The organism is Rathayibacter sp. PhB152, assembly GCF_003751395.1.
Classification (GTDB): domain Bacteria; phylum Actinomycetota; class Actinomycetes; order Actinomycetales; family Microbacteriaceae; genus Rathayibacter; species Rathayibacter festucae.
The window spans coordinates 507,141-564,811 of sequence record NZ_RJUT01000001.1; the positions used below are offsets into that span (position 1 = coordinate 507,141).

Here is a 57,671-nt window from a genome sequence, read left to right on the forward strand (position 1 = left end):
CGAGGAGGTGCGCAGCATCCGCGTCTGCAGCATCGCCGGGATGCCGCCGAACGCGATGTTCCAGACGATCGCCGCGACGACGATCGCGACCGTGGCCTGCGACCCGGCGGCCAGCCCGAGCGCGACCAGCGCGAGCACCACGGCCACCGCCGCGACCACGAAGCCGGAGCGCGGGAAGCGGTCGGTCGCGAAGCCGGCGAGCACGAGGCCCACCGCGCCCGCGCCGCCGAACGCGAAGAGGAGGAGCGGCACGCTGTCAGGCGAGAACGACGCGTTCTCGAGCCACGGCGTGACGTAGGTCGAGAGCGTGTTCTGGCCGATCAGCACCAGCAGGATGACGACGCAGACGCCGACGATGCGCGGCAGGCTGCGGTCCTTGCGGGCGGGCAACCGGATCTCGCCCGTGCGCAGCGGGATGCTGTGGTCCACCGCGGGCAGGAACTTCACCACGAGCAGCGCCAGCAGCAGCACGATCGCGCCGAGGATCGCGAACGTCGGACGCCAGCCGAACGCGTGGCCGAGCGCGGTGCCCACCGGCACGCCGAGGACGAAGGCCGCCGAGCCGCCGCCGGCCGTGATCGCGGTCGCCCGGCCGAGGTGCTCCGGAGCGACGAGGTGCGCCGAGTAGGCGGCGACGATCGCCCAGAACAGTCCGTGCGCGAGCCCGCCGAGGATGCGCGCGCCGACCAGCAGCGCGAAGGTCGGCGCGAGCGCGGCCAGCACGTTCGCCACCGCGATCGTGCACAGCGCGACGAGGAGCAGGCTCTTCCGCGAGAACCGCTGCGTCACCAGCGTCAGCGGCGTCGTCGCGATGACGACGGTCGCCGCGAAGATCGTCACCAGCTGACCGGTCAGCGGGATGCTCACGCCGAGGTCCCGCGACATGTCCGGGATGAGGCCGGTCGGCAGGAACTCGCTGGTCACCGAGACGAAGACGGCGCCGGCGAGCGTGAGCAGGCCGATCCAGGGGAAGGCGGCGGGGCTCGCGGTCGTGCGGGGGCTGGTGGTCTTGCTGGTGCGCGGAGGGGTGTTCACGGTGTCCTGAGGGAGGTGGGGCGGGCGGCGACCATCAAGCCTCGCACGCCCCGGCCCCCCTCAGGTGTCCGGGGGATTACTTCGCGACGGTGCTGTTCTTCACGGCCCGCTACTTCACGACCGTCTTGGCCGCGCTGGTCTTGCTCAGCGTCGTGTAGCCCGCCTTCGTGCCGGTGACCGTCACCGTGACCGCCTTGCCCGCGTCCGCCGACACCGTCTTGTAGGTCGCGGACGTCGCGCCCGAGATCGCCGTGCCGCCGCGCTTCCACTGGTAGCTCAGCGTGACGGGGGCCGGCGTCCAGGTGCCCGGCACCGCGGTGAGGGTCTGGCCGACCTTCGCGGTCCCGGTGATCGTCGGGGTCGCGCCGGTGAGGACGCCCCCGGTGACGAGTGCGGTGGTGGCGCTGGTCTTGGTGGCGGGGGAGTAGCCGGTCTTCGTGGAGGTGACGGAGACGGTGATCGTGGCGCCGGCGTCCGAGGCCTTGAGCACGTACGTCTTCGCGGTGGCCCCGGAGATGTAGGAGCCGCCGTTCTTCTTCCACTGGTACGTCAGCGTCGTCCCGGCGTCCCACGTGCCGGGGTTGGCGGTGAGGGTCGAGCCGACCTTCGTCGTCCCGGTGATCGTCGGGGTGGGCATCAGCGTCTGCAGCGCCGCCTTCGCGGTGACCGCGGCGCTGGTCTTCGTGACCGCGGTGTAGCCGGACTTGGTGCCGGTGACGGCGACGGAGATCGCCGCGCCGGCGTCGGCCGCGACGAGCGTGTAGGTGGTCGCGGTCGCGCCGCTGATCGCGGTGCCGTTGCGCTGCCACTGGTAGGCCAGCGTGACGGGCGAGGGCGTCCAGGTCCCGGGAACGGCGGTGAGCTTCTGCCCGACGGTCGCGGTGCCGGTGATGGTCGGCGTGGCTCCCGTGATGACCGCGCCGTTGGTGACGGCCGCGGTCGTCGCGCTGGTCTTGGTCGCGGGGGAGTAGCCGGTCTTGGTGCCGGTGACGCTCACGGTCAGCGTCGCTCCGGCGTCGGAGGCCTTGAGGACGTAGGTCTTCGCGGTGGCCCCGGAGATGTAGGTGCCGCCGTTCTTCTTCCACTGGTAGCTCAGCGTCACGCCGGAGTCCCAGGTGCCCGGGTTCGCGGTGAGCGTCGACCCGACGGTCGTGCTGCCGGTGATCGTCGGCGTCGGCATGAGCGTCTGCAGCGGCAGGCCGATCTGGGTGGCCGAGCTGGTGCGGGTCGCGGTCGTGTACCCGTACTTCGTGCCGGTGACGCTGACGGTGAGCGCGGTCCCGGAGTCCGCGGAGACGACGACGTAGCTGCTGCCCGTGGCGCCGGCGATCGCGGTCCCGTTGCGCTTCCACTGGTACGCCAGCTCGACGGGCGCGGGACCCCAGTTGCCCGGGTTCGCGGTGAGCGTCCCGCCGATCGCGGCGGACCCGGTCACGGTCGGCACCGAGTTCGTGAGCGAGCCCGCGGTGACGGTGACAGCGGCGCTGGTGCGCGAGGCCGTCGCGTACCCGGCCTTGGTGCCGGTGACCTGCACGGTGATCGCATTGCCGAGATCCCACTGCGAGACGACGTACTGAGGGCCGGTCGCGTCACTGATCGGTGAGCCGTTGCTCAGCCACTGGTAGCTCAGCGCCACCGGTGACGGGCCCCAGGTGCCGGGAACCGCGGTCAGCGTGTCGCCGGCGGTCGCCGAGCCGCTGATGGTCGGCGTCGGCGCGGTGAGGGTGCCGACGTTCGCGAGCGTCAGAACGAAGTCGCCCTTGTTGAAGTCGAAGTTGGACACCTGGAGGAAGTAGGTCTCCCCCGCCTGCACGGCGAAGCTCGTGTTGGCCCGGTCGAAGGAGTAGTCGTATTCGCCCGTGCTGCCCGTCTCGGTGTACTGGTACGGGCAGGCGAGCATGGCGCCAGGAGTGACGCCATCGGACTCGTAGACCCCGAGATTCACGGGAGAGAAGCTGTCGCCGAGGTCGGCCTGGACACTTCCGGTGGCGGATGCGCGGTACTTGTACCAGACGGAGCCCATGAAGGGGTTGTACTCGCAGCCCGAGTAGGGCTCGTACCAGTTGTTGTCGATCTTCGCCGTTGACCCTTGGACCGTCGCGGGGATGCTCGAGATGACGGACGCCGACGAGTAGGTGGTGTTCGGGATGGCCGCACTGGCGGAGAGGAAGAACTCGGCGTTCGCGGGCTCCCCGGTTTCGGTCGAGTAGTAGTCGACGCTGACTTGGAAGTAATAGGTCTTCCCGGCCTCTGCCTGCACGTGGTTGCGTTCGCGGTATCCGACCTCGGTGCAGCTGATACGGGTCGCATCGGTGATCGGCCCATCGACGAAGGCGCTCACGATCGTCGATGAACCGCCGAAGGTCAGAGTCTGCCTCTTCGTCGAGACGTACTTGTACCAGGTCGATCCGTATCCGTAGGTGAAGAACTCCGAGTAGTCGGGGTCGGTCGTGCGACAGGTGGAGTCCTCACCGTCGGACAGCGTCGCGCCCGCATAAGGGGCGATGGTCGAGAACGGCAGGGTCGTCACTGCGGTCGCGTTCTCGCGCAGGTCGTTCGCCGGAGGAGTCGCGGCGACCAGCGCGCGCGGCTCGGCGGCCTGCGGCGCGGCCTGGCGAGCGGCCGATTTGTCCGTGTGCCACTGGCCGGAGGTCTCCGAGACCGGCGCGGCCGAGGGCGCGGCTTCCGCCGCCACAGCCGCCGGTGCGACCAGCAGCCCGAAGCCGACCGCGAGGGCGGTGGCGAGGGCGAGGGCCCGCGCGCGGGCGGGACGGTGTTCGGGCATGACGACTCCAGGGCGAGCGGCGAGCGGGTGGCAGTGCGGTGCCTGCGGGACCCGAGCGCGGCAGAACCACGTTCGTCGAGAAGGCTCCTCAGTGTGATGAGATTCACAGGGAGCGGGTACCACCCGTTCGGGGCGGCCTGGAGAGAACTACTCAGCCGGGCGCACGGCGCGGCCGAGAGCCGGCCGCTACTGCAGCGGGTACGCGCGCCCGTTCACCAGCAGGGTGTCGCCGGCGGCGCTGTCCGGCCCGAGGTGGTCCTCGAGCGACGCGGTGGCCGTGTCGGCGGCGGCGCCCTGGGCGGCCACTCCGGTCGAGAGCAGCAGGCCGCAGGCCAGCGCGGTGATCACGGTGGTGCGGTTGCTCGGCATGCGGTTCATCGGCGTCGTCCTTGGCGTCGTGGGGGTCGCCGCCCCCGGGGTGTAGGAGCGGTTTCAGAACGCTCCGAGCCTACGGCTCCGATCCGATGCGCCGCCTGGCACCTTTCTGGGGTTCCCCTGTGCGCCTTGTGGTTCGGCAGAGCGGAGGCCCCAGTCACGGACGCGCGGAGATCGCGTCCGACGCTCGGCTCGTGCTGAGGATCTGGTCTCGGAGGTCGGGCGAGAGCGAGCGGGCGACGAAGACGAGCGAGCGGCGGATGTTCTCGGGACGGCGGTCGAACACGGACTCGTTGTGAGCGAGACGGTTCCTGACATCTCGTAGGTCGGTGAGGGCGGCATGGATCTTCACGCGATCGGTGCCGGGCCGGTACGCCCGATTCAGTGCCGGCACCCACAGCGTCTTCTCGTGGAGCCCGTCCGAGAGGTAGGTCCAGAAGCCGAACATCAGTTCCGCGATGACCTTGCCGCGGGGCGTCCGCCCGCCGGCCGTGTACCTCGCGTACCTGCGGGCGGTCTTGATCGCGGCGCGCGGGGTCGCGTTCTTGTCCTGAGGCACACCGTGAGAGTCGAGAGAACGATGAACGGGCAGCAGTTGCTCGAACGACGCCTGTTCGATCCAGTCGCCGCCGCGAATTCCAGGGTGGGCGAGCAGTGCCCGGTCGTACGCGTTCCGCAGACCGACCTCGAGGTGACCGAGGTCGTGGAGCAACTCCGCCGACAGGCGTGCGTTCCACTCGTAGAAGGCGAGAGCGCGAGCGTGGTCGCCCCCTGCGGCTCGAACGTATTTAGCCGAGCGCTCGACGGTGAGCCAGTCGACGATCCATGATTCAGCACTGCTCGGCATGCTCCGCCCTCCCGGCGTACAATCGACCCATCGAGAGCCTTTGATGACCGATGCCGCTCAGGCGGCATGTCCCTCTGGCCACGACACGGGAACCCCGGTATCAGGCTACTGACCCGGGGTTTTCCTCTGCCCGCCCTGGCGCCCCGCGCTGCCGCGCGCACGCCCGCCGTAGGCTGGCCGGATGACGTCCCGGGTGCGCCTCCTGCTGGCCTCGTCGCATCCCGGGCCGACGGTCACCGTGACCGTGCTGGCGACCGTGCTCGCCGCGGCGTCCGGGCACGCACCGGGGATCGTCGTCCTCGTGGCGCTCGCCGTGCTCGCCGGGCAGCTCTCGATCGGGCTGGCGAACGACTGGATCGACGCCGACCGCGACCGCGCCGTCGGCCGCACCGACAAGCCCGTCGCGCTCGGCCGGATCAGCGTCGGCGAGGTCCGCGCCGCCGCACTCGGCACCGCCGCGGTCGCCGTCGTGCTCTCGCTCCTGCTCGGGCCGGTCGCCGCCGTCGCGCACCTCGTCCTCGTCGCCGCGGGCTGGGCCTACGACGCCGGGCTCAAGCGCACCGCGTTCTCCGTCGTCCCGTTCCTCGTCGCCTTCGGGCTGCTCCCCGTCGTCTCCGTCGCGGCGGGCGGCGGCCAGCTGCCGGCCTGGTGGGCGGTCGCAACGGGCGCCGTCTTCGGCGTCGCGATCCACTGCACCAACGTGCTCCCCGACCTCGTCGACGACGAGGCGACCGGCGTCCGCGGCTTCCCGCACCGCCTCGGGCTGCGCCTCTCCGGCGTCGTCGCGTTCGGCTCGCTGATGCTCGGCGCGGTGCTCGTGCTGCTCGGCCAGGTCGTCGGCGACGATCCGGTCGGCGGCCCCGGAGTCGTCCTCGCCGTCGTCGCGACCGTCGCGGTCCTCGTCCTCGCGGCCGCCGGCATCCGCCTCGTGCTCACCGGCCCGCCGACCCGCACGCTGTTCCGCCTGGTGATCGCCTCGTCGCTCGTCCTCGTCGTCGAGCTCGGCCTGGCGGGCGCGCGGCTCGTCGCCTGAGCCCTCCCCACCAGCAGCCCTACGACCACCGCATCGAGTACACCCGCGCGAGCAGGTCCGAGGTCGGCAGCGCCAGCAGCGCCCGCAGCAGTCCCTCGCGCCCGACCAGCCCCGCGCTGCCGGCCGGCCGGCCCGCCGCCATGTTCAGCTCGGCCTGCCGCGCCGCGCGCCTCGCCACCTTCATCCGCCGCCGCGCGAACGCGGGGAACGGCCCCGCCCCACCACTGCGCACGGCGTCCGCGAGCAGCGGCGCGAGCTCGGCCGCGTCGAGCCAGCCCAGGTTCATCCCCTGCCCGCCGATCGGGCTGATCTCGTGCGCCGCATCGCCGATCAGCACCACCCGGCCCACGCCGATCCGCTTCGCCGCCCGCCGCCGCACCTGGAAGCCGCTGAGCATCGTGCAGGTCGCCGGGTCGGGCTCCGCGCCGGTCCGCGCCCGCACCACGGTGCTGAGCGCCAGGGCGGAGGCCGGATCGGGCGCCGCGTCCGGCCGCCACGCGGGCGCCACCAGGTCGTCACCCGCGAGCGCCACATAGCGCCGCCGCCCGCCCGGCAGCGGGAACGACTCCACCACGCCGTCCGGCCCGACGTCGACGAGCGCCGACGACGCCCGCGCGGCCGGCTCCGGGTCGGCGAAGTCGCCCATCACGTAGGAGTCGGGGTAGTCGCGGCCCGTGCTGCGGATCCCGAGCAGCTCGCGCACCGCGCTGCGCGCCCCGTCCGCGCCCACCACGAAGGCGGCGCGCACCGTGACCGGAGCGCCGTGCTCGTCCGCCCCGGTCGCGTCCACGTGGTCGCGCCCGCGGTCGAGCCCGGTCAGCGTGACACCCGAGCGCAGCGAGCCGGGCGCCGCAGCCTCCAGCCGCTCGCGCAGGATCGACTCGGTCCGGTGCTGATCGAGGGTGACGACGTACGGATGCGTGCGCGAGGCCCGCGCGAACGACAGCGCCCCGAGCACCCGGCGCCGGCTCACCGCGACGCCCTCGGCGACCCGGACGCCCTCGGCGAGGATCCGCTCGGTCGCACCGACCTCGGCCATCGCGTCGAGCGAGGGCGGATGGATGCCGATCGCCCGCGAGCCGGCGGGCACCGCGGTCCGCCGCTCCCAGACCTGCACGTCGACCCCGCGGCGGGCGAGCAGCGCGCCCAGCAGCACGCCGACCGGTCCGCCGCCGACGACCAGCACGTCGGTCCGCTGCAGGCTCATCCCCCCATGCAAGCAGACGCGCGAGCCGACAGGCCGGAGAAGAACGTCACCGCCCCGAAACAGCCCCGGCATCTGCGCTCCCTAGCCTGGCCACGGTCTCCGCGGTCGGCGCGGAGCACGACGCCGCTGAACGGGGCACACATGAGTGGGAACACGGTCCGCCGCGACGCGATCAAGGACGTCGAAGCCTACGTCCCGCCCGCGGTCGTCTTCGATCAGACCGAGGCTCCGGGCGAGATCTTCGGCTCGAACGTCTTCAGCACGATCGTGATGCGGCAGCGCCTGCCGAAGTCGGTCTTCAAGTCGGTCATGGCCACCATCGAGCACGGCGCCGTGCTCGACCCGCTGGTCGCCGACGCCGTCGCCTCAGCGATGAAGGACTGGGCGCTCGAGAAGGGCGCCACCCACTACGCGCACGTCTTCTACCCGCTGACCGGGCTCACCGCCGAGAAGCACGACAGCTTCTTCGAGCCGGTCGGCGACGGCTCCGCGCTGGCCGAGTTCGCCGGCAAGACCCTGGTCCAGGGCGAGCCCGACGCGTCGAGCTTCCCCAATGGCGGGCTCCGCAACACCTTCGAGGCCCGCGGCTACACCGGCTGGGACGTCACCAGCCCGGCCTACGTGCTCGAGAACCCGAACGGCAACACCCTCTGCATCCCGACCGTCTTCGTCTCGATGACCGGCGAGGCCCTCGACCACAAGACGCCGCTGCTGCGCTCGCAGCAGGCGATGGGCGAGCACGCCGTCCGGATCCTGAAGCTCTTCGGCCACGTCGCGCCCAAGCCCGTCGTCTCGTTCTGCGGACCGGAGCAGGAGTACTTCCTGATCGACCGGCATTTCTTCCTCGCCCGCCCCGACCTGCTGAACGCCGGCCGCACTCTCTTCGGCACCAAGCCGCCCAAGGGCCAGGAGTTCGACGACCACTACTTCGGCGCCATCCCGGAGCGCGTGCTCGGCTTCATGATGGACACCGAGCGCGAGCTGTTCAAGCTCGGCATCCCCGCGAAGACCCGGCACAACGAGGTCGCGCCGGGCCAGTTCGAGATCGCCCCGATGTTCGAGCGCGGCAACATCGCCGCCGACCACCAGCAGCTCCTGATGACCACGTTCAAGTCGGTCGCGAAGAAGCACGGGATGGAGTGCCTCTTCCACGAGAAGCCCTTCCTCGGGGTCAACGGCTCGGGCAAGCACGTCAACTTCTCGCTCGGCAACAGCGAGCTCGGCTCGCTCCTCGTCCCCGGCGACACCCCGCACGAGAACGCCCAGTTCCTCGTGTTCTGCGCCGCGGTCATCCGCGCGGTGCACCGCTACGGCGGGCTGCTGCGCGCCTCCGTCGCCTCCGCCTCGAACGACCACCGCCTCGGCGCCAACGAGGCCCCGCCCGCGATCATCTCGATCTTCCTCGGCGACCAGCTCGCCGACGTCTTCGAGCAGCTCGCGAAGGGCCCGGCGACCTCGTCGAAGGGGCGCGGCGCGATGCAGATCGGCGTCGACACCCTGCCGATCCTCCCGACCGACCCGGGCGACCGCAACCGCACCAGCCCGTTCGCCTTCACCGGCAACCGCTTCGAGTTCCGCGCGCCGGGCTCGATGCAGTCGGTCGCCGGCCCGATGGTGACGATCGACACGATCATGGCGGAGTCGCTCGACTTCGCCGCGACCGAGCTGGAGACCGCGGTCGCCGCCGGCACCGACTTCGACACCGCGGTGCAGGACCTCCTGACCGCGATCATCACCGAGCACGGCGCGGTCGTCTTCAACGGCGACGGCTACGCGGACGCCTGGCCGATCGAGGCCGAGAAGCGCGGGCTCGCGAACCTGCGCACGACGCTCGACGCCCTGCCCGAGCTGATCACCGACTCCGCCCTCGAGCTCTTCGAGAAGTACAAGGTCTTCAACCACCGCGAGATGCACAGCCGCTACGAGATCGGCCTCGAGCAGTACGCGCTGTCGGTCGGCGTCGAGGCGCGGCTCACGCTCGAGATGGGAACGACCTCGATCCTGCCGGCCGCCGTGCGGCACCAGACCGAGGTCGCGCTGAACGTCGGCGCGCTGAAGTCCGCGGGAGTGGAGCCGGATCTCGCGCCGCTGCACGAGGTGAGCGCGCCGATCGCCGATCTGCGCACGGCGCTCGCCGCCCTGAAGGACGCGCTCGCCGTGGAGCCCGGCCACACGGCCCTCGATGAGGCGGAGCACGCCCGCGCCGCGCTGATACCGGCGATGGCGGCGGTCCGCGAGGCGGCCGACACCATCGAGGGGCTCATCGCCGACGACCTCTGGCCGCTGCCGACCTACCAGGAGATGCTCTTCATCCTATGAGCGAGTCTCCTCGCCCTGCTCGCCGCCTCAGCGCGCGCGGAGCAGGGCGAGGAACTCGTCCGCCATCGCCAGCTGGTCCTGCAGCTTCGCGCGGCGGAGCGACGCCTCCTCCTCGAAGGCGGCCAGTTGCGCGCGGATCGCGGCGGTCTCCTCCGGGGTCTGCGCCTGCTCGAGGCTGTCGACGACGCGCAGCAGCTCGGTCATCGCGTCGAGCGTGTAGCCGAGCGGCTTCATCCGGCGGATGAGCAGCAGGCGGTCGAAGTCGCGCTCGGTGTAGAGGCGGAACCCGCCCTCGGTGCGCCCGCTCGGCCGGAGCAGCCCGACCTCGTCGTAGTGCCGGATCGTCCGCAGCGACAGCGACGACCGGTCGGCGAGCTCGCCGATGCGCATGGTCGCCTCGACCTCCTCGGCCGTCAGCTCGGTCGCGTGCTCGGTGCTGCGCTCGTCCGCCATCTCGACTCCGTTCCGTCAACCCTCACGTTACGGTAGGTTGGTCCGTCGTGTCCGTCCCCACCAGCCCCACCAGCCTGCCCGGGCCCCGCCCCGCCGCCGCGAACCGCGCGATCACCGTCCTCGACGCCCTCCGCTCGCCGCGCCAGCTCTCCCGCGAGGTGCTCGCCGGCATGGTGACGACCCTCGCGCTCGTGCCCGAGGTGATCTCCTTCTCGGTCGTCGCGGGAGTGGACCCGATGGTGAGCCTCGTCGCCTCGATCGTCCTCGCGCTGACCATGTCGATCCTCGGCGGGCGCCCCGGCGTGATCACCGCGGCCGCCGGCTCCGTCGCGCTCGTCATCGCGCCGCTCGTCTCGGAGCACGGCGTCGAGTACGTGCTGCCGACGGTGATCCTCGCCGCGGTCATCCAGATCGTCTTCGGCTTCGCCGGTCTCGCGCGGCTGATGCGGTTCATCCCGCGCTCGGTGATGATCGGCTTCGTCAACGCGCTCGGGATCCTGATCTTCCTGGCGCAGGTGCCCCACGTGATCGGAGTCCCCTGGATCGCCTACGCGCTCTTCGCCGCGACCCTGCTGATCATCTTCGTGCTGCCGCGCTTCACCACCGCGGTGCCGGCCCCGCTCGTCGCGATCGTCGTCGTGACGGCCGTCGTCATCCTGGCGAATCTCGCCGTCCCGGACGTCGCCGACGAGGGACCGCTGACCGGGCAGCTGCCCGGCATCACGCCGTTCCTGGTGCCGCTGGACCTCGCGACACTGCAGCTGATCCTGCCGACCGCGCTGAGCGTCGCCTTCGTCGGCCTGATGGAGACGCTGCTCACCGCCAAGCTCGTCGACGAGATGACCGGCACCCCCTCGCACAAGGGCCGCGAGTCCTGGGCGCTCGGCGTCTCGAACCTGCTCGCCGGCTTCTACGGCGGCATCGCCGGCTGCGCGATGATCGGCCAGACCGTGCTCAACGTGAAGACCGGCGGCGCGCGCACGCGCATCTCGACGATCGTCGCCGGCGTCTTCCTGCTCGCCCTGGTCACCGGGCTCAGCTCGGTGATGGGCCGCATCCCGATGGTGGCGCTCGCCGCGGTGATGATGATCGTCGCGATCAGCACGGTCGACTGGCACAGCCTCCGCCCCTCGACCCTGCGCCGGATGCCCGTGCCCGAGACGCTCGTGATGGTCGTCACCGTCGTGGTCGTCGTCGCGACCGACAACCTCGCGCTGGGTGTCCTGGTCGGCGTGATCCTGGCGATGATCCTCTTCGCCCGCCGCGTCGCCCACGTCATCGCGGTCGAGCGCGCCCTCGCCGATGACGGCGAGTCGGTCCGCTACACCGTGACCGGCCCGCTCTTCTTCGGCAGCAGCAACGACCTCGTCGACCGCTTCGCCTACTCCGACGATCCGGCCGCCATCGTCATCGACCTCGGCCGCGCCCAGATCTGGGACGCCTCCACCGTCGCCGCCCTCGACTCCATCGAGACGAAGTACCGCGACCACGGCGCCACCGTCACCATCGAGGGCCTCGACGAGCGCAGCACAGGCTTCCACCGCCGCCTGACAGGCCGCCTCGGCAGCTGACCCGGGAAGGAGGTCGGGCTGAAGGGCCTGTGGCGCACATCGATGCCACTTTGCGCACGATCTGCGAGAGCGAGTCCTAAGCTCCGTCCCCATGACAGGGAAGCCGACGGCGCGCATCTACGTCGACGGCTTCAACCTGTACCGACGAGCACTGGACGAGAAGCCGCATCTCAAGTGGCTCGATCTGCGGGCGGCGGCGCAGGCGATCATGCCCGACCACGAGGTGACGTTCGTCAGGTACTTCACGGCGAACGTGCGCCCGGGGATGTCGACGGACGTGCGGGCCCCCGTGCGGCAGCAGACCTATCTCCGGGCGCTCGGGACGGACCCGCTGGTGTCGATCCACTATGGGACGTTCCGGAACGACAACCGATGGATGGACGCCGTCCCGCTCGTGATCGATCCGGCGACCGGGCGGTACGTGCAGGTCAAGGTCCGCAAAGTGGAGGAGAAGGGCTCGGACGTTCACCTCGCTGCGCGGATGGTCGCGGACTCCCACCTCTCCCTGGCCGACATCTACGTCCTGCTCTCGAACGACTCCGATCAGGTGCCGCCGCTGCAGATCCTGCGGGAGTCAGGACACGATTTCGGCATCATCTTCCCGATGCCCTCGGCCCGGAGCTCGAAGGAGCTGGTCAAGACCGCCCCGGCCTTCGTCGGTCACGTCACGGACGCGGTGCTGGCGGAGTCGCAGTTCCCGTCGGAGCTCGTCGACAGCAGGGGAAGGGTCTTCCGCCGTCCCATCGCCTGGGCGCAGCGCCCCCTGAGGGGAAATTCCGAAGGCCCCGCCGAAGCGGGGCCTTCTAACCGGTAACCGAGGTATCCGGGGGTGTGCCACCATGCTAGCCCTGGCCGACGCCGGAGCGTCGTGTGCACGCTCGGGTGGCGCATCTTCCACCGTCGCCTGATGAGACGCCTCGGCAGCTGAGCGGGTGCACCCGAGGCCCCACATGCTGGTCGAGTGACCCGCGCAGCGGACCCTGAATGCTGATCGAGTAGCTTGCGCAGCGGGCGTATCGAGATCCACCCGTCTCAGCACGGCAGGTCTCGATACGCCGCTGCGCGCTTACACCATCAGCACGGTCCGGGTTGCGCGCGGGAGACCGAGTGGAGGAGCCTCGGAGGCCTCCGGAGTACGCTCGCGCGCATCCCTTCCGACGCTCAGCAAGGAGCACGACCATGACCGACGACGCTCAGGGCTTCACCCTCACCCGGCTGTTCGACGCGACGCCCCAGGAGATCTGGAGCGCGTGGACCGACCCCGACGAGATCGCCGAGTGGTGGCACCCGCGCGGGCTGACCACTCCGCGCGAGTCGGTCGAGGTCGACCTGAAGGTCGGCGGCCGCTACGCCTACACGATGGTTTCGACCGCGAGCGAGGAGACCTACCCGACCGGCGGTGTCTACCGCGAGATCACGGCCCCCGAGAAGCTCGTCTTCACCTGGGGCGAGCCCGGCGACGCGGATGCGCCCGTCGTGACCGTGTCGATCCGCTCGGCCGGCGAGCTGACCCGGCTCACCTTCGAGCTGGCCGGCGTCGACGGCGAGCAGGGCGACGACTCGTTCTACGACGGCTGGGACCAGGCGATCGACGCGCTGGCCGACCACCTCGATCCGGCCGCGACCGTCGCGGGCTGAGCCCTCCTCCGCGACGCTCGGGGCCGTCAACCCCCTGTGGCCGACGGCGCCGCGCGGGGTTGTCTGGTGGGCCCGGCCTCTCCGAGAGACGGGGAGAGACGGAGGCGCCCTTGACCGCGCAGACCACCAGGACCACCGGCGACCGCATCGCCGCGATCGAGACCTACGCCGACGACGCCGGCTGGCACAACCGCATCGCGGGCGCCGCGGTCCCGCTCACCCGGCACGACTCCCGCGAGGAGGCGGAGCGCCTCGGCGCCGAGATGGCACGGCAGCGCGGCGGCGGCCACCGGGTCCTCGCCTAGCGTCACTTCCCCGCGCCGGCCGCGCTGCCCAGGGCCTGCCCAGGGCCTGCCCAGGGCGCGGTGACAGGCTGGCGGGAGCCGATGACGGCGAACCGGACGAGGGAGCAGTACCCGGCAGCACGACAAGACTGACTCGAAGGAGTGAGTCGTCGTGTCCTGGATCGTCCTGATCGTCTCCGGTGTCCTCGAGGCCGTGTGGGCCACCGCCCTCGGCAAGTCGGAGGGGTTCACCCGCCTCTGGCCGTCCGTGATCTTCGGAGTCGGCGTCGTCGCCAGTCTGTCCGGGCTCGCCTACGCGATGCGCGACCTGCCCACCGGCACGGCCTACGCCGTCTGGGTCGGGATCGGCGCCTCGCTGACCGTGCTCTACGGCATGTTCTTCGGCGGTGAGGGCTTCTCGCTCGTCCGCACGCTGCTGGTCCTCGGGATCGTCGGCTGCGTGATCGGGCTGAAGCTGCTGCACTGATCCGGTGCTGTCCGAGGCGACGTTCCGCGCCAGCGCATTGCAGGAGAACGATCGTTCCCCTAGGCTCTGAACCCCAGGGAGAGCGCCGGTACGGCAGGTGCTCCCCGTCCCGAAGGAGGAACCATGCCCACTCGTTCTGCACGCACCGCCTGGAACGGCTCGCTCGAGACCGGCGAGGGCCAGGTCGAGCTCTCGAGCTCGAAGCTCGGCACCTACGACGTCTCGTTCCCCAAGCGCGCGGCCGACGACGCCAACGGCTCGACCAGCCCCGAGGAGCTCCTCGGTGCCGCGCACTCCGCCTGCTACGCCATGCAGTTCTCGGCCGTCCTCGGCCAGGCCGGCGGCACCGTCGAGGCGCTCGACGTCCGCGCCGACGTCTCGCTCGGCCCGGACTCGGCCGGCGGCTTCAAGCTGACCAAGATCGCCCTTGTCGTCAGCGGCGAGGTCTCCGGCATCGACGAGGCCGCGTTCCTCAAGGCCGCCGAGGACGCGAAGAACACCTGCCCCGTCAGCAAGGCGCTCACCGGAGTCGAGATCACCCTCGACGCCACCTTCGAGGGCTGACGCTCCTCGCCCACGCACAGAAGCACCCCGTCGCGCACTGCGGCGGGGTGCTTCTGCGCGTGCGGTGGGAGGTCTCGATACGCCCGCTGCGCCTCATGCTGGTCGAGTAGCCCCGCAGGGGCGTATCGAGACCCCGCGTCAGGCGTCCGCGCGGTAGCGGAAGCCCGCGCCGAGGTGCTCCTCCGGCAGGCGGTCGCCGCGGCCGTGCAGCTTCTGGCGGAGCGTGCCCTCGACGTACTCGTCGGGGTAGGCGCCGCGGCGGCGCAGCTCCGGCACGATGAACTCGACGACGTCCTCGAAGGTGCCCGGGGTGATCGCGTAGGCGAGGTTGAAGCCGTCGACGTCGGTGTCCTCGACCCACTCCTGCAGGTGGTCGGCCACCTCGGAGGGTGAGCCGACGATGAACGGGCCGAGGCCGCCGATCGCGCCGAGCTTGGCGATGTCGCGGACCTTCCACTCGCTGCCGTCCTCGTTCGCCTCCTGGAAGTTGGCGACGGTCGACTGGATCGCGTTGCTCTTCACGTTGCCGATCGGCTCGTCGAGGTCGTACTGCGAGAGGTCGATGCCCATCCAGCCGGACATGAAGACCAGAGCGCCCTCCTCGCTCGCGTAGGAGAGGTAGTCGCGGTGCTTCGCGTGCGCCTTTTCGCTGGTCTCGTCGGTGATGATCGTCAGCAGCGTGTAGATCTTCGCGGAGTGGCGGTCGCGGCCGGCCGCCTCGAGCGCGTCGCGGATCCGCGAGACGGTGGCCTTGAGGCCCGCCTTGGTCGAGGACGCGACGAAGATCGCCTCCGCGTTGCCCGCCGCGAAGCGGATCCCGCGGGGCGAGGCGCCCGCCTGGTAGATGACGGGGGTGCGCTGCAGCGACGGCTCCGAGAGGTGGATGCCGGGCACGGTGAAGTTCTTGCCGCGGTGGCCGATCTCGTGCACCTTCGCCGGGTCGGTGAACACGCCGGACTCGCGGTCGCGGATCACGGCGTCGTCCTCCCACGACCCCTCCCACAGCTTGTAGAGGACCTCGAGGTACTCGTCGGCGACGTCGTAGCGGTCGTCGTGCTCGAGCTGATCCTCGTGGCCCATGTTGCGCGCGGCGCTGGGCAGGTAGCCGGTGACGACGTTCCAGCCGACGCGGCCCTTGGTCAGGTGGTCGAGCGTCGACATGCGGCGCGCGAACGGGTACGGGTGCTCGTAGGCGGTGCCGGCCGTGATGCCGAAGCCGAGGTGCTCGGTCGCCGCGGCCATCGCCGAGACGAGCAGGATCGGGTCGTTCACCGGGACCTGCGCGCCGTGCCGGATCGCGGCCTCGTTCGAGCCGCCGTAGACGTCGTACGTGCCGAGGACGTCGGCGATGAAGATGCCGTCGAAGGTGCCCCGCTCGAGCAGCTTCGCCAGATCGGTCCAGTAGGAGAGGTCCTTGTAGCGCCAGGACTGGTCCTGAGGGTGGCGCCACATGCCCGAGGACTGGTGGGCGACGCAGTTCATGTCGAAGGCATTGAAGCGGATCTGGCGAGTCATCCCTCGATCGTGCCCAGTGCGGCCGGGAATCGGCACCGCTGTCGTCGCACGACGTCACAAAGCGATGGCCGTCGGACTGCCCGCGCAACCCGAAACAGCGCGGCCTTTGATTCGGGTTGTAGGGTTAACCCGAATTAGCGCACCCGCTGATTCGGGTTGTCGAAGGGAGCCCGATGACGTCCGAGTGGCCGGCGCACGGGTACGAGACGCGCCCCTGGCGACAGACCGTCCGGGCCGGCACTCGCGCCGACCGGATGCTCAGCGAGGTCGTGGTCGCGTTGCCGCCGCTGATCGCGGAGTCGTCCTGGGAGCCGCCGCCCGCCTCCCGGCCGGCGCTCGACGACGCGCGGCACGCGGTCATCGCCCTGGACGCCGAGTACGGGAACCGGCTCGGCGTGCTCGGTCGGCTCCTGCTCCGGACCGAGGCGGTCTCCTCCTCGAAGATCGAGGACGAAGAGGCGAGTCTGGAGGACTTCGCCCGCGCCACCGTCGGCATACGAGCGAACTCCAGTGCGACGTCGGTGGTCGCCGCTGCGGAGGCGATGACGGGCATGGTCGACGCCGCCGGCCGGACCGGCCTGATCGATGAGGCCGCGATCCTCACGGCGCACCGGGTCCTGATGTCCGACGACCCCGTGGACGCGCGCTACGCCGGGGCCTACCGGCCCATGCAGAACTGGATCGGGGGCAGCGACCACTCCCCGCGCGGTGCGGTGCACGTCCCGCCGCCGCCCGGGGCGGTCCCGGCCCTGATGGCCGACCTGATCCGGTTCTCGAATCGGAGCGACCTCGACCCGATCGTGCAGGCCGCGATCGCGCACGCGCAGTTCGAGTCGATCCACCCCTTCACCGACGGCAACGGGCGCATCGGCCGCGCGCTGATCACCGCGATCCTCCGCCGGCGCGGGCTGACGCGGACCACTGTCGTCCCCGTGGCGTCGGCGCTGGTCGCGGATCGCGAGCGCTACTTCGAGCTGGTGAACGACTACCGGGACGGCGCGCTCGCGCCCTTCGTCGACGAGCTCGCGCGGGCCTGCGCGGTCGCGGCTCCCGAATCGGCCCGGACGGCCGCCGTCCTCGAGGCGCTCCCGGCCGCGTGGCGGGCCGCCGTCCGGCCGCGCGCGGGGAGTGCGGCGGCGCTCCTCCTCGACGGGCTGCTCGACCACCCGATCGTCACGACCGCCCGCGCGATCGAGCTGACCGGACGGGCGCCCTCGAGCGTCGGCGCGGCGATCGGGCAGCTCGTCGCCGCCGGTGTGCTGACTGCGCTGACCGACCGGAAGCGGGACCAGGCCTGGGTGGCCGTCGACGTCCTCGACGAACTGGCCGACCTGGAGGACCGCATCGGCACGGCGATGCTCGACGCGCAGACTGGCTGAGCCGCGTCGGGTGCGCCGGCCGCGCCTACGCCAGCTCGCGGGCCAGGAAGCGCACGTGCTCGCGGATCTGGAACACCTCGCCGCCCTCGTGGCCGTTGAACGGGTAGACGCGGATCTCGCGCGGGCCGGCGTAGCGGTTGTAGGAGGCGTAGACGGTGGAGGGCGGGCAGATCTCGTCGAGCAGGGCGACGGAGAACATCGCCGGGACCTCCGCGTGCGGGGCGAACGAGGTGCCGTCGAAGTAGGACAGGGTGTCGAAGACGAACGACTCCGAGCCGCGGTGAGTGCGCAGGTAGCGCACGACCTCGCCGTAGGGCATGGTCTCCACGATCCGGACGGCGTGGCCGATGTGGCTGAGGAACGGGACGTCGATGATCGCGGCGCGCGCCGACTCCGACTCGCCGAGCAGGCCCAGGACACCGGCGACGGCGAGGCAGATGCCGCCGCCCTGGCTGCCGCCCGAGATGGCGACGCGAGCCGGGTCGACGGCGGGGTGCGCGCGCAGCACGTCGAGTGCGCGGAACGCGTCGGTGAAGACGCGGCGGTAGAAGTGGTCCGCGGGCGACTCGATGCCCTGGGTCATGAAGCCGCTCACGTGCGGGCCGCTGCCGACCGGGTCGGGGGTGTCGCCGCCGCGGTGGCCGGAGCCCTGGCCGCGGGTGTCCATCACCAGGTGCGCGTAGCCGGCGGCGCTCATCGCGGTCCACTCGTCGACCAGGCCGCGGCCGCCGCCGTAGCCGATGTAGGTGACCAGCGCGGGGAGCGGGCCCTCGACGCCGCGGGGGAGGATCAGCCAGCCGCGGATCGGGTGGCCGCCGAAGCCGGAGAAGGTGACGTCGAAGGTCTCCAGGAGCGGGAAGCCGGCGTCGACGGGCTCGAAGACGGGCTCGGTCGCGAGGCCGCGGGCCTCGGCGATGGTCTCGCGCCAGAAGTCCGCGAAGCCCTCGGGCTCCGGCAGGTCGGGCTGGTACTGCTCGAGGAGCTCGAGCGGGAGGTCGAACTGCGGCATCGCGGTCTCCGGGGTCGTTCGTCAGCGGACGCTCGAACCTATCGCGGCGACGCGCGTCCGCGGTGCCTGGACGCGGCGTGGGAGTGCGCCCCACGACGGAATTCCTCTCCTCCGCGGGCGTTCCCTTCTTCATGACCACTTACGGAATCATCGGAGCAGGCAACATCGGCAGCCAGGTCGCGCGCGCGGTCCTCGCCCAGGGCGACGAGGTCGTGATCGCCAACTCGCGCGGTCCCGAGACCCTCGCCGACCTCATCGCGGAGCTCGGCCCGAAGGCGCGCGCCGCCACGGCGCAGGAGGCGGCCGAGGCCGCGGAGATCGCGGTCGTGACCGTCCCGCTGAAGAACCTCGAGGAGGTGCCGGTCGCGCCGCTCGCCGGCAAGATCGTGCTCGACACGAACAACTACTACTTCGAGCGCGACGGCCGCATCGAGGCGCTCGACAAGGGCGAGACGACGGTCAGCGAGATGCTGCAGAAGCACCTCCCCACCTCGAAGGTCGTCAAGGCGTTCAACCACATCATGGCCGCGGACATCACGACCGACGGCACCCCGGCCGGCACCGAGGACCGCCGCGCCCTCGCCACGTCGAGCGACTACCCGGAGGCTGTGCACTTCGTCACCGACCTCTACGACCGCCTCGGCTTCGACACCGTCGCGATCACGCCGCTGAGCGAGTCCTGGCGCGTCGAGCGCGACCGCCCCGCCTACGTGGTGCGGCAGAACCGCGAGGAGCTCGAGGCCAATCTCGCGAAGGCGCCGCGCACGGTCTGACCGGTCGGCCCCGGCCCCCGGTCCCACGGGAGGGGGGCAGCGCCTGCGACACTGGAGCGAGACCCACCGCGCACCAGTGAGCCCGCCGGCTCCGAGAGGAGAGGTCCGCGCATGCCCCCCGAGATCCCCGACGTCCCCGCCGTCGATCGGCTGACCCGCCGCGGCCTCACCCGCCGCGGCGTCGTGCTCGGCGGCCTCGCCGTCCTGCCGCTGCTGAGTGCCTGCACCTTCGACTCCGCGTCCCCCTCGGACTCCGAGCCGCAGGAGGCGCCGCGCACGCAGGCCGCCGCACCCGCCGGTCCGGTGGCGCTCGCCGTCGACGCCGTGAGTGCGAGCGCTCTGCTGTTCACTGCGGCGCCGCTCGTCGTCGTGGCAGAGGACGTGCCCTCCTCGGTGCTGCTCGCGGCGCAGGTGAGCATCGCCTGGGGCGTGCCGCTGCTGGTGGAGAGTGCCGCGTCGACGGCGACCGCGACGGATTCGCCCGCGCCGTCCGGCTCCTCGATCGACGCCGAGCTCGCACGCCTCGGCACCACCCGTGTCGTCGCCGTGGGCGCCGTCGCCGAGCACGCAGGTGTCGACACCGTGACCGCCGCCGCCGAGGCCGCCGCGATCGAGGAGGCGACCGGAGTCGCGGTCGGCGCGCTCGACGACGCCTCCCTCGTCGCCCTCGCGCCCGGTGCCCCCGCGGAGCCGCCCTTCGGCGCGCTGCCGGCGCGGGCCGAGCCGCTCGCCGGGGTGACCGCCCTCGCCCAGGCCGCCGATGTCGCTGCCGTCGCGAACGCGCGCGCCGTCGGCGTGCCGGTGACCCTCGTCACCGACGGCGTGACCGACCTCCTCGCCTCGGGGCCGGCCGTCACCGCGGTCGCCGACGCGGGCGCCTCCTGCACGCTGCTGCTCGGGCCGGTGCTCGCCGCGCAGTCGCTGCCGGAGTGGTCGGTGCGTGCCGCCGCGAGCGGCTGGCAGCTGCCCGGCGGCGGGCAGCGCCTCTTCGGCGGGCACCTCTACGTCGCGATCTACGGCACGCCGGGCGCACCCGTCCTCGGCGTGCTCGGCGAGCAGGGCCTCGACGCGACCATCGCGCGCGCGGAGGCGGTGGCCGAGCCGTACCGCGCGCTCACCGATCTGCAGGTCGTGCCGAGCCTCGAGATCATCACCACGGTCGCGGCGGGCAGCGCGGGCGGCGACGGCGACTACTCGAACGAGCTCGACCCGTCGGGCATCCGCCCCTACATCGACGCGGCCGCGGCGGCGGGCATGTACGTCGTGCTCGACCTGCAGCCGGGCCGCTCCGACTTCCTCACTCAGGCGCAGGCCTACGAGGAGCTGCTGCGCCTGCCGAACGTCGGCCTCGCCCTCGATCCGGAGTGGCGGCTCGCCCCCGACGAGGTGCCGCTCGCGCAGATCGGCCGCGTCCAGGCCGCCGAGGTCGACAGCGTCTCGAGCTGGCTCGCGGACCTCGTGCAGCGCGAGGGCCTGCCGCCGAAGATGTTCGTGCTGCACCAGTTCCGGCTGTCGATGCTGCAGGACCGCGACAGCATCCGCCGCGACCGCCCCGAGCTCGAGTTCCTGATCCACGTCGACGGCCAGGGCGGCCAGCCCGACAAGCAGGCCACCTGGAACGCCCTGCACGAGGGCGCCCCCGAGGGCATCGCCTGGGGCTGGAAGAACTTCTACGACGAGGACCTCCCGATGCTGACCCCCGCCCAGACGATGGCCCAGGTCGCCCCCCTCCCCGACCTGATCACGTACCAGTAGCCCCCCTCCGCGAGATGCCACTTGTGCACGCGACACGCCGTGAAAAGCGTGCACAAGTGGCATCTCGCGATCGATGCCCGCGAGATGCGCGCCGTCGAGGGAGACCTCGTCGATGTCGCCGGTCGTCCTGGTGAGCAGGCGGGTCACGGTTCGAGCAGGTCACGCTCCAAGGTGTCCCCGGAGTGTGCGCTCGCGACCGCCGAGAGGAGTCGGCGGGCGTTCTCGGGGGAGTGGAGCAGATACGCGGTCTCGACCCGCGACTCGTCCTCCTCCGGCGCCCTGACCGCGGTCGGCACGACGTTCCTCTGATCCATACGAAGATGGTCCCACGACTGTCGAGTGCGAGGGAGAACAACTCCGCGAGATGCCACTTATGAGCGCGACACGCCGTGGAAAGCGTGCACAAGTGGCATCTCGCGGAGGGGGGCGGACGGGGCCGGCGTCAGGAGGGCTGGTGGGCGGCCTCGCGGCGGCCCTCCTCCTTCGCCTGCTCGACGAGGGCGGCGACGCGGCGGCGGGAGCGGGTGCGGCCGGCGAGGAGCGCGGCGAGGATCAGCGCGAGGCCGAGGAGGACGGCGAGCTGGGGCAGGGGGACGGCGGCGGTGGTGGTCGACTCGGTGAGCGGGGCGATCTCGACGGGGTCGAGCCCCTCGGGGGTGACGACGGTCGGCGCGACGGTGAGGTCGGTGCCGACGGCGAAGAGGGGCCAGACGTCGTCGAGCTGGAGGGTGACGGCGCGGCGGTCGCCGGGGAGCAGCTCCTGCTGGGCGGCGTCGGCGGCGACGAGCGGGGCGGAGGCGCCCTGGGCGGTCGCGCTGCCGTCGAGGAGGAGGCGGACGTTGCCGGTGTTGACGATGTCGGCGGTGACGGTGAGCGCACCGGGCTGGAAGGGGTTCCAGGAGAGGCGGTAGTCGCCGGTGAGGTTCTCGACGGCGACGGCGGGGGCGACGTCGCCGGTGACGCGGGTCATCACGCGGAAGCCGATGCGGCTCTCGACGCCGACGGAGGAGCCGCCGACGTCGGTGCCGACGGAGACGAGGGAGGCGGCGAGGCCCGCGGCGTGATCGCCGGGCTCGGCGTCGTCGGGGACGGTGACGGTGAAGGGGACGATGCCGGTGCCGCCGGGCTCGACGGTGACGGTCTCGGGCGCGGTGATCCAGGTGCCGGCGTCGACGGACTCCTGGTCGGAGGGGAGCATGTTGAAGCGGCCCTTGTCGGTGAAGTAGCCGTCGGCCGTGTCGATCCGGAAGGTGACGGTCTGGTCGCTGAGGTTGCGGACCGCGGCCTGCTCGTCCGCGGTGGCGCCGGGGTCGAGGTCGAGCTCGACCCAGGAGCGCTTGTCGACGGCGCCGTCGGTCGCGGGGCTGACGGCCCAGGTGATCTGGTCGGTCGCGGCGGCGGCGAGGGCCGGGGGAGCGGCGGAGAGCGCGAGCGCGCCGACGAGGACGGCGAGGAGGGCGCGGAGCACGGAGGTCATGGGGAGTCCAGGTTCTCACGGGGTGGGTCTCGATACGCCGCCTGCGACGGCTACTCGACCAGCATGCGAGGAGCCGGCGGGGGCGCCGCATGCTGATCGAGTAGGCCGCGGAGCGGGCGTATCGAGATCCACCTGTCCAGCAGGGTGGGTCTCGATACGCCGCCTGCGGCGGCTACTCGACCAGCATGAAGCGCGCAGCCGGCGGCGGCTACTCGACCGGCAGGCTCACTCGAAGAGCGAGAGGGTGAGGGTCGAGCTGTAGTCGCCGGCGTCGACGGTGGTCGGGGTCTTGAGGGTCAGGGCCGCGTTGGCGGTCCAGGAGCCCTCCTCGGCGACTCCGGCGGAGTCGTTGGTGATGGCGAGGAGCTCCTGGTCGACGAGGCCGACTCCGTCCGGGCCGCCGTCGATGGCGGTGTCGACGACGTCGCCCTCGGCGACGAGGCCGGAGTCGCCGCCGTCGATCAGGTTCGGCGCCCAGCCGAGGTTCTCCGCGCCGATCGTGTCGCCGGTCGACGAGGTGAAGTCGCTCGCGGTGCCGAGCACGTACCAGCCGGCACCGGCGGGGATGTCGGCGGCGTCGCGGGTGTCGGTGACGGTGACCGTGGGCAGGGTGCCGGTGAACTGGCGGACGACGCTGGTGGAGCCGTTCTCGGTCAGGGCGGTGGCGTCGCTCGCGACGGTCATCGAGAGGGCGCCGCCGCCGGTGAGCGGGGCGATCTGCACGTTGACGTCGACGTCGTCGGCGCCCTGCTGCTCGTCGGCGAAGGCGGTGCCGGCGACGCCGAGCAGGAGCAGGCCTCCGGCGATGCCGGCGGTTCCGCGGAGGAGGAAGGAGCGGGTGTTCATAGCGGGTGTTCTCCGTTCTCGAGACGGCGTCGTCGCCGTCCGGTTCAGTGGTGTGGGGTCAGTGGTGTCGGGTGGTCGGTGAGGTCGGTGGGAGGCGCGAGCGCGTCAGCCGCAGCTCGCCGCCGCGTACGGCGCCGTGGCCGTCGCGGTGGCCGGCTTGCCCGCGACGAACGCGGTCGCCGTGGCGGTCGCGGAGCCGGCGGGCAGCGCGGCGGTGCGGGTCGTGAAGGAGTGGGTGACGGACTTGCCGGCGGCCACCTCCGCGAACGTCTTCGAGCCCGAGGTCGAGGTGACGACCATCTTCACCGGGAAGGCGTTCGGGTTCGTCGCGACGACCGAGAGGACGACCTTGCCCTGCACGCAGCGGGTCGAGGCGGTGGCGGTCGCCGTGATCGCAGGAGCCGCGGTCGGCACCGTCTGCGGGCTGACGCTGGTGAGGGTCGGGACGACCTTCTGCATCAGTCCGGTCGCCGGGTCGAAGGTGACCTTGTCGATGGTGGTCTCGCGGTGCTGGCCGTCTCCGCCGGGGATGGCGAAGCGGTGGTAGGCGATGTACCAGTCGTCGGTGCCGGGGACGTTGATGATCGAGCTGTGGCCGGTGGCGAGGATGCCCTGCGCGGGGTCCTTCTCCAGGATCACACCGCGGTAGGTCCACGGTCCGTCGATGCTCGTCGAGGTCGCGTAGCCGACCTTGTAGTTCTCGGAGCCGGTGTCGTCGATCGAGTAGGTCAGGTGGTAGAGCCCGTTGCGGTGGTTCATGAACGCGCCCTCGCGGAAGTCCGTGAGACCCGAGATCGTCTTGATGGTGCCCGCCTTGACGGAGAGCATGTCGTCCGAGAGCTCGGCGTACACGGGTGCGCCGTTGCCCCAGAAGAGGTAGCTCTTGCCGGTGGCCGGGTCGGTGAACGCGGCCGGGTCGATGGCCTGGCCGGACTTCACGGACTCGCCGTTGGTGATCATCGGGGACTGCTGCGCGGTGAACGGGCCCATCGGGTTCGAGGCGACCGCGACTCCGATCGTCTTGCGGTCGAGCGCCGCGTTCTGGCCGGAGAAGTAGAAGTAGTACTTCCCGCCCTTCTCGATGATCGTCGGCGCCCAGGCGTTGCCGGTCGCCCACGGGACGTTCCCGTTCGCGCCGTCCAGGGTCAGGATCGGCTGCGCGGAGCGGGTCCAGTCGACGAGGTTCTTCGAGGACCAGGCGTAGAAGGTCTTGCCGCCCCAGCCGGGGAAGCCGTCCGAGGTCGCGTAGAGGTAGTAGGTGTCGCCGAAGACCGCGATGTTCGGGTCGGCGTAGAGGCCCGGGAGGACGGGGCTCTTCATCTCGACGGCCTTGAGCGTCCAGGTGGTGGTCGCTCCGCCGCCGGCCGGGGTCAGCACGACGGTCTGCGGGGTGCGCAGGTCGCGGACGGTGCCGGAGGCGGGGCTCGCGGTGACGCCCGCGGCGGTGGAGTAGGTGGGGGTCAGCTTCGAGCGGTCCGTGCCGGGCTTCACCGGGAGGGTGACGGTGCGGGTCGCCTGGTCGACGATCGGAGCGGTCTTCAGCACGTCGCCGGTGAGCGTCACGTCGGCCAGCACGGTGGTGTTGCCGGAGGAGGCGAGCACCTCGGCCGAGCTCAGCGCCCGGTTGTAAAGGGCGAACTCGCGGACCTGGCCGCGGAAGCGGTTGTCGGCGTCGTAGTTCGAGCGGCCGATGTAGTTGGCCGTGGTCGTGCCGCCGCCGATGTCCTTCGGGTCGGCCGTGACGGTGCCGCCGCCGACGCGGACGCCGTCGAGGTAGAGCGTCGCGGTGGTGCCGGAGAGCGTGTAGGTCAGCTGCGCCCACTGCCCGCGGGGGACGGCCGAGCCGGAGGAGACGGTCTGCTCGGTGGTGTAGTTCCCGGTGGTGAGGCTGGTGCGGTAGTTGTTGCCGGAGGTGAAGAGGTAGCCGTCACCCGCTCCGTTGGTGGTGTTGCCGAGGCCGTAGAGGAAGTAGGCGCCGCTCTGCCCGGGGTCGATCCAGACCTCGGTCTGCACGGTGACGTCGGTGACGCCGGCGAGCAGGTCGTCCGGCAGCTTGATGTAGTCGTCGGTGCCGTCGAGCTTGACCGAGCCGGTCTGCCAGGCGCCGCCCGAGACGATCGTGCCGTTCAGGCCGTTGCCCGAGCTGTCGGTGACGGTCGTGCCGGAGCCGCCGTCGAAGGTGTAGCGGAGGATCTCGCCCTTCGCGTTCACCGGCTTCGGGGTCGGGCCGGTGCTCGTGGCGCCGTAGGCCGCGTTCAGCCGGGCCTCCTCGGCGCTGGAGAGCCGCAGCACCGAGCCGTGGCGGAAGGGCTTCGAGAAGGAGTAGGTGTTCGCTCCGGTCGTGCCCACCGGCAGCGCCGTGAACCGCATGTCCGCGAGGGTGTCGGTGACGTAGGCGGAGTAGCCGAACGAGTCGCCCATCACGACCCAGCGGCCGTCGGGCAGCTGGTAGACGGTGAGGCCCTCGAGGTGGTCGGAGAGGCCGCGGGTGGTCTCCTCGCCGCGGGCGATCACGCGGGTCCACGGGCCGGCGAGGCTCGAGGCCTTGTCGACGACGGTGCGCCAGTCGGAGGTGGAGAAGCGGTAGTAGACGCCGTTCTCGACGGCGATGGTGGTGTCGATGATGTTCGGGCCGTCGGCGTTGTTGGTCGACGAGTTCTCGTCGAGCCAGACCTTCGGGGTGGAGAAGGTCTGGAAGTCGCGGGTGGCGGAGACGTAGACGCGCAGCGCCCAGTCGTCGGTGTTCACCTGCGTCTTGTCGCGGCCGGACCAGTAGACGTAGTACTGACCGGTCGCCTCGTCCCAGATCGCCTCGGGCGCCCAGACGTTGCCCGCGTTCGGCGCGCCGGCGAAGACGAGGTTCTGCTGGCCCCAGTTCACGAGGTCGGTGGAGCGCCAGACGACGAGCTTCTGGCTGGCGTTCACCTGGTCCCAGGAGCCGCCGCCGGCGGTGCCCTCGGCGTGCAGGTCGGTGCCGAGGATCCAGTACTCGTCGCCGGTGGGGGAGCGCACGAGGTGCGGGTCGCGGACGCCGAGCGTGCCGGCGAGGTTGGCGAGCACGGCCTTGTCGTTGTTGAGCTTGGACCAGTGCAGGCCGTCGGTGCTGGAGCCGAAGTAGATCTTCTCGTAGTCGGTCGACGCGAAGTGGGTCCAGAGGTAGCCGGCGTCGTACTCGGTGTCGAGGTTCGCGGGCGCGGCGGTCACGGTGACCGGGAGCTGCCGGGTGGCGGTGGTGCCGGCGATCGTCGCAGTGAGGGTGACCGCGGTGGACGCAGCCTGGCGCTTCACGACGCCGGTGGTGCTGACGACGGCGGTGTTCGAGGAGGCCCAGGTGACGTCGTAGGCGCCGGCCTTCGCGGGCAGCGTGACGTTGCCGCGGACGTCGCCGGCGTTGACGATGCTCAGCGCGTCGAGCGCCTTCTGCGCGTCGGCGTTCGCATCCTGCGCGGGCACGGTGGCGGTGAAGGTGCGGGTCTGCGTCGCGGAGCCGCGGGTGACGGTCGCGGTGAGCACGGCCTGGGCGCTGCCCGTGGCGGGCCGGGTGACGACTCCGCTCGAGGAGACGACGGCGGCGTTGCTCGAGGACCAGGCGATCGCCGAGCCGTTGGGCCCGGTGGTCGGCAGGGTGAGGTTCGCGGTGACGGCGGAGAGGTCGCCGAGGGTCAGCGCGGCGGCGTCGCGGGTGGTGCGCGTGGCGTCGCTCGCCTGGAGGGTCGCGACGTCGGCGGCGCTGAGCGCGCTGCTGTAGATGCGGAAGTCGCGCACCGAGCCGGCGAGGAACTTGTCGCCGGTGTAGACCGAGCGGCCGATCGCGTTCGCGGTGGTGCTGCCGCCGCCGATCGCGCCGGGGGTGATGGTCACGCCGGTCTGCTGCGCGACCTGGGCGCCGTCGAGGTAGAGCCGCGCGGTGTCGGAGGCGTCGTCGAGCGTGTAGGTGAGCGTCTTCCAGACCCCGCGGGCGAGGTCGGCTCCCGAGTTCACGGTCTGCTCGGTGGTCCAGTTGCCGGTGGCGATGGAGGTCTTGTAGCTGTTGCCCGTCGTGTACAGGTAGCCGTTGCCCGCGTTGTTCGTCGTGTTGCCGAGGCCCCAGATGAAGTACGGCGTGCCCTGGCTCGGCTTCACCAGCACCTCGGTGCTCACGGTGATCGAGCTGAGGCCGGCGAGCACGTTGTCGGGCAGCTTCACGAAGTCGTCGACGCCGTCGAGCGTCACGCCCGCGGCGCCCGAGGCGACCGCGCCGCCGGAGAGGACACCGTCGCGGCCCTTGCCGGAGCTGTCGACGGCGGTCGTGCCGCTGGTCGCGTCGAGCGCGTAGCGGAGGACGAGATCGTCGGCCGGAGCGGCTGCGGCGGACTGCGCCGTCAGCAGCGGGACGGTGAGCGCGAGCGCCGTCACGAGGACGACCGGTCGTAGGAAGGGCTTCATCGCACTAACTCCTGGTTCGGCACCATTGCTGAAGGGAAAGGGTCCGGCACGCACCGGAGATGTTCACGGTAACACGATGTTGACGTCAACGCGACGGGCATTCTTCGCGCGTTTCACGCCCTTCGATCGCGCGCCGAGCGCGGCGCAGCGGGTCCGAGCGGCGCTCAGGACGCGAGCTGCTGGACGCGCTGCTTCGAGAGGCCGAGCATCACGCCGGCGTCGGCCTGGCTCATGTGCGTCGTGCTGAGGAGCGTGCGGACGGCCTCCCGACGCAGGGCAGCGGCGCGGTCCTCGGCCTCCTCGGCCTGCGAGCGCAGAGTCTCCGCCTCGTGCCACGTGGTCGCGACCTCGGCGGGCAGCTCGTAGGAGAGGCGGATCGTCAGATCCTCCTCCTCGACGTCGAGGAGGGCCGAGACGACACCGGTCGCCATGGCGGGCACCTCTCGGAGCGACCGCGACTGCGTCACCGCGTCGAGGGCGGGGACGTGGATCATCCACCAGCGGCCCTCCCGGGTCACCACGGCGTCGAAGGAGCGCTCCGTGGTGCGCAGCAGATCCGTGCTGGTCATGACGTCCTCCTCCTCTCCCCGCGATGCCGTTCGCACCTGTTGCGGTCGTTCATCGCCAGCCCGCCGGACTGCCCGGCTGGGCCTTGATGACCTGGCGGACGACTCCCGGAGACACCTTGCCGTGCCGCGGGATCGCGAGGACCTGCGTGCCGTCCGGGGAGCCCCAGACGTTGTGCGGACCCTTCTCGCGGAGGAGCCGCCATCCGCAGGACTCGAGGAACCGTTCGACCTCGCGCTGCTTGACTTCCTTGACCACGGTAGCGGACCATACCCCCTTGTCAAAGCAGACAAGGGGGTATGGTCGAAGGCTGGCGCGGGACGTCGTGCAGTCCGGACGTCAGGTCCGGTTGCGGGCCATCACCGCGCGCTGCAGGAGCACGAAGACGAGCAGGATGCCGCCGGTGATGATGGTGGTCGCCTCGGGCGGGATGCCGCCGTCGCGGGTGATCAGGACGTTCATCAGGCCGAGGACCAGGGCGCCGATCACGGAGCCGAGGACGAAGCCGACGCCGCCGGTGAGCAGCGTGCCGCCGATGACGGTCGCCGCGATGGCGTCGAGCTCCCAGCCGGTGCCGGTGATGTTCTGCGCGCTGCCGAGGCGGGCGGTGTAGACCACGCCGGCGAGGCCCGCGAGGGTGCCGCTGATCACGTAGATGAGCAGCTTGGTCCGGACGACGGGCAGGCCCATCAGCGCGGCCGACGGCTCCGAGCCGCCCATCGCGTAGACCGTCCGGCCGAGGCGGGTGCGGTGCAGCACGAAGAACGCGGCGGCCACCACGAGCACGGCGATGATCACGCCGGGGCTGATCACGAAGTCGTTGACCTTCGGTCCGTCGATCAGCTTGATCGGCGTCGCGAGCGACAGCACGGCCGAGTCCTCGGGAAGGCGCTCCGGGACCGTGCTCAGCATCGAGGCGAGACCGCGGGCCAGGAACATCATCGCGAGGGTCGCGATGAACGGCTGGACGTTGAAGTACTGGATCAGCACGCCCGAGATCAGGCCGAACGCGGAGCCGATCAGCACCATCAGGAGCATCACGAGCCAGGGGTTCCAGCCGCTGTTGATGAGCAGCACGCCGCTCACGCTGCTGAAGGCGATCACTGCGCCGACCGAGAGGTCGATGCCGCCGGTGAGGATCACGAAGGTGAGGCCCACGGCGAGGATGATCAGGTGCGCGTTGTTGATCAGCAGGTTCGAGATCGTGCTCGCCTGAAGGATGCGCCCGTAGGCGACCTCGCCGTAGACGATCATGCCCAGGAAGATGACCAGGGCGGCGAGGGTCGGCAGCTTGTCGAGGTGCTGGCTCAGCCACGAGGTGGCGGAGGAGCGGTTCGACTTCGCCGGCGGGGCGGGTCGGGTCAGCACGGCGCTCATGCGGGGATCGCCTCTTTCTGCGGGACGCTGCGGCGCGCCTCGCGACGGTTCTTGAAGGCGGAGCGGACCCGCTCCGACTGCAGCAGGCACAGGGCGACGATGACGATCGCCTTGAAGGCGGGCGTCGCCGAGGACGAGACGCCGAGGAAGACGACCGTCTTGTCGAGGGTGGCGATCAGGATCGCTCCGACGGCCGCTCCGGTGATGTTGAACTTGCCGCCCGCGAGGGAGGTGCCGCCGACCACGACCGCGAGGATCGCGTCGAGCTCGAGCTGGTAGCCGGTGCGCGAGACGTCGACCGTCATCACGCTCGCGGTGGCGAAGACGCCCGCGACGCCGGCGAGGACGCCGGAGCCGATGTAGGCGGTCATCAGCAGGCCGCGGCGGTTGATGCCGGCGAGGCGGGCCGCCTTCGGGTCCATGCCGATGGCCTCGATCATCAGGCCGAGCGCGCTGCGGCGCACCAGGACCCCGACGACCACGACGATCGCGATGGCGAGCAGGAAGACGACGGGGAGTCCGAAGACGTAGCCGTTGGCGAGCCAGCGGAACGGCTCGTTCGTCGCGGCGGTGTTCTGGCCCCCCGTGATGACCTTCGCCAGGCCGCGGCCGGCGAGCATCACGACGAGCGTGCTGATGAAGGGCTGGAGCCCCACCACCGAGACGAGGATGCCGTTCACGGCGCCCAGCACTCCGGCGACCAGCAGCGCGAGCGCGAAGGCGGCCGCGGCGGCGCCGAGCGAGTCCGGCGCGCCCTGGGCGTTGAGGAACTCCATCGAGACGGCGCCGGCGACGACCATGATCGAGCCGACCGAGAGGTCGATGCCGCCGGTCGCGACCACCAGGCACATGCCGACCGCGATCATCAGGATCGGGGCGGCGGCGCGGGCGATGTCGATCACGTTGCCGACGAGGTAGCCCGTGGTCGGGCTGACGGTGACGCCGAGGTAGCTCGGGTCCTTGACGACGTTGACGAGCAGCAGCAGCACGATGGCCACCGCTCCCCAGAAGTACTGACGGCGGATCAGGCTCGCGAGGAGCGAGCCCCGGTCCGGTCGCGTGTCGCTGCTCATGATGCGGCCTCCTGCGTGGCGCCTTCGAGAACGACGACGTCCTCGTCGACGACTCCCTCTGCGGCGATGGTAGTGACGATCGACTCCGCAGTGACAGCGGGTCCGTTGAGGATCTCCGCGATCACGCGGTGATCCTTGAGGACGATGATGCGGTCGCTGAGGCGGACGACCTCGTCGAGCTCGGACGAGATGAAGACCACGGCGACGCCCTCGCCGGCCAGGGCGACGACCTTCTCCTGGATCTCGGCCTTGGCTCCGACGTCGATGCCGCGGGTCGGCTCGTCGAGGATGAGGATCTCCGGGGCGGTGGCCAGCCAGCGCCCGAGGAGCACCTTCTGCTGGTTGCCGCCGGAGAGCTTGCTGATCGGGCGGTCCGGGTCGGCGGGGCGCACGTTGAGCTCGACGAGGTACTTCGCGACGATCTCGTCCTTCTCCTTCTTGGAGAGGGGGCGGGCCCAGCCGCGCTTCGCCTGGACGGCGAGGATGAGGTTCTCCCGGACCGAGAGGTCGCGGATGATGCCCTCGTCGCGGCGGTTCTCGCTCGAGAAGGCGATCTTGTGCGCAAGGCCGGCGGTCGGCGTCGGGACGTCGATCTTCTTGCCGTGCAGCGTGATCTCGCCGGTGTCGGGCTTGTCCACGCCGTAGATCAGGCGGGCGAGCTCGGTGCGGCCGGAGCCGAGGAGACCGGCGAAGCCGACGACCTCGCCGCGGTGCAGGGTGAGGTCGGTGGACTCGATGGAGCCCTTCTTCGAGAGGCCCTTCGCGGTGTAGAGCGGGGCCTCGCGGTAGAGGTGGTCGCTGTCCGCGCGCTCGGAGTCGAGGGAGCGCAGGGCGGCGATGTCCTTGCCGATCATCTTGGAGATCAGCGAGGTGCGGTCCAGCTCGTGGGTGAGGTACTCGCCCACGTAGGTGCCGTTGCGCAGCACCGTGAGGCGGTCGCTGATCGCGTAGACCTGGTCGAGGAAGTGCGAGACGAAGAGGATCGCGACGCCCTCCGCGCGGAGGCGGCGTATGACGACGAAGAGGTTCTCGACCTCGTTCGCGTCCAGGCTCGAGGTCGGCTCGTCGAGGATGAGCACGCGCGAGTCGCTCACCGTGGAGCGGCTGATCGCGACGAGCTGCTGCATCGCGATCGAGAGCGAGGAGAGCGGGCGGCGCGGGTCGAGGTGGCCGAGGCCGAGGCGCTCGAGGGCGCGCTTCGCGGCCTCGTGGGTCGCGCGCCAGTTGATGCCGAAGGGGCCGCGCACCTCGTAGCCCAGCATGACGTTCTCGCCGATGCTGAGGTTGGTGCAGAGGTTGACCTCCTGGTAGACGGTCGAGATGCCGGCCGCCTGCGCATCGGCGGTGCCGGCGAGGCGCCGGGGCGTCCCTCCGACGACGATCTCGCCGCTGTCGATCTTGTAGACGCCGGTCAGCGCCTTGATGAGGGTGGACTTGCCGGCGCCGTTCTCGCCCATGAGGGTGTGGACCTCGCCCGGGAACAGGCGGAAGTCGACACCGTCGAGGGCTTTGACGCCGGGGAAGCTGATCGAGATGTTCTTCATCTCGACGATCGGAGGCGAATCCGCCATGTCGCGTCGTTCCGTTCTCGAGTGGCGCTGCTCTGCGCCGGAGGTGGGAGCGACCGGGACCCGCGGTGGGGTCCCGGTCGCTCCGGTGGGGGTGGGGTGCTGCCTAGAAGGTGCTTTCTAGAACTTGCGGTCGGGCAGGGCGGTCGCCGCGGCCTCGGGCGAGTCGAAGGTCTCGCTCGGGACGACGATCGAGGACTCGACCTTCTCGCCGGCGAGGGTCTTCTCGACGGCGTCGAGGGCGGTCTCGCCGAAGAGCGGGTTGTACTCGGCGACGAAGCTGAGCTCACCGTCGGCGAGGGCCTGCAGGGCGTTCTTGGTGCCGTCGATCGTGGCGATCTTGACGTCGACGCCCGGGGTGAGGCCGGCCTCCTGAACGGCCTGGACCGCGCCGAGACCCATCTCGTCGTTCTGCGCGAAGACCATCTGGACGTCGTTGTTGTTCGACTTCAGGACGGTCTCGAAGACGCTCTTGGCCTCCTCGGTGGACCAGTTGGCGGTCTGCGCGCCGACCTTGGTGAAGGCGGAGTCGGCGCCGATGACCTCGTCCCAGCCCTCGTTGCGCTCGTTGACGACCGAGACACCGGCGGGGCCCTCGAGGGTGAAGTACTTGGCGCCGTCGGGGAAGGCGGTCTTCGCCCAGTCGGCGACCGAGGTGCTGACCGCGATGTTGTCCGGCGCGATGCGGGTGACGTAGAGGTCGGTGTTGTCCGGCTCGATGCCGCGGTCGATCAGGATGACCGGGATCTCGGCCTCCTGAGCGCGCTCGAGCGAGTCCTCCCAGCCGGAGCCCTCCGTGGCCGACAGCAGGATGATGTCGACGCCCTCGTCCACGAAGGACGTGAAGGAGTCGATCTGCGACTTCTGGTCGCCGTTGGTGGCGGGGGCGTACTTGAGGTCGTAGCCCGCGTCAGCGGTGAACGTCTCCTCGATGTTGGTCTCGTTCGCCTGACGCCACGCGCCCTCGGGGCCGACGGCCACGAAGCCGATGGTGGTGACGTCGTCGCCACCGCCGCCTGCGGCCGTGTCCGAGCCGCCGGAGCAGCCGGCGAGGCCGAGCGCGAGTGCGCCGACTGCTGCGAATCCGAGGAACTGGCCGAAACGCCTCGTGTTGTACATGGATCTCCTCCTTGAGATCACGGACGCGCGGGAGCGTCCGTGGGTGCGGGCCCAGGGGCCCGGATGTGATGAGTGCAGTGCGGGCCTGGCGCCCGAGGTGCAGTGAGTGCAGGATGTGCGGTGGACGCCCGTCGTGCAGTGACACGTCCGGGTGCGTCCTGGGCAAAATGTTACCGTGAACATTTCTTGTGACGCAACAGCGTTCCGGCCTCTTCGGTAACGATCGTGCATTAACGCCGGAGACCCGCCGCCTCTGGAGAGGCGACGGGTCTCGAGGTGGGCGGGTCGTGCTACTCGCCGTGCTGCAGGCGGCGCCGCAGGAGCAGCGCCCCGCCGCCGAGCAGGAGCGCGAGCGCTCCGAGCGGAAGCAGCGACAGGTCGGCGCCGGTGGCGGCCAGGTCGCCGTCGGGGCCGGCGACCGGCGCGGGCGCGTGCGGCGCGGGCCGGCCGGGCGCGGGCTCGTCCGGCGCCGGCACCACGGGCGGCGCGGTCTCGGTCGGCATCGGCACGGGCGTGCCGGTGGGCTGAGGCGTGGGCGTGGGCTCCGGCGTCGGCTGGGGCGCACCCTCCTGCGCGAGCACCGGCACCGTCGACCAGTCGATGTCGCTCGCCAGCCCGTACGAGGTGTACGACGGCTGGTTGTACGCGGTCTGCTGGCGCGCCACTTCGACCCGGTACTGCGGGTCGTGCATCAGCGTCGTCAGCTTGCGGTCGGTGACCTCGGTGCTCGAGTAGATCCGGATCGCGCTCGAGTCCGCGGTCGGCAGCAGGAGCTCCTCGCGCCAGTCGCCGAGCACGTCCGCCACCAGCGACGGGTTGCCCTTCGTGCCGTTGTTCGTCACGGTGCCGTCGGCCGAGAGCAGCACCGTGCCGTCGCCGGTGACGATCGTCGGAGTGACGGGCGTCGCGTCCTGCATCGTCGTGCTGGCCACGATCTGCGTGGTCATGTCCGCGGCCCAGCGGATGCTCTGGTTGGTGCCGGGCTGCTCGGCGGGATCCCCACCGTCGAGCGGCTCGCCGCTCGCCGAGAGCGTCCCGATCGCCCAGACCTCCTGGCCGGGGATCGCGGGATCGATGTCGCCGATCATCCCGCGGCCGGTGTCCTTGCCCGAGTAGGCGCCGAAGAGCACCTCGCCGGTCGCGGCGTCGCGCAGCGCGTAGCCGTAGGGCGCGCCGACTCCGCCCTCGTGCACGGAGAAGATCTCGAGCCCGGGGTTCGCCGGGTCGATGTCGGTCACGTGCATCGCGTCGCCGTGGCCGAGCTTGGCCTCGGTGCCCGGCGCGCTGCTGCCCTCGGGCAGGGTGTCGTAGGAGCTGTAGAGCAGGCTGCCGTCGTCGTCGAGGGTGGCGGAGCCGTAGACGATCTCCTGCCGGCCGTCGCCGTCGACGTCCGCGGCGCTCAGCGAGTGGAAGCCCTGGGTGGTGAGCGTCGCCCACTCCGGGCTGGTGCCCTCGCGGCCGTGCGGGGTGTCGTTGAAGGGGTTGGTCAGCGGGACGTGGCCGCTGTCGGCGACCCAGCGCTGCGAGAGCGAGGTGCCGTCCCAGTCGTAGGCGACGACGACCGCGCGGGTGTAGTAGCCGCGGGCGAAGACGGCGGATTGCGTCTCGCCGTCGAAGGAGGCGACGCCCGCGAGGAAGCGGTCGTTGCGGTTGCCGGGCTCGATCCGGGAGTAGGCGTAGTCGCCCCAGAGCAGGCCGTCGTCGCCGCGGGCCGGCTCGTAGGCGACGGTCTGCAGCTCCTCGCCGGACTCGCCGTCGAAGACGGTGAGGTACTCGGGGCCGCTCAGGATGAAGCCCTCGAAGGTGGTGAGGTCGTTGCGGTCGCTCCGGCTCGGCGCGTAGACGTCGATGAAGTAGTCGGCGAGCTCCGTCGCCCCGGCGCGGTCGAGGGGGTAGGCGTGCGTCGGCGCGATGCCGAACGCCTCCTCGAGCGTGGCGGGCCACTGACCGGAGGTGACCTCCTCGCGGGTGCCCCAGCCCTCGAAGACCTCGATGAGGTGCTCGCGGTAGCCGGCGGCGGAGAGGCGGTAGTCGTCCTGCGCGGTGACGCCCGCGGCGACGTCCTCGGGGAGGAGCGTGATCGACTCCGCGCGGGCGGCGTCGCCGCCGGGCAGGATCGTCGTGCCCGGGGCCGTCTTCGTCATGATCTCGGAGCGGCCGTCGCCGTCGAAGTCCGAGACGAGGAACTGCGTGTAGTGCGCGCCGGAGCGGATGTTCACGCCCAGGTCGATGCGGTGCAGCAGCGTGCCGTCGGCCTCGTAGGTGTCGAGGTAGGTGCTGCCGGTGTAGCCCTTCTGCGAGACGTCCTTCGCGTTCGAGGGGTACCACTTCACGACGTACTCGTAGTCGCCGTCGCCGTCCATGTCGCCGACGCTCATGTCGTTGGCGCTGTAGGTGTACGCCTCACCGGCCGGAGTGACGCCGTCGGCCGGCTTCTGCAGCGGCAGCGTCTCGAAGGCGTCCGCCGAGGCGACGGCCGGCGCGCTGGGCTCGCCGGGGGCGCCGTCGACGAGCGGGACCACGCGGTACTCGTCGCCGGGCGCGCCCGCCGGGTCGTGCAGGTTGGTGCTGTCGGTGACGACGCCGATCCGCTCCGCCCCGCGGTAGACGGCGAAGTCGGCGCCGACCATCCCGCTGTCGGAGGAGCCGGTCACCTCCGTCGCGAGCAGCCGCCAGCTGACGAAGACGCCGCCGTCGGGCGACGCGAGCGCGACGACCCCGCGGTCGAGGTCCTCCAGCTGCGCGGTGAGGACGGGGTTGGCGGGTGGTGCTGCGGTCACCGCGGACGCAGGCGCGGCCCCGGTCAGCGCGAGCCCCGCGGCGAGCGCGAGGCCGAGGCCGGAGCGGAGCGCCCCGGCGGCGGTGGTCGGACGGAACGGACGTGAATTCGGCATTGAATCCCTCGGCATCGATGGTCCGGGATGCAGGAATGCGCTTTCCCCGGTCCCGCGCCACCCTACGTGAGACGTTTCACAGGGGTCAACCGTGTTCACCGGCTTCCGTCATCGCGGGTGCGGATGCTTCAGACCGTCCTCCCATTCGGGATGGCCGGCGATGAAGTCGAAGAGCTTCGTGCTGAAACCGCTTCCTCCGCGGACGCCGTCGACGAGATCGGCGAGAACGACGAACCATCCCCAAGGGGTGCCGAGATAGATGCTCGGGTCGGCCTCCGTTCGCAGCCGGTTCAGAACGAAGGGCTTCACGGCGACGACTCTGTTCCAGATCCGACCGTGGTGCGCGCAGACGTTCCGCAGGACGCTGAGCGAATGGAGAGTGGAGTCCAGCCGCCGCGATTCGTTGAGACCGAATCCTTTCGCGATCGTCTCCCGGACGGGTTCATCGTCGAGAAGTCGGTACATCTTGGAGACGGTGCCGAACGAGAGGACCTCCATCGCGACCCAGACCGGCACGACGTCGCCGGTATCCCGATACTTCGCCACGCAGTGCTCCTTGGTGCGAGCGACCTCGGCGCCGATCGTTCTCAGGAGATCGACTCGCATTGCGGCGCCGTTGCGGGAGCGTGGGGTGGCATAGGTGTGCGGGCGGAGGTAGCGGCCCGCGCCGTCCTCGCCTTCGGACAGATGGTGACCCAAGCGCGCGCGTACAGCGATTTCCAGATCGGACAGGCCGTCCATGACGATGCTGCGGACGACGGCGTCGAAGCGATAGAGATCGCGGATCCTGTCGAGGGTGACACCGGGCTCGAAGCGATTGTCGCCGTCGTGAGGGGCGACCTGGAAGTAGCGCCAGTAGCCCGAAGCCCGATAGTACGAGTGGTCGTAAAGGAATCGGGCGAGGACCGAGTCGGAGACTGCACCGTCGAAGCCGCGCCCGCGGAGGAGCTCGATCTGTTGAGCGATGCTGAGTGACGGTTTTGACATCGTGCGGATGGCCCCGGGGAAAAGAAAAGGCCCCCCGGTATTGAGGATGCTCGCGCACTAGCCCTGGGGGGATCTGTTGCCCCGAGCGTAGCAGTGGACATTGTCCGCGCCTGCGGCTCGTGCCGGTCATGGCGCGGGATGCAGGTCACCAGGCGTCGTCGGTGGCGTCGTCGTCCGTGGTGTCGGCGGCGATCATCTCGACGATGGTGTCGACGGTGAGCCAGGGGCCGTTGCTGACCTCGCCGATCTTCTCGCGGTCCTTGAAGACGACGATGCGGTCGCTGAGGCGCACCACCTCCTCCAGCTCGGAGGAGATGTAGACGATGGAGACGCCCTCCTTGGCGAGCTGGGAGATGTGCGCCTGGATCTCGACCTTCGAGGCGACGTCGATGCCGCGGGCCGGCTCGTCGAGCACCAGGAGGCGCGGCCGGGTGGCGAGCCAGCGCGCCAGGACGACCTTCTGCTGGTTGCCGCCGGAGAGGTACTTCACCGGGATGTCCGGGTCGGCCGGCGTGATGTTCAGCGCCTCGACGTAGGTGGCGACGAGTGCGTCGGTCTCGGCCGCCGACAGCGGGTGCGCCCAGCCGCGCAGGGCCTGCAGTCCGAGCACGAGGTTCTCGCGCAGCGACAGGTCGCCGATGATCCCGTCCTCGCGGCGGTTCTCGCTGGAGTGCGCGATGCGGTTCCGCAGCCCCGACACCGGGTCGACGATGTCCGCGTGCTCGCCGTCGATCAGCACCTCGCCGCTGTCCGGCCGCTCCACGCCGCTGAGCAGCGACGCCAGCTCGGTGCGCCCGGAGCCGCGCAGGCCCGCGAAGCCGACGATCTCGCCGCGGTGCAGCTCGATGTCGGTGGGGGAGACGGCGCCCCGGCGGCCGATGCCGACCGCGCGGTAGATCGCGGGGCCGGTGGGCTGGCGGCGGTGCTCGCGGCGGTCGGAGCCGATCTGCCGGAGCGCGTCGATGTCCTTGCCGATCATCTTCGCGATCAGCTCGGCCCGGTCCATCCGCCCGGCCGGGTACTCGCCCTCGGTGCAGCCGTCGCGGAGCACGGTGATGCGGTCGCTGAGGGTGAGCACCTGCTCGAGGAAGTGCGAGACGAACACGATCGCGACGCCCTGGCCGCGCAGCCGCCGCAGCACCGTGAAGAGCCGGGCGACGTCGCCGAGGTCCAGGCTCGAGGTCGGCTCGTCGAGGATCAGCACCCGCGGCCGGTCGACCATCGCGCGCCCGATCGCGACCAGCTGCCGGATCGCGGGCGAGAGGGAGCGCAGCGGCAGGCGCGGGTCGAGGTCCTCGAGACCCAGCTCGGCCAGCATCTCGGCCGCCCGCGCGTGGGTGCGCGACCAGGAGATGCCGAGGCGCCCGCGGATCTCGTGCCCGATCATCACGTTCTCGCCGATGCTGAGGTTGTCGGTCAGCCGCTCGTCCTGGAAGACCGCGGTGATGCCGGCCGCCTTCGCGTCGGCCGGTCCGCTGAAGCGCCGGGCGACGCCGTCGACGACGATCTCGCCGTCGTCGGGCTGGTGGATCCCGGTGAGCGTCTTGATCAGCGTGGACTTGCCCGCGCCGTTCTCGCCCATCAGGCCGTGGATCTCTCCCGGCACGAGGCGCAGCCGCGCACCGGCCAGCGCGGGCCCGGAGGAGAAGGAGACGTGGATGCCCGTCATCTCCACCACCGGGTCCGGGCGTGCGGGACCGGGGCGTGCGGGAGTCGTCGTCGACTGAACTGACACGTGCCGTCCTCGGTTCGTGTGCGGGGCGGCGCCGGGGGAGCGTCGCGCCTGGGGTGCCGCCGATGATACGCGAGCGCCGGTCGCGAGCGTCAGCTGCGCGGCGGCGCCGTCGACTCGCGCACCACGAGCTCGGTGGGGATGCGGGTGCGCTGCGGGATCTCCTGGCCGCGGATCCGCGCGTGGATCACCTCGGCGACGGTGGTGCCGAGCTTGTCGAAGTCCTGCCGCACCGTGGTCAGCGGCGGCAGGAAGTGCCGGGCGGTCGGCAGATCGTCGAAGCCGACGATGCTGACGTCCTGCGGCACGCGGATGCCGCGCTCGACGAGACCGTGGATGACGCCGAGCGCCATCTCGTCGTTCGCGACGACCATCGCGGTGAACTCCGGGACCGACTGCAGGCTGCGGGCGAACTCGTAGCCGGAGTCGGGGGTCCAGTCGCCGATGACGATCGGGCGCTCGCGCATCCCCCAGGCCTTCGCGCGACTGTGGAAGGCGCGCTCGCGGGCGCGGGCGTCGAGCCAGTCGAGCGGGCCGGACATGTGCAGCACGTCGCGGTGGCCGAGCGAGGCGAGGTGGTCGACGGCCTGGCTCATCCCGGCCTGCTGGTCGACCGAGACGGTGAGGAAGCTCGGGTCCTTGTCGGACTTGACGACGAGGGTCGGCACGCCGATCTCGACGGTGCGCAGCGTCGCGACGGAGGAGGAACGCGGCGCGATCACGCAGAGCGCGTCGATCCCGAGACCGGAGAGGTGCCGGATCGCGTCGACCGGGCTCATGTCCTGGTCGTCGCGCAGCGCGACGGAGGTGACGGAGTAGCCCTTCTCGCGCGCGGCCCGCTCGATGGCGCGGAGGGTGCTCGAGGGGCCGAACTCGGCGCCGCTCTCGATCATCACGCCGATGCGGTCGGTGCGCTGGGTGACGAGGGAGCGCGCCGCGATGTTGGGGCGGTAGTCGAGCTCGGAGACGGCCTCGAGGACCTTCTGCCGGGTCGACTCCTTGATGTTCGGGTGCCCGCTGAGCACGCGGGAGACCGTCATGTGCGAGACCCCGGCGACCGCGGCGACATGCCGCAGGTTGGGCCGTTCGGCCATGGCGCGGACCTCCTCCGCTCCCCTGGGGGGAGAGCCGGGCACCCTCGGTGCGGCGGGATGACGAGGGCTCGACATCGCGGGTCCGTTCAGCATAGTCAGCCGTCGCTGTGCGGCACGGCGCGCGGGAGGCGAATCGGCGGCGAACCCGCTCAGCAGGAGGGGTTTGACCTTGCGCAACTACCGCTGTTACCGTGAACAAATTCTCGCCCCGGCTCTCGGATCCGCTCTCCCGCGGCCCGACGGGGCGCCCGCATCATGATCGACGACGGAGTCATCCATGCACCTGACCGCGCCCGCACCGGGCCTGCGCCGCCGGCTGATCGCCGGTCTCCTGATCCTGCTGGCGGCGATCGTGGCGCTGCCGCTCGCCGCCGCGAGCCCCGCGGCCGCGATCGGCGAGTCGACCTTCACGAATCCGCTCGAGCCGGACACGGCCGACCCGACGATCGAGTTCCACGACGGGAACTACTACCTGGTCGCCACCACCTGGGACAACCGCGTCGTGATGCGCAAGGCGCCGACGCTCGCGGCGCTCGGGACCGCGACTCCGGTGACGGTCTACTCCGACACGAACCCGGGCCGGAACGCGAACATGTGGGCGCCCGAGCTGCAGCGGCTCGAGGGCCCGAACGGCTGGCGCTGGTACCTGATGTACACGATGGGCACCGCCGGGAACTTCGACGGCCAGCACCTCCAGGTGATCGAGAGCGCGGGCGACGACCCGATGGGCCCGTACAGCTACAAGGGCCGGCCGGTCCCGGTCGACTCCTGGAACATCGACGGCGCCTACCTGCAGCTGAACGGCGAGCTCTTCATGACCTGGTCGGCGTTCCAGCCGGGCAACGGGCTGCAGAGCAACTACATCGCCCGGATGTCGGACCCGTGGACCGCGGTCGGCCCGCTGAACGTGCTGTCCGAGCCGGTCGAGCCGTGGGAGACCATCGGCATGCCGGTCAACGAGGGCCCGGTGCCGCTGCAGAAGGACGGCCGCACCTGGATCGTCTACTCGGCGAGCTTCTGCGGCACCGAGGACTACCAGCTCGGCACGCTCGAGTACGACGGGACCGGCGACCCCGTACTCGCCTCCTCCTGGACCAAGAGCGACGGACCGGTCTTCTCGAAGGCGAACGGCGAGTACGGCACCGGCCACAACGACTTCTTCGACTCGCCCGACGGCACCGAGACCTGGAACCTGTACCACGCGAACCCCGGCCCGAACGACGGCTGCAGCCGCCAGCGCTCGGCCCGCGCGCACCTCGTGGACTGGACCGCCGAGGGCGAGCCCGACTTCGGCACGCCGCTCGGCACCTCGGCCCGGATCCCCGTGCCCAGCGGCGAGAACGCGCCGATCACGGCCCGCGTCGAGGGTGCGGCCTGGCAGCTCGTCAGCCGCAGCACCGGCCTCTGCGCCACGGTCTCCTCGGCCCAGAGCGGCGACGGCGCCGGCGTCGTGCAGGGCTCCTGCGCCACGCCCCGCGCGAGCTGGACGCTCGACAGCACCGGCGACGGGTTCCTCCGCGTCGTGAACGCGAGCAGCGGGAAGTCGCTCGGGCCGGTCGGCTGCTCGACCGCCTCGGGTGCGTCGCTGCAGCAGTCCGCGTGGCTGACCACCTCCTGCCAGCAGTGGACGGTGGCTCCGGGATCAGGCGGCTACTCGACGCTGACGAACCGCACGGGCAACAAGGTGCTCGACGCGGTCTCCGGAGCGATCCGCCAGTCGACGCCGAGTGCCGCCGCCTCGCAGGAGTGGGCGCTGCGCCCGGTCGGCGCGGTCGCCGTCACCTCGCTCGTCACCGGCAAGGCCTTCGACCTGCCGAACTGCTCCACCGCCGACGGCGCGGTGCTGCAGCAGCAGGAGTGGCTCGGCTCGCCGTGCCAGCGCGTCACCTTCACCGCCGCCGCGGACGGCGCCGTGGAGATGCACCCCGTCTCGGCCGCGGCCAAGTGCCTCGCGGTCACCGGCGGCTCCACCGCCGACGGCGCGACCGTCACGCAGGGCGCGTGCGGTGTGACCGGCAGCAGCTGGCGGCTCCGCCCGGGCAACGACGGGACCGTCGAGCTCCGCGCCGTGCACAGCGGCAAGGCGCTCGACCTGTCGAACTGCTCGGATCAGAACGGCACCCGGATCGGCCAGTGGAGCGTGCTGAACAACGACTGCCAGCGCTTCCGCATCTCGCTCGGTGCGCCGGCTGCGCCGGTCGCGCTGCAGCTCGCCGCCACCTCGTCGGTGCGCTGCGTCGCGGGCAAGCCGGTGCTCACCACGACCGTGAAGAACACGGACGACCTGCCCGCCGACATCACCGTCACGACCGCCTCCGGCACCAAGACCTTCCCGGCGGTCGCCGGCGGGAAGAACGCCACGGCGAGCTTCACGGTGCGCCAGCCGACGCTGGTCGCCGGCTCGGCCTCGGTGACGGGAGCCGGAGTCGACGACGCGGGCCGCGCGGCCACGCAGTCGGCCGCCTACCCCGCGATCACCTGCTGACGCCGGGTCTCGACAAGCCACCCCCCGTGCAAAGGAGCACCATGCCCACCCCCACCCGCCGCGCGCCCCTCCGCGCGGCCCTCGCCGCCCTCGGCCTCGGGGCGGTGCTCGCCGCCGGCCTCGTCGCACCCACAGCGACGGCCGCCGACGCCGCGGTCCCCACCGCCGGCCTCCTCGCCGACTACCGCTTCAGCCAGACGACCGGCGCGACCGTCCCCAACTCCGCCGGCGGCGCCGTGGGAGCCGCGCGCGTCGTGAACGGGACGGACGCGCTCTGGACCGGCACGTCACTCCGTCTCACCGGCGGCGCGAAGACCAGCGCGGCCCCCTGGGTCGAGCTGCCCGACGACCTGCTCACGGGCAAGACGTCAGGGACGGTCACGATCGAGACCCGCGCTGACGCGTCGATGCTCTCGAACTTCCACTTCCTCTGGAACATCGGCAGCGACAGCACCTCGCAGTACTGGTTCGCCTCCGTGCGCGACAAGGTGCGCACCGCGATCACGACCACCGGCGGTGGCGGTGAGAACAACGCCCGCAGCGCGTCCGGGATCGCGGCCGACCGCTGGTACAGCCTCAGCTCGGTGATCGACGGCGCCGCCGGCACGATCTCGTTCTACGTCGACGGCACCCGCGTCGCCTCCGCGCCCACCGCGCTGCGGCCGGCTTCGGTGGCGGACCAGTCGCTGAACGCCATCGGCCGCGCGCCCTACCCCGACCCCTTCTACAAGGGGGAGGTGTCGACGTTCCGCGTCTACGACCGCGCCCTCACCGGCGAGGAGGTCGCGGCCGTGTCGAGTGTCGACGCGAAGCTGCACGCCTCGTCGTTCGCGCCGCTGACCGCGGCCGTGCTCGACGGCGTCACCCCGCTGACCATCGACGACTCGACCACGAACCTGCCCGACTACGGTGGCACCGTGACCTGGGCCTCGAGCGACCCGACCCTGCGCGTCTCCGCCGACGGCCGCACGCTCGCCGCCGACCGCCCCGCCGCGGGCCAGGCCGCCCGCACGTCGTCGCTGACCGCGACCGCGTCGATCCGCGGCGTCGCGCAGTCCCGTGCCGTCGCCGTCACCGTCGAGCCGCAGGTCGGCGTGGACACCCCCTACGGCTACCTGATGGTGCACTTCGTCGAGGACGCGCAGGGCTACGCCGAGAAGATCTACCTCGACGTCTCGCGCGGCGACGACCCGGAGAAGTGGGACCCGCTGAACGGCGGCAAGCCGATCCTCGCCTCCGACCTCGGCACGACCGGCGTCCGCGACCCGTACCTCACCTACAACCCCGAGACGAAGAAGTACTACATCATCGCCACCGACCTCCGCGTCTTCGGCGGCGACCAGGGCTCGGGCTCGTGCACCACCTGGTGCTACTGGACCACGCAGGGCAGCACGAAGATGAACGTCTGGGAGTCGACCGATCTCGTCTCCTGGAGCGACCTGCGCCAGTTCGACGTCGCACTCGACGCGGCCGGCACGAAGCAGCTCGAGGCCGGCATGATGTGGGCGCCCGAGGCGACCTGGGTCGCCGACTACAACGGAGCGGGCAAGGGCGCGTTCGTCGTCTACTGGTCCTCGACCGTGTACCCGAACGCCGCGCACACGCCCGGCACCGGGGCGTCGCGGGTGCTCTGGGGTGCGACCACCGACTTCACCCAGGCCACGTACTCCTACGGCGGCACCTTCATCGACACCGGCGCCGACGTCATCGACACGACGATGATCCAGGACGGCGGCACGACCTACCGCATCTCGAAGGACAACGGCACCGGCCGCGGCATCTACATGGAGTCCACGACAGCGAAGCAGTGGTGGCTCCCGTCCACCGCGTGGACGCAGCTGCAGGACCGCATCGGCGCCGTCTGGGCCGGCGGCAACGCCGGGGGAGTCGAGGGGCCCGCGGTCTTCAAAGATCATGACGCGGACCGCTGGTACCTCTACGTCGATGTCATCCCCTCGACCGGCTACCGGCCGATGGTGACCACCGATCTCGACGCCGGCTGGACCCAGCTGAACGACCCCGGCTTCTCGCTGGCGCCGTCGACCAAGCACGGCGGCATCGTGTCGCTCACCGCCGGTCAGTACGCCGAGGTCCGCGCGGCCGACGCCGCGACCGCCGTGCGCTCCGACCTGGGTGAGGTGGGCTCCGTCGCCGCGCTGCCCGCCCGGGCCGACGTCGTCCTCGCCTACAACCGCGGCACCGCCTCGCAGCCGGTGACCTGGGACACGTCCTCCGTCGGCACCGCTCCCGGCCGCTACCCGGTCACCGGAGTCGTGCGCACCATCGGCGCGAACGACAACCAGTCGGTCGGAGCGGGCGGATCGACCGCGTACAACGCGCCGAACCGCGTGCTCTCGAGCTCGACGGCCGTGCGGGTGACCGCGACGGTGGTCGTGGCGGCGTCCACGGCGACGCTCACCGCGTCGACCCGCTGCGTGGCCGGCAAGGTCGTCGTGACCGGAGTCGTCAAGAACACCGGCACCTCGCCGCTCACCGTCGTGATCCGCTCGGCCTGGGGCACCTCGCCCACGCTGACCGCGGCCCCCGGCGCGAGCGCGACGCACGCCTTCACGACCCGCGCCACCTCCGTCGCCGTGGGCACGCTGACCGCGACCGCCGGCGGCGCCACCCTGCAGGCCCCGTACGCGGCCCGCACCTGCGGCTGACGCGGCCACGCTGGTCGAGCACCGCGCAGCGCTCACCGAACATGCTGGTCGAGTAGCGCGGAGCACGGCCCATGCTGGTCGAGTAGCGCGCAGCGCGTATCGAGACCCACCCATCGGGTGACGGTGGATCTCGATACGCCCTCTCCGAGGGCTACTCGATCAGCATGAATCGGCCCGGGCGCAGAGCATGCGTGTGCGTGCCGGCGCAGCCTGAAGCGCTGCAAGCGCATACCCATCCACATGTGCGGGCATGCGCAATCCATGCTGGTCGAGTAGCGCGGAGCGCGTATCGAGACCCACCCTCCGGACGGTGGTGGATCTCGATACGCCCTCTCTGAGGGCTACTCGATCAGCATGAATCGGCCCGTGCGAGGAGCGTGCGTGAGCGGGCCGACGCAGCATGAAGCGGCGCATGGGCAGGCGCAGGCGCAGGCATTTCATGCTGGTCGAGTAGCGCGGAGCGCGTATCGAGACCCGCCTTCGTCAGAACGGGGGCGGTGCGTCCCTGAAGCGGGGGCCCGGCGGGGCGCCGGCGAGCGCGGGTGGGCGGATCGTGATGCGGCGGCCGGTGGGGGTGGTCCAGACGATGCTGCCGTCCGGGCGGGGGACGTAGGTCCAGCGGTCGCCGTGGCGGACGTGGTGGTGGGACGTGCAGAGGGAGACGAGGTTGTCGAGAGAGGTCTCGCCGCCGTTGCGCCATTCGATCGTGTGGTCGGCCTCTGCTCTCGAGGCGGTGCGGGTGCAGCCGGGGAAGCGGCAGGTCTGGTCGCGGAGCTGGAGGTGCAGGCGCATCTGGGGCGGTGGGACCCGGTGGGTGCGGCCGACGGAGACGACCGCGCGGGTATCAGGGTCGGTGAGGACGCGGGTGAAGGAGGCGCCGGTGGCGACCAGGGCGCGGGCGAGGTCGGCGGGGATGAGGCCGTAGCCGTCGAGGTCCGCGGGTGCGTCGTCGAGTCCGACGGCGGTGGATGCGGCGAGGGTGAGGCGCACCTCGGCGCGGATCCCGGGAACGTACGACGCCGACATCTGAGGTCCGTCGCCTGCGGGGGTGGTGCCGGCGATGTCGCCGTCGCGTAGCAGATCGGTGAGGGCATCGGCCTTCAGCTGAGCCAGGGTGCGCTCGTCGCCTCCCTCGCGGAGACTGCGGGCGATGCGGTCGACGCGCTCGGCGATGCCCATCGCGTCCGGCGCGGGCAGCAGCGCGCACAGTGTCGCCATCCCGTCGACCTCCGGCGAGACCCAGACGGCGCGGTCCTGCCGGGCGCGGACGTGCCGTTGAGCGAGGGGCTCCTCGTGCAGCTCGTCGCGGAGCCGGGCGACGATCCGCCTCAGCTGCGTCGGCGTGACCTCCGGCGCGACCTCGGCGGCGCGCTCGTCGAACCGGGCGCGGGAGCCGGGAGGCAGGGTCGCGGCGGTGGTGCAGACGATCTCGCTCGAGTCCCAGAGCAGCCGGCCCTCGGCGAGCAGGGCGCGGGTGCACGGGAGGTCCTCGACGAGGAGCCGGGCGTGTTCGAGGACCGTCTCGGTCGCCCGCTCGGACAGGCGGAGCTTGACCGCGAACTCGGCCCGGATCGACCGCTCGACCAGGGCGCGCGCCTCGCTCTTCGAGAGCGACTTCCCGCGGGCGAACGCATCCGGGACGGTGACCGCCGCGCGGTAGGCGAGGTGCAGGGTCTGCGCACGCGTGAGGAGCAGCTGCGCGGAGGTGCGTCCGATCTCCGCGGCGACGTCGGTCAGCGCATCGACAGCCGCGAGCGCGCTCGGCTGCCCTGCCGCTCCCGAATCGCTGTGCTCATCCATACGCGTATTCAAGCAGGGACCACCGACACCCGAGCGGCCGTCGAGCGGAACCGTCGGACAACTCCGCGAGATCGGATCTGTGGAGGAGAGCGCTGCTCCCGCCGCTACTCTCGCCGCCACTCCTCGAGGAACTCGGCGGTCGTCTTCGTCTCGAGCTCCAGCTCGATCTGCCCGAGCAGGACGTAGGGGTCGCCGATGTCGGCGGGCGTGCGGATGACCTCGGCGCCGGTGTCGAGGCGGGTGACTACGAGGTCGTGCGTCGTCATCACGCCGCCGCCGAGCAGGGCGTCGATCGTCATCCGGAGCCAGGTCAGCGTCCGGGGCCGCAGCTCGGCCCGCAGGTACTCGGCCGCGACCTCGCGCTCGCCGTCGTCGTCCCGCCCGTCGCCGTCCCGCCCGTCGTCCTCGTTCACGCCGTCACTGTAGCGAGCGCCCCGCACGGCTCGGCGTCAGTGGCGCACCTGGAACCAGCGGATCAGCTCGCGCAGGGCCGGCAGCGTCGCGCTCGCGTCGACGTCGGTGTCGATGTCCTCGAAGGTGCTGCGGTAGCCCGGCAGCTCGGTCGTCATCGAGTCGGTGATCGCCTCGTAGGCCATCGTCCAGGAGGGGAACAGCCGCTGCGCCGGCGCCTCCTCGAGCAGCACGCGCAGCCCGGCGTGCCGGGGGTCCTCCGCGATGATCGCCATCCGCTCGCGCAGCGTCGCGGCCGGCCCCTCGAGCAGCTGCAGGAACCGCCCGTCGCGGAACAGCAGGATGCCGGTCAGGCCGAGGCGCTCGTTGTTCGCGCGGCACTGCTCGAGCAGCGCGGGCAGGTCCGCCTCCTCGAGGCCGGCGGCGGTGTGGCTCGCGTAGACGATGGAGCGGAGGTCGTCGTCCTGGGACGGGCGAGCAGCGGAGTCGGACATGACGCCATCCCATCAGGGGCGCGGCGGGACGGCAGCCCCCTGCCCGGATCCGCGCGGCCCTGCTATGCGTCGCGCGCGGTCCTCACAGCAGATCCGTGCCGCCCGTCCGCCGCAGCGTCCGGCGGGCGAGGGCCCAGCCGAGCAGCCCCAGCCCGAACCACGCGGCGCCGAGCACGACGACGGCGCCGGTCTGCACCGCGAGCGCGCCGGTCCACCCCTCGCCGAGCAGTGTCCGCAGGGCGTCGGAGGCGTACCCCAGCGGCAGCACCCGGGCGACGGCCTCGACGACCGGCGGCAGCTCGCCGACCGGCGCCACGACTCCGCCGAGAACGGTCAGCAGCGCCGCGAACGGCCCACCCCAGGCCAGCCCGTCGCGCGAGCGGAGGCCGAGCACCCCGACGGCGAACCCGCAGCCGCTGCCGGCCAGAGCCGCGCAGCCCGTGAGCGCGAACGCGCCGGCGGCGACCTGCCACGGGACGCCCTGACCGAACAGCAGGAGCGCCCAGACCAGCGAGACGAGACCCGCCGCGGACCCGACCGCCGCCCCCGCGAGCGCGACCCCGCTCCAGAGCAGGACCGCCGGCCGGGCGCTGAGGAGGACGCTCCCGAGCACCGCGTCGTCCCGCACCCGGGTCAGCGACACGGTCACGCTGTCGACGGCGGTCAGGGCGGCGAGCAGGAGACTCGCACCCGCACCGACGACCAGCGACGGCGCCGCGACCGCCGCCAAGTACAGCACCTGCAGCACCGGCCCGAGCACGACCGCGACCAGGAGCGTCCGCCGCGTCCGCGTGGCGTCGAACGACCGCAGCGCCACCACGACCGAGGCGGCCACCGGCCCGCTCACGACAGCGCCAGCGTCCCGGCGAGCCGCGCCCGCCGCACGGCGACCTGGAGGATCCTGCGGGCGAGCAGCGCGGAGAGCAGCGACGCGAGCAGCCCCTGCGCGCACCAGAGCGCGACCGCGCCGCCGGACGCGCCGCCCGAGACACCCGCGTGCAGGACCTCTACCGCCCCCGTCAGCGGATCGACGACCCCGAGCAGCTGCAGCGGCACCGGCAGCTGCGCCCGGTCGATCACCGCGCCGGAGAGGAGGAGGACGGGAGCGACGAGGACAGGCTCGTAGACGGTCGCGTGCGGCGTCAGCACGAACAGCCCGGACAGCAGGAGCGCCGTTGTCCCGCACGCGGCGAAGAGCAGGACCAGACCGAGGGCGACGAGCGCGGGGGAGTGCGGCGCGAACTCGCTGCCGAGAACCCAGGAGCCCACGACCGCGGCCGGGATCGACAGCACCCCGACGCCGACGCAGGCGAGCGGGATCGGCGCGAGCGCACTGCCGAGCGGCCGAGGGGTCAGCGCGATCTGCTCCAGTGTCCCCTGCGATCGCTGGTAGCCGAGGATCCCGACCGCCGCCGCGGTCACCGTCCACACGCCGACGACGGCGCCGTCGACCCCCAGCGCCGGCCCGCCCCGCCCGGCCTGGACGCGCAGGACGACGAAGACGACCGGCGCGATCAGCGCGGTCTGGACGAAGTACGCGTTGCGGAGCAGCAGCCGCAGGTGGAAGGCGCCCTCGCGCAGCACCCCGCCCAGCCCCGCGATCACTCCCGCCCTCCTCGGCACCGGTCGACGAGGGCGAGGTAGCCCTCCTCGAGGGTCGCCGGCCGGGTGGTCCAGGTCCCGGTCGGGAGGTCGGCGACGACGGCGGCCAGCGCGCGGAGGTCGGGCCGGCAGGAGTCCCAGCCGACGACCACGACGGGTCGGCCGGCGATGCTGTCGGAGCGGACCGAGCGGACGCCGTCGAGCGCGGAGATCCGGTCGGCGAGCTCCGCGGTGAGCGCCGGAGCGGCGAGGGTCGTCACCTCGCCCAGCCCGCCCGCCGCGGCGACGTCCCGCGGTCGCCCCGCCGCGCGGATCCGGCCGTCGAGGAGGACGAGGCTCCGGTCCGACAGCTCCTCCGCCTCGTGCAGGTGGTGGGTGGTCAGGAGGACGCCCCGGCCGTCCCGGCGCAGCTCGCGGATCAGCGCGCGCAGCGCGAGCGCCGCCTCCGGATCCAGCCCGACCGTCGGCTCGTCGAGCAGGAGCAGCGGCGGCTCCGCCAGCAGCCCGCGGGCGAGGTGCAGCCGCTGGCGCATCCCGCGGGAGAACTCCTCGACGCGGTCGTTCCGCCGGGCGGAGAGGTCGACCGCCGCGAGCACCTCGAGGATGCGGCCGTCCCTCCGCCGTCGCGGCACGCCCGCGAGAGACGCGAAGTACCGGAGGTTCTCGAGCGCGGTCGCGCGCAGGAAGAAGCCGCGCTCGCCGCCGAGGACGAGGGCGAGGAGGCGCCTCGCCTCATCCGGCCGCCCGACGGCGTCGATCCCGGCGACCCGGATCGCGCCGCTCGTCGGGGTCAGCAGCGTCGCGATCATCCGCGCGAGCGTCGTCTTGCCGGCGCCGTTGGGGCCAAGGAGCGCGACGACCTCGCCGGCCTCGAGCCGGAGGCTCACGTCGCGGACGGCCCAGGACGCGTTCGGCCCGGTGCCGAACCGACGCGACACTGCCTCGAGGTGGAGCAGCGGCGCCGTCGGATCCGCTCTGATCGTCACTCTCGCCCGCCCTTCGCCGCGGACCAGCGTTCCCCTTCTCCGCTCCGCAGCCAGCATCGGTGGCGCTCGCTGCGAACGATGGCGGAGGGCGACACGGACGCCTTCGAGCCCGCTCAGCCCGCTCGCCGAAACCTCACCGAAAGCTAATTGTTCACGGTAACATCGCGCTCAGTACTGATCTCAACGACGAGAGGCTCCACCCATGACGACGAGACGACGGATCCCGATCGCGACCGCGGCGGTGATGGCGCTGACGGCGGGACTGCTCGCGGTCGGCCCCACCGCGCAGGCCGCACCGGCCACCTCCCTCGACAGCGCGAAGGTGCTCGAGCTGCCCTTCGACGGCAGCATCACCGACACCAGCGGTCGCGGCAACACGGTCGGGATGCAGAAGGGCGCCGCCGCGTACGGCACCGGCCTCGCCGGCCAGGCATTCGAGTTCACCGGCGGCAACGCGGTGTCGCTCGGCACCGACGCCCGCCTCCAGCCCGCCGACCTGACGGTCTCGTTCTGGTACAAGCCGACCGCCGCGATGACCGGCGAGCAGGTCTTCACCTGGAACAAGACCGCCTACAACTCCGACGGCTGGTACCTCACCTCCGAGAGCGACGCGACGCCGCTCGCGCTCTCGATCGGCCCCTCGACCGGACAGCCCTACAAGGTCGCGATCGACACCGCCCGCGCCGGCTTCTTCCCGACGAACGAGTGGACCCACGTCGTCGCCAGCTACGACAAGGCGACCAAGCAGGTCGCGTTCTACCGCAACGGCGTGAAGCAGCCCACCGTCACCAAGTCCGAGGCGACCGGAGCGGCCACCGGCGTGCTCGGCTCCGAGGGCACCTCGACCAAGACCCTCGGCTTCAACGGACCGCAGTACAACGGCGCGCACCTGCGCGGGCTCCTCGACGACTACGTCCTCTACGGCAAGGTCGCCACGACCACCGACGTCGTCGCGCTGACGAAGGCGCACAACGCGTCCTTCGACCCGGCCGCCGTCGCGAAGGCCGACCTCGACGCCGTCACCCTGCCCGCGAGCACGAGCACCGGCTTCTCCGTGCCGACCCGCGGCGCGAAGGGCTCCGACCTCAGCTGGACCTCCTCCGACGAGTCCGCGATCGCGATCTCCGGCGGCACCGCCACGGTCACCCCGCCCACCGGCGCCGCGACGACCGTGACCCTCACCGGCTCCTCGACCTACGGCGGCAGCACGGCCGTCACTCGCACCTTCGCGATCCAGGTGCAGCCGAAGGGCGTGAAGAGCTCGAGCTACCTCCAGGAGGCCGGCCTCTCGGACGTCACCGTCCAGGACCCGTACCTCGACAACGGCGAGCAGCAGACCGTCGAGTACCTGCTCAGCCTCGACCCCGAGATGTTCCTGCACTCCTTCTACACGCAGGCCGGTCTCACCCCGACCACGGCCGGCGGCTACGGCGGCTGGGAGCGCGAGAGCGGCACCCGGTTCCAGGGCCACTTCTTCGGCCACTACATCTCCGGCCTCTCCCAGGCCTACGCGAGCGAGCAGGACGCGACGACGAAGGCCGCGCTGCTCGCGAAGCTCACCGCCTCCGTCGACGGCCTGAAGAAGGTCCAGGACGCCTACGCGCTGAAGGACCCGGCCAACGCCGGCTACGTCTCGCCGTTCCCGGTGAGCTACCTGCCCTCCGGCGCCGACGGCCTGCTCGTGCCGTTCTACAACCTGCACAAGGTGCTCGCGGGACTGCTCGACGCGCACCAGTACGCGCCGAGCGCCGTGTCCGCGGAGGCGCTCGTCGTCGCCGACGGCTTCGGCTCCTGGATCACGAACTGGGCCGGCCGCCAGGCGAACCCGGGTCAGCTGCTCAACACCGAGTACGGCGGGATGAACGAGGCGCTCTACCGCCTCTACGAGACCACGCAGAAGCCGGCGCACAAGCGTGCGGCCGAGTACTTCGACGAGACCGCGCTCTTCCGGAAGCTCGCGAACAACGAGGACGTCCTCAACGGACTGCACGCGAACACGACGATCCCCAAGCTGATCGGCGCGCTCAAGCGCTACACCCTCTTCACCGACGACCCCGCGCTCTACGCGACCCTCACCGCCACCGAGAAGGCGGACCTCGACATGTACCGCCGCGCCGCCGAGAACTTCTGGCGGATGGTGGACGAGAGCCACAGCTACGCCAACGGCGGCAACAGCCAGTCCGAGCACTTCCACGGCGCGGACACCCTCTATCAGTACGCGACCAACGGGCAGACGACCGGCTACGGCGAGAACTCGACCTCCGAGGGCTGCAACATCTACAACATGCTCAAGCTCACCCGGGCGCTGTTCCAGGTGACGAAGGATGTGAAGTACGCCGACTTCTACGAGAACGCGTTCATCAACGGCGTGCTCTCGGTGCAGAACCCGGAGACGGGAATGGTCACCTACTTCCAGCCGCAGACCGCGGGCTACGCCAAGGTCTTCGGCGAGGAGCACGACGAGTTCTGGTGCGACCACGGCACCGGCGTCGAGAGCTTCACCAAGCTCGGCGACTCGATCTACTTCGAGGGGCCGAAGACGGTCTACGTGAACCAGTTCCGCTCGTCGGTGCTGAGCTCGGGCGGCAGCAACCTGAAGGTGACGCAGACGGCCGACATCCCGAACACCGACACCGCGCGCTTCACGATCGCGGCGCTCGGAGCGGGAGCGGTCGCCGAGGGCACCACGCTGCGCCTGCGCATCCCGGCCTGGGTCGACGGCGCGCCGACGCTCACCGTGAACGGCGCCGTCCGCGACGTCGCCGCGCTGACCGAGGGCGGCTACGCGGTCGTCCCGGTGGCGGCGGGCGACACCCTCACCTGGAAGCTCCCCGCCGCGGTCGCCGCGGTGGCGAACACCGAGAACGCGAACTGGACGGCCTTCACCTACGGGCCCGTGCTGCTCGCGACCGAGCTGAACCGGAACAACGTCGACGCCTCCTACCCCGCGGGCGTGCTCGTGCAGATGAGCGTCGCCGACAAGACGGTCAATTCGAACGTGGTCGTCGCGAACGCGGCCGCGTGGAAGTCCGCGGTGAAGCAGAACCTGCTCCGCCTCCCCAACGGCGCGAACGGCAACGGGACGACGACGATGCGCTTCGGCATGACGAACGTCGACGCCGCCTCCGAGGCGCGGATCTTCCAGCCGTACTACAGCCTCTACAACGCGCGCTACGCGACCTACATGACGCTCATCGCCCCCGACTCCGCGGAGGCGCAGGCGCTGATCCTCAAGGAGAAGCAGCAGCTGCGGGTGGAGGAGACGACGATCGACTCGCTCACCTCGTTCGACAACAACAACAGCGAGGCCGACAAGAACTACAAGTACAACCGCTCGGCGGTCGGCACCTGGCGCGGCGAGGGGTACCGCGACGGCGAGCGGTCGGCGGACGCGTACTTCCAGTACGACATGATCGTCGACCCGGCGCTGCCGAAGAACTACCTCGGCGTCCGCTACTACGGCGGCGACGCGGGGCGCACCTTCGACGTCTACCTCAACGACGTGAAGCTCAAGACGGAGGTGGTCTCGGGTGCCGCGGGCGCGCTGAACTGGTACGTGCAGTACGACGAGATCCCGCGCTCGGTGCTCGACGGGATCGCGGCGAAGGACAGCTGGAAGCGGAACCAGTCCGGCGCGTACGTCCTCGACGCGCAGGGGAACAAGGTGCCGAAGGTGACCGTGCGCTTCCAGGGCACCGGCACCGCGAGCAACGTCGGCGGCGTCTTCGGCGTCTACACGACGGAGTCGACCGGGTTCGCGACGAACGCGGAGCTGGCGAAGCTGACCTCGTCCGTGGGCACGTTCTCGCCGGCGCTCGCCGCCGGAGTGCGCGACCTGACGTTGACCGTGCCGGTCTCGACGACGAGCGTCGCGCTCGACCTCGACCCGGCCGTGGCCAGCGGACTGGTCAAGGTCGACGGCGTGCTGATCGACGACACCGTCGCCCGGACCGTGAACCTCGCGGCCTCGGGGACCACGAACGTCGTGATCACCTCCTCCGCGCAGGACCACACGACGCTCGCGACCTACCGGCTCGCGATCGTCCGGGCCGCCCCCGCCGCCGCGATCGACCTGACGGTCTCGGCCACGACGCGCTGCGTCGCCGGCAAGGTCGTCCTGACGACGACGGCCCGCAACGACTCGAAGGCCGCGGCGTCGATCTCGATCGCCACGCCGTACGCCACGAAGTCCTACACGGGCATCGCGGCGGGCAAGAGCGCGACGCAGGCCGACACGACCCGCGCCGCCTCGATCCCGGCCGGCACCGCGACCGTCACCGCGACGGCCACGATCGACGGCAAGGCGGTGACGACGACGAAGGCGGCCCCCTACTCCGCCCGCGCCTGCGGCTGAGCCCGCCCACCGACAGCGGCCGCCCGGGGACCCTCCCGGGCGGCCGCTCCGTCGTCCCCTCTCTCCGCGAGATGCCACTTGTGCGCACTTTCTGCGGCGTGTCGCGCTCGTAAGTGGCATCTCGCGGAGGGGATCAGGGGGTGGGGGCGCCGGGCGTTATCTATTCGTTACACATCTCGACCAAACCGGCACCACACTGCGAACGGGCAGGTCAAGGGCGGAGCATGACTCCCATGGAACAGACAGGGAAGAACCCGCGCGTGCCGAAGCTGCGGTTCATCGCGCTCTCGGCCGTGGCCGGCATCGTCGTCGCGGGCGTGCTGCTCGCGATCGCCGAGCTCGTCGCGCTCGTGGTCGCGAAGAACGCCAGCCCGGTGCTCGCCCTCGGCGCGTTCGTGGTCGACATCGTGCCGCGCCCGCTCAAGGAGTTCGCGATCGAGACGTTCGGCGCGAACGACAAGATCTTCCTGCTGGCGAGCATCGGCGTCGCCGTGCTGGTCGCCGCCGCCCTCGCCGGCGTGCTGCAGCTGATCCGCCCGCCGCTCGGCCAGATCCTGCTCGTGATCGCCGGCGGCCTCTCGATCGCCGCGATCGTCACCCGCACCGGCGCGACCCCGCTCTCCGCAGTGCCCACCCTGGTCGGCCTCGTCGTCGCGATGATCGTGATGCACCTGACCGTCTCGCGCCTCCGCCGCTGGCGCGCCGCGTCCGCCGCCGAGAAGACCGGCGCGGCCCCCGCCGCCCGCCCGGTCGGCATCGAGCGCCGCGGCTTCTTCCGCGTGACCCTGATCGCCGCTGTCGGCGCCGCCGTGATCGGCGCCGGGTCGCGCGCCATCAACGCCGCCACCTCGTCCCTCGCCAGCGTGCGCGACGCGCTCCGCCTGCCCAGCCCGCGCAGCACCGTCTCGGTGCCCGCCGGCGCCGATCTCGGGATCGACGGGCTCACTCCGCTCTACACGCCCAACGCCGACTTCTACCGCGTCGACACCGCGCTGACCGTGCCCTCGATCGACCCCTCCACCTGGTCGCTGAAGATCTCCGGGATGGTCGACCAGGAGGTCACGATGTCGCTGCAGGACATCTTCGACATGGGCCTGGACGAGTACGGCATCACCATGACCTGCGTCTCGTACCAGGTCGGCGGCGACCTCGTCGGCAACGCGAAGTGGCTGGGCGTCCCGCTCCGCGACGTGCTGAAGAAGGCCGGCGTCCAGAGCGGCGCGGACATGCTGCTCTCCACGAGCGTCGACGGCTACACCGCCAGCACCCCGCTCTCCGCGGTCACCGACGAGAACCTCGACGCGATCCTCGCCGTCGGGATGAACGGCGAGGCGCTGCCCTTCGAGCACGGCTTCCCGGTGCGGATGGTGATCCCCGGCCTCTACGGCTACGTCTCCGCCACCAAGTGGCTGACCGAGCTGAAGGTCACCACCTTCGCCGCCGACGAGGCCTACTGGACCCCGCGCGGCTACGACGCCGAGGCTCCGATCAAGATGTCCTCGCGGATCGACACCCCGCGCATCGACGCCGCGATCCCTGCCGGCGCGACCAAGATCGCCGGAGTGGCGTGGGCGCAGACCACCGGCATCGCCAAGGTCGAGGTCAGCATCGACGACGGCGACTGGCAGGAGGCCACGCTCTCGACCCCGGTCAACCTCGACACCTGGGTGCAGTGGTACGTCGACTGGGAGGCCGCGAGCGGCGCCCACTACGTCGCCGTCCGCGCGACCGACGCCAACGGCATGCTCCAGATCGAGGACCGCGCGGGCGTCGCCCCCAACGGCTCCTCCGGCTGGCAGCGCACCCTCGTCCGCGTCAGCTGACGCCGTCCGGCGACCCACGCGCCTGCGGGAGACGGATCTCGATACGCGCTCAGCGAGCGTTACTCGATCAGCATGAATCGCCGCATGGTGGTCGAGGAGATGCGCAGCGGCGCGTCGGGACCCGGGTGCTCAGGGGCGGAAGGTCGCCGCGTGGTGCTCGGGGGCGAGGTGCGGGCCGGTGCCGAGCATGCGCTCGCGGAAGGTGGCGCCGGCGGGCTCGGGGTCGAGGCGGCCGCGGCGCCGCAGCTCGGGCTGGACGAGCTCGATGAAGTCGCGCATCGAGGCCAGGCCGAAGACGGCCTCGAGCATGATGCCGTCGAGGTCGGTCTCCTCCATCATCCGCTCGAGCTCGTCCGCGACCTCGACCGGGTCGCCGGTGATCGCGAAGCCGCGGGTGCCCTTGCCCTTCAGCTCGTCGAGGATCTCGCGCACCGTCGGCGCCGTGCCGTCCGGGCGGGTGAGGAAGCGCTCGATGTTGCTGGTGCCCATCTGGCCCGCCTGGTCGTCGAGGACCAGCTGCTCGGCGAGCGTGCGGTCGAGGTCGTAGGCCAGCAGATCGACGCCCGTGTTGCCGGCGTAGTAGTGCGCGGCCAGCTCGTCGGTCTGCAGCGCGTCGAACTCGGCGCGCAGCTGCGACGCCTCCGCCGACGTCGGCGCCACCACGATCGTCACGCCGACCATGACCTTGAGCGACGCGGGATCGCGGCCGTTCTCCGCGGCCCGGCGGCGGAGGTCCGCGATGTCCGCCTTGACCTTGCCGTAGGTCGAGCCCTGCACGAACACGCACTCGGCGTTCTTCGCCGCGAAGGCGCGGCCCACCGGCGAGGTCCCGGCCTGGAAGAGCAGGGGCGAGCGCTGGGGC

45 protein-coding genes and 1 riboswitch (2 of these 46 cut by a window edge) are annotated in these 57,671 nt (G+C 71.4%); of the genes, 16 read left to right on the forward strand and 29 right to left on the reverse strand.

All coding sequences use genetic code 11. The features are described 5' to 3' along the window. The 4 genes from EDF36_RS02285 to EDF36_RS21520 form a co-directional block, all read right to left on the reverse strand. Window positions 1-1,035, reverse strand: partial view of an MFS transporter gene (locus tag EDF36_RS02285; protein WP_123731733.1) — the 5' portion only. It extends 222 nt beyond the left edge of the window; only the first 1,035 of its 1,257 coding nucleotides appear in the window; it begins with the start codon at window positions 1,033-1,035; its stop codon lies off the left edge, out of view. Between the two features lie 109 nt (window positions 1,036-1,144). Then, window positions 1,145-3,820: a hypothetical protein gene (locus EDF36_RS21100; RefSeq protein WP_185020334.1), complete on the reverse strand. Its 2,676-nt coding sequence runs from the start codon at window positions 3,818-3,820 to the stop codon at window positions 1,145-1,147. A gap of 186 nt (window positions 3,821-4,006) precedes the next feature. Next, on the reverse strand, window positions 4,007-4,198 hold the full coding sequence (locus EDF36_RS02295) for a hypothetical protein (RefSeq protein ID WP_123705763.1): 192 nt from the start codon (window positions 4,196-4,198) through the stop codon (window positions 4,007-4,009). 154 nt (window positions 4,199-4,352) lie between these two features. Further along, on the reverse strand, window positions 4,353-4,754 hold the full coding sequence (locus EDF36_RS21520; protein WP_221181068.1) for a hypothetical protein: 402 nt from the start codon (window positions 4,752-4,754) through the stop codon (window positions 4,353-4,355). Window positions 4,755-4,775: 21 nt separating this feature from the next. Between EDF36_RS21520 and EDF36_RS21525 the strand changes: the two genes are divergently transcribed. Together EDF36_RS21525 and EDF36_RS02305 are read left to right on the forward strand one after the other, a co-directional pair. Further along, on the forward strand, window positions 4,776-5,024 hold the full coding sequence (locus EDF36_RS21525) for a hypothetical protein (RefSeq protein ID WP_221181589.1): 249 nt from the start codon (window positions 4,776-4,778) through the stop codon (window positions 5,022-5,024). A gap of 199 nt (window positions 5,025-5,223) precedes the next feature. Further along, a complete protein-coding gene (locus tag EDF36_RS02305) occupies window positions 5,224-6,075 on the forward strand; it encodes a UbiA family prenyltransferase (protein ID WP_123731735.1) in 852 nt (283 codons plus the stop codon). Between the two features lie 19 nt (window positions 6,076-6,094). On the opposite strand, the gene EDF36_RS02310 is transcribed toward EDF36_RS02305, so the two are convergent. After that, window positions 6,095-7,282 (reverse strand): NAD(P)/FAD-dependent oxidoreductase, encoded by a 1,188-nt coding sequence (locus EDF36_RS02310; protein ID WP_260300486.1) that lies wholly within the window; start codon window positions 7,280-7,282, stop codon window positions 6,095-6,097. Between the two features lie 141 nt (window positions 7,283-7,423). Between EDF36_RS02310 and EDF36_RS02315 the strand changes: the two genes are divergently transcribed. Further along, the gene (locus tag EDF36_RS02315) at window positions 7,424-9,601 is read left to right on the forward strand and encodes a glutamine synthetase III (protein ID WP_123731736.1); all 2,178 of its coding nucleotides are present in this window, start codon (window positions 7,424-7,426) and stop codon (window positions 9,599-9,601) included. A gap of 27 nt (window positions 9,602-9,628) precedes the next feature. Here the strand turns inward: EDF36_RS02315 and EDF36_RS02320 are convergent, their stop codons facing one another. Continuing rightward, window positions 9,629-10,054, reverse strand: a complete 426-nt coding sequence (locus tag EDF36_RS02320) for a MerR family transcriptional regulator (RefSeq protein WP_123731737.1) — start codon at window positions 10,052-10,054, stop codon at window positions 9,629-9,631. A 74-nt stretch (window positions 10,055-10,128) separates the two neighbouring features. Between EDF36_RS02320 and EDF36_RS02325 the strand changes: the two genes are divergently transcribed. The 6 genes from EDF36_RS02325 (at window position 10,129) to EDF36_RS02350 (ending at window position 14,598) form a co-directional block, all read left to right on the forward strand. Further along, the gene (locus tag EDF36_RS02325; protein WP_221181600.1) at window positions 10,129-11,625 is read left to right on the forward strand and encodes a SulP family inorganic anion transporter; all 1,497 of its coding nucleotides are present in this window, start codon (window positions 10,129-10,131) and stop codon (window positions 11,623-11,625) included. A 91-nt stretch (window positions 11,626-11,716) separates the two neighbouring features. Then, window positions 11,717-12,439: an NYN domain-containing protein gene (locus EDF36_RS02330; protein WP_123731738.1), complete on the forward strand. Its 723-nt coding sequence runs from the start codon at window positions 11,717-11,719 to the stop codon at window positions 12,437-12,439. A gap of 365 nt (window positions 12,440-12,804) precedes the next feature. Then, window positions 12,805-13,263 (forward strand): SRPBCC domain-containing protein, encoded by a 459-nt coding sequence (locus EDF36_RS02335; RefSeq protein ID WP_123731739.1) that lies wholly within the window; start codon window positions 12,805-12,807, stop codon window positions 13,261-13,263. Window positions 13,264-13,373: 110 nt separating this feature from the next. After that, window positions 13,374-13,568 carry a DUF2188 domain-containing protein gene (locus EDF36_RS02340; RefSeq protein ID WP_123731740.1) on the forward strand — a complete coding sequence of 65 codons (195 nt, stop codon included), beginning with the start codon at window positions 13,374-13,376 and terminating at the stop codon, window positions 13,566-13,568. A 72-nt stretch (window positions 13,569-13,640) separates the two neighbouring features. Further along, a riboswitch (guanidine-III (ykkC-III) riboswitch) is annotated at window positions 13,641-13,706 on the forward strand. Between the two features lie 13 nt (window positions 13,707-13,719). Further along, a complete protein-coding gene (locus tag EDF36_RS02345) occupies window positions 13,720-14,034 on the forward strand; it encodes a multidrug efflux SMR transporter (protein ID WP_123444485.1) in 315 nt (104 codons plus the stop codon). Window positions 14,035-14,157: 123 nt separating this feature from the next. After that, window positions 14,158-14,598: an OsmC family peroxiredoxin gene (locus EDF36_RS02350; protein ID WP_123444486.1), complete on the forward strand. Its 441-nt coding sequence runs from the start codon at window positions 14,158-14,160 to the stop codon at window positions 14,596-14,598. A gap of 138 nt (window positions 14,599-14,736) precedes the next feature. On the opposite strand, the gene EDF36_RS02355 is transcribed toward EDF36_RS02350, so the two are convergent. Then, entirely contained in the window at window positions 14,737-16,113 is a 1,377-nt protein-coding gene (locus EDF36_RS02355) for an LLM class flavin-dependent oxidoreductase (protein ID WP_123705756.1), read from the reverse strand. Between the two features lie 173 nt (window positions 16,114-16,286). Here EDF36_RS02355 and EDF36_RS02360 point away from each other — a divergent pair, with 173 nt between their 5' ends. After that, on the forward strand, window positions 16,287-17,492 hold the full coding sequence (locus tag EDF36_RS02360) for a Fic family protein (protein WP_123731741.1): 1,206 nt from the start codon (window positions 16,287-16,289) through the stop codon (window positions 17,490-17,492). A gap of 25 nt (window positions 17,493-17,517) precedes the next feature. On the opposite strand, the gene EDF36_RS02365 is transcribed toward EDF36_RS02360, so the two are convergent. Next, window positions 17,518-18,501, reverse strand: coding sequence for an acetylxylan esterase (locus EDF36_RS02365; RefSeq protein ID WP_123731742.1), 984 nt, complete (start codon window positions 18,499-18,501; stop codon window positions 17,518-17,520). 131 nt (window positions 18,502-18,632) lie between these two features. On the opposite strand from EDF36_RS02365, the gene EDF36_RS02370 reads away from it, so the two are divergent. After that, window positions 18,633-19,274: an NADPH-dependent F420 reductase gene (locus EDF36_RS02370; protein WP_123731929.1), complete on the forward strand. Its 642-nt coding sequence runs from the start codon at window positions 18,633-18,635 to the stop codon at window positions 19,272-19,274. 111 nt (window positions 19,275-19,385) lie between these two features. Then, the gene (locus EDF36_RS02375) at window positions 19,386-21,029 is read left to right on the forward strand and encodes a hypothetical protein (protein WP_185020335.1); all 1,644 of its coding nucleotides are present in this window, start codon (window positions 19,386-19,388) and stop codon (window positions 21,027-21,029) included. Window positions 21,030-21,172: 143 nt separating this feature from the next. Here the strand turns inward: EDF36_RS02375 and EDF36_RS21105 are convergent, their stop codons facing one another. The 14 genes from EDF36_RS21105 to EDF36_RS02440 all read right to left on the reverse strand — a co-directional run bounded on the left by EDF36_RS21105 (window position 21,173) and on the right by EDF36_RS02440 (window position 40,188). Continuing rightward, window positions 21,173-21,343, reverse strand: a complete 171-nt coding sequence (locus tag EDF36_RS21105) for a hypothetical protein (protein WP_166674006.1) — start codon at window positions 21,341-21,343, stop codon at window positions 21,173-21,175. A 128-nt stretch (window positions 21,344-21,471) separates the two neighbouring features. Then, window positions 21,472-22,506, reverse strand: a complete 1,035-nt coding sequence (locus EDF36_RS02380) for a WxL protein peptidoglycan domain-containing protein (protein ID WP_123705751.1) — start codon at window positions 22,504-22,506, stop codon at window positions 21,472-21,474. Window positions 22,507-22,731: 225 nt separating this feature from the next. Next, on the reverse strand, window positions 22,732-23,352 hold the full coding sequence (locus EDF36_RS02385) for a hypothetical protein (RefSeq protein ID WP_123731744.1): 621 nt from the start codon (window positions 23,350-23,352) through the stop codon (window positions 22,732-22,734). A 105-nt stretch (window positions 23,353-23,457) separates the two neighbouring features. Then, complete coding sequence (locus EDF36_RS21940) at window positions 23,458-27,777, reverse strand: family 43 glycosylhydrolase (protein ID WP_123731745.1); 4,320 nt, start codon at window positions 27,775-27,777, stop codon at window positions 23,458-23,460. Window positions 27,778-27,941: 164 nt separating this feature from the next. Further along, the gene (locus EDF36_RS02395; protein WP_123731746.1) at window positions 27,942-28,346 is read right to left on the reverse strand and encodes a hypothetical protein; all 405 of its coding nucleotides are present in this window, start codon (window positions 28,344-28,346) and stop codon (window positions 27,942-27,944) included. 49 nt (window positions 28,347-28,395) lie between these two features. Further along, window positions 28,396-28,602 (reverse strand): type II toxin-antitoxin system HicA family toxin, encoded by a 207-nt coding sequence (locus EDF36_RS02400; RefSeq protein WP_123731747.1) that lies wholly within the window; start codon window positions 28,600-28,602, stop codon window positions 28,396-28,398. Window positions 28,603-28,683: 81 nt separating this feature from the next. Continuing rightward, on the reverse strand, window positions 28,684-29,721 hold the full coding sequence (locus EDF36_RS02405) for an ABC transporter permease subunit (RefSeq protein WP_123731748.1): 1,038 nt from the start codon (window positions 29,719-29,721) through the stop codon (window positions 28,684-28,686). After that, window positions 29,718-30,794 (reverse strand): ABC transporter permease, encoded by a 1,077-nt coding sequence (locus tag EDF36_RS02410; RefSeq protein WP_123705748.1) that lies wholly within the window; start codon window positions 30,792-30,794, stop codon window positions 29,718-29,720. The genes EDF36_RS02405 and EDF36_RS02410 overlap by 4 nt, the downstream gene beginning before the upstream one ends. Beyond that, the gene (locus tag EDF36_RS02415; protein ID WP_123446516.1) at window positions 30,791-32,365 is read right to left on the reverse strand and encodes a sugar ABC transporter ATP-binding protein; all 1,575 of its coding nucleotides are present in this window, start codon (window positions 32,363-32,365) and stop codon (window positions 30,791-30,793) included. The genes EDF36_RS02410 and EDF36_RS02415 overlap by 4 nt, the downstream gene beginning before the upstream one ends. Window positions 32,366-32,482: 117 nt before the next feature. Further along, entirely contained in the window at window positions 32,483-33,481 is a 999-nt protein-coding gene (locus EDF36_RS02420) for an ABC transporter substrate-binding protein (protein WP_123731749.1), read from the reverse strand. Window positions 33,482-33,771: 290 nt separating this feature from the next. After that, entirely contained in the window at window positions 33,772-36,375 is a 2,604-nt protein-coding gene (locus EDF36_RS02425) for a rhamnogalacturonan lyase (RefSeq protein WP_185020336.1), read from the reverse strand. A gap of 108 nt (window positions 36,376-36,483) precedes the next feature. Beyond that, window positions 36,484-37,362: an Abi family protein gene (locus EDF36_RS02430; RefSeq protein ID WP_123731750.1), complete on the reverse strand. Its 879-nt coding sequence runs from the start codon at window positions 37,360-37,362 to the stop codon at window positions 36,484-36,486. Between the two features lie 145 nt (window positions 37,363-37,507). Then, window positions 37,508-39,031 carry a sugar ABC transporter ATP-binding protein gene (locus EDF36_RS02435; RefSeq protein WP_123731930.1) on the reverse strand — a complete coding sequence of 508 codons (1,524 nt, stop codon included), beginning with the start codon at window positions 39,029-39,031 and terminating at the stop codon, window positions 37,508-37,510. Between the two features lie 155 nt (window positions 39,032-39,186). Continuing rightward, window positions 39,187-40,188, reverse strand: a complete 1,002-nt coding sequence (locus EDF36_RS02440; protein ID WP_166674005.1) for a LacI family DNA-binding transcriptional regulator — start codon at window positions 40,186-40,188, stop codon at window positions 39,187-39,189. Window positions 40,189-40,465: 277 nt separating this feature from the next. Here EDF36_RS02440 and EDF36_RS02445 point away from each other — a divergent pair, with 277 nt between their 5' ends. Further along, window positions 40,466-42,673 (forward strand): RICIN domain-containing protein, encoded by a 2,208-nt coding sequence (locus tag EDF36_RS02445; protein WP_123731751.1) that lies wholly within the window; start codon window positions 40,466-40,468, stop codon window positions 42,671-42,673. Between the two features lie 41 nt (window positions 42,674-42,714). Continuing rightward, the gene (locus tag EDF36_RS02450; RefSeq protein ID WP_123731752.1) at window positions 42,715-45,339 is read left to right on the forward strand and encodes a LamG-like jellyroll fold domain-containing protein; all 2,625 of its coding nucleotides are present in this window, start codon (window positions 42,715-42,717) and stop codon (window positions 45,337-45,339) included. Window positions 45,340-45,822: 483 nt separating this feature from the next. Here EDF36_RS02450 and EDF36_RS02455 read toward each other — a convergent pair whose 3' ends face one another. The 6 genes from EDF36_RS02455 to EDF36_RS02480 all read right to left on the reverse strand — a co-directional run bounded on the left by EDF36_RS02455 (window position 45,823) and on the right by EDF36_RS02480 (window position 50,632). Beyond that, window positions 45,823-47,139, reverse strand: coding sequence for an HNH endonuclease signature motif containing protein (locus tag EDF36_RS02455; protein WP_123731753.1), 1,317 nt, complete (start codon window positions 47,137-47,139; stop codon window positions 45,823-45,825). A gap of 104 nt (window positions 47,140-47,243) precedes the next feature. After that, window positions 47,244-47,552, reverse strand: coding sequence for a hypothetical protein (locus tag EDF36_RS02460; RefSeq protein ID WP_123731754.1), 309 nt, complete (start codon window positions 47,550-47,552; stop codon window positions 47,244-47,246). Window positions 47,553-47,588: 36 nt separating this feature from the next. Beyond that, the gene (locus tag EDF36_RS02465) at window positions 47,589-48,044 is read right to left on the reverse strand and encodes a BLUF domain-containing protein (protein WP_123731755.1); all 456 of its coding nucleotides are present in this window, start codon (window positions 48,042-48,044) and stop codon (window positions 47,589-47,591) included. Window positions 48,045-48,126: 82 nt separating this feature from the next. Next, the gene (locus tag EDF36_RS02470) at window positions 48,127-48,891 is read right to left on the reverse strand and encodes an ABC transporter permease (protein WP_185020337.1); all 765 of its coding nucleotides are present in this window, start codon (window positions 48,889-48,891) and stop codon (window positions 48,127-48,129) included. Then, window positions 48,888-49,649, reverse strand: a complete 762-nt coding sequence (locus EDF36_RS02475; RefSeq protein WP_185020338.1) for an ABC transporter permease — start codon at window positions 49,647-49,649, stop codon at window positions 48,888-48,890. The genes EDF36_RS02470 and EDF36_RS02475 overlap by 4 nt, the downstream gene beginning before the upstream one ends. Further along, window positions 49,646-50,632, reverse strand: a complete 987-nt coding sequence (locus EDF36_RS02480) for an ABC transporter ATP-binding protein (protein ID WP_221181590.1) — start codon at window positions 50,630-50,632, stop codon at window positions 49,646-49,648. Before EDF36_RS02480 ends, EDF36_RS02475 begins: the two co-directional genes overlap by 4 nt. A gap of 202 nt (window positions 50,633-50,834) precedes the next feature. Here EDF36_RS02480 and EDF36_RS02485 point away from each other — a divergent pair, with 202 nt between their 5' ends. Beyond that, window positions 50,835-54,986, forward strand: a complete 4,152-nt coding sequence (locus tag EDF36_RS02485; protein ID WP_123731759.1) for a beta-L-arabinofuranosidase domain-containing protein — start codon at window positions 50,835-50,837, stop codon at window positions 54,984-54,986. Window positions 54,987-55,219: 233 nt separating this feature from the next. Beyond that, window positions 55,220-56,809 (forward strand): molybdopterin-dependent oxidoreductase, encoded by a 1,590-nt coding sequence (locus EDF36_RS02490; RefSeq protein ID WP_123731760.1) that lies wholly within the window; start codon window positions 55,220-55,222, stop codon window positions 56,807-56,809. A gap of 129 nt (window positions 56,810-56,938) precedes the next feature. On the opposite strand, the gene EDF36_RS02495 is transcribed toward EDF36_RS02490, so the two are convergent. Further along, window positions 56,939-57,671, reverse strand: partial view of an NtaA/DmoA family FMN-dependent monooxygenase gene (locus tag EDF36_RS02495; protein WP_123731761.1) — the 3' portion only. It continues 653 nt past the right edge of the window; the window shows 733 of its 1,386 coding nt (coding positions 654-1,386); its start codon lies off the right edge, out of view — the gene reads right to left on this strand; the stop codon is at window positions 56,939-56,941.

What these genes read in the sequence shown, in the direction of transcription:
- EDF36_RS02360 (WP_123731741.1), top strand. Translation starts at nt 16,287, where the DNA reads ATGACGTCCGAGTGGCCGGCGCACGGGTACGAGACGCGCCCCTGGCGA.
- EDF36_RS02425 (WP_185020336.1), bottom strand. Translation starts at nt 36,375, where the DNA reads ATGCCGAATTCACGTCCGTTCCGTCCGACCACCGCCGCCGGGGCGCTC.
- EDF36_RS02330 (WP_123731738.1), top strand. Translation starts at nt 11,717, where the DNA reads ATGACAGGGAAGCCGACGGCGCGCATCTACGTCGACGGCTTCAACCTG.
- EDF36_RS02310 (WP_260300486.1), bottom strand. Translation starts at nt 7,282, where the DNA reads ATGAGCCTGCAGCGGACCGACGTGCTGGTCGTCGGCGGCGGACCGGTC.
- EDF36_RS21940 (WP_123731745.1), bottom strand. Translation starts at nt 27,777, where the DNA reads ATGAAGCCCTTCCTACGACCGGTCGTCCTCGTGACGGCGCTCGCGCTC.
- EDF36_RS02415 (WP_123446516.1), bottom strand. Translation starts at nt 32,365, where the DNA reads ATGGCGGATTCGCCTCCGATCGTCGAGATGAAGAACATCTCGATCAGC.
- EDF36_RS02450 (WP_123731752.1), top strand. Translation starts at nt 42,715, where the DNA reads ATGCCCACCCCCACCCGCCGCGCGCCCCTCCGCGCGGCCCTCGCCGCC.
- EDF36_RS02370 (WP_123731929.1), top strand. Translation starts at nt 18,633, where the DNA reads ATGACCACTTACGGAATCATCGGAGCAGGCAACATCGGCAGCCAGGTC.
- EDF36_RS21525 (WP_221181589.1), top strand. Translation starts at nt 4,776, where the DNA reads ATGAACGGGCAGCAGTTGCTCGAACGACGCCTGTTCGATCCAGTCGCC.
- EDF36_RS02320 (WP_123731737.1), bottom strand. Translation starts at nt 10,054, where the DNA reads ATGGCGGACGAGCGCAGCACCGAGCACGCGACCGAGCTGACGGCCGAG.
- EDF36_RS02410 (WP_123705748.1), bottom strand. Translation starts at nt 30,794, where the DNA reads ATGAGCAGCGACACGCGACCGGACCGGGGCTCGCTCCTCGCGAGCCTG.
- EDF36_RS02395 (WP_123731746.1), bottom strand. Translation starts at nt 28,346, where the DNA reads ATGACCAGCACGGATCTGCTGCGCACCACGGAGCGCTCCTTCGACGCC.
- EDF36_RS02440 (WP_166674005.1), bottom strand. Translation starts at nt 40,188, where the DNA reads ATGGCCGAACGGCCCAACCTGCGGCATGTCGCCGCGGTCGCCGGGGTC.
- EDF36_RS21100 (WP_185020334.1), bottom strand. Translation starts at nt 3,820, where the DNA reads ATGCCCGAACACCGTCCCGCCCGCGCGCGGGCCCTCGCCCTCGCCACC.
- EDF36_RS02435 (WP_123731930.1), bottom strand. Translation starts at nt 39,031, where the DNA reads ATGACGGGCATCCACGTCTCCTTCTCCTCCGGGCCCGCGCTGGCCGGT.
- EDF36_RS02485 (WP_123731759.1), top strand. Translation starts at nt 50,835, where the DNA reads ATGACGACGAGACGACGGATCCCGATCGCGACCGCGGCGGTGATGGCG.
- EDF36_RS02385 (WP_123731744.1), bottom strand. Translation starts at nt 23,352, where the DNA reads ATGAACACCCGCTCCTTCCTCCTCCGCGGAACCGCCGGCATCGCCGGA.
- EDF36_RS02445 (WP_123731751.1), top strand. Translation starts at nt 40,466, where the DNA reads ATGCACCTGACCGCGCCCGCACCGGGCCTGCGCCGCCGGCTGATCGCC.
- EDF36_RS02375 (WP_185020335.1), top strand. Translation starts at nt 19,386, where the DNA reads ATGCCCCCCGAGATCCCCGACGTCCCCGCCGTCGATCGGCTGACCCGC.
- EDF36_RS02335 (WP_123731739.1), top strand. Translation starts at nt 12,805, where the DNA reads ATGACCGACGACGCTCAGGGCTTCACCCTCACCCGGCTGTTCGACGCG.
- EDF36_RS21105 (WP_166674006.1), bottom strand. Translation starts at nt 21,343, where the DNA reads ATGGATCAGAGGAACGTCGTGCCGACCGCGGTCAGGGCGCCGGAGGAG.
- EDF36_RS02405 (WP_123731748.1), bottom strand. Translation starts at nt 29,721, where the DNA reads ATGAGCGCCGTGCTGACCCGACCCGCCCCGCCGGCGAAGTCGAACCGC.
- EDF36_RS02465 (WP_123731755.1), bottom strand. Translation starts at nt 48,044, where the DNA reads ATGTCCGACTCCGCTGCTCGCCCGTCCCAGGACGACGACCTCCGCTCC.
- EDF36_RS02490 (WP_123731760.1), top strand. Translation starts at nt 55,220, where the DNA reads ATGGAACAGACAGGGAAGAACCCGCGCGTGCCGAAGCTGCGGTTCATC.
- EDF36_RS02430 (WP_123731750.1), bottom strand. Translation starts at nt 37,362, where the DNA reads ATGTCAAAACCGTCACTCAGCATCGCTCAACAGATCGAGCTCCTCCGC.
- EDF36_RS02305 (WP_123731735.1), top strand. Translation starts at nt 5,224, where the DNA reads ATGACGTCCCGGGTGCGCCTCCTGCTGGCCTCGTCGCATCCCGGGCCG.
- EDF36_RS02365 (WP_123731742.1), bottom strand. Translation starts at nt 18,501, where the DNA reads ATGCCGCAGTTCGACCTCCCGCTCGAGCTCCTCGAGCAGTACCAGCCC.
- EDF36_RS02295 (WP_123705763.1), bottom strand. Translation starts at nt 4,198, where the DNA reads ATGAACCGCATGCCGAGCAACCGCACCACCGTGATCACCGCGCTGGCC.
- EDF36_RS02420 (WP_123731749.1), bottom strand. Translation starts at nt 33,481, where the DNA reads ATGTACAACACGAGGCGTTTCGGCCAGTTCCTCGGATTCGCAGCAGTC.
- EDF36_RS02355 (WP_123705756.1), bottom strand. Translation starts at nt 16,113, where the DNA reads ATGACTCGCCAGATCCGCTTCAATGCCTTCGACATGAACTGCGTCGCC.
- EDF36_RS02455 (WP_123731753.1), bottom strand. Translation starts at nt 47,139, where the DNA reads ATGGATGAGCACAGCGATTCGGGAGCGGCAGGGCAGCCGAGCGCGCTC.
- EDF36_RS02350 (WP_123444486.1), top strand. Translation starts at nt 14,158, where the DNA reads ATGCCCACTCGTTCTGCACGCACCGCCTGGAACGGCTCGCTCGAGACC.
- EDF36_RS02315 (WP_123731736.1), top strand. Translation starts at nt 7,424, where the DNA reads ATGAGTGGGAACACGGTCCGCCGCGACGCGATCAAGGACGTCGAAGCC.
- EDF36_RS02380 (WP_123705751.1), bottom strand. Translation starts at nt 22,506, where the DNA reads ATGACCTCCGTGCTCCGCGCCCTCCTCGCCGTCCTCGTCGGCGCGCTC.